At 62.2% G+C, this 56684-nt stretch carries 55 protein-coding genes and 1 pseudogene (2 of these 56 only partly in view); 19 read left to right on the top strand and 37 right to left on the bottom strand.

What is annotated here, in order from left to right; all coding sequences use genetic code 11:
• On the bottom strand, positions 1-467 hold the 5' portion of the coding sequence (locus JNB89_RS04640) for a DsbA family oxidoreductase (protein ID WP_220361441.1). Its footprint begins 175 nt before the window's first position; the window shows 467 of its 642 coding nt (coding positions 1-467); the start codon lies at positions 465-467; its stop codon lies beyond the left edge, outside the window.
• 96 nt (positions 468-563) lie between these two features.
• Positions 564-1562 (bottom strand): SDR family oxidoreductase, encoded by a 999-nt coding sequence (locus tag JNB89_RS04635; RefSeq protein ID WP_220361440.1) that lies wholly within the window; start codon positions 1560-1562, stop codon positions 564-566.
• 172 nt (positions 1563-1734) lie between these two features.
• Here JNB89_RS04635 and JNB89_RS04630 point away from each other — a divergent pair, with 172 nt between their 5' ends.
• The 3 genes from JNB89_RS04630 to JNB89_RS04620 all read left to right on the top strand — a co-directional run bounded on the left by JNB89_RS04630 (position 1735) and on the right by JNB89_RS04620 (position 4976).
• On the top strand, positions 1735-3570 hold the full coding sequence (locus JNB89_RS04630; RefSeq protein WP_220361439.1) for a thiamine pyrophosphate-requiring protein: 1836 nt from the start codon (positions 1735-1737) through the stop codon (positions 3568-3570).
• Between the two features lie 187 nt (positions 3571-3757).
• Positions 3758-4342, top strand: coding sequence for a glutathione binding-like protein (locus JNB89_RS04625; protein ID WP_220361438.1), 585 nt, complete (start codon positions 3758-3760; stop codon positions 4340-4342).
• 46 nt (positions 4343-4388) lie between these two features.
• Positions 4389-4976 (top strand): diguanylate cyclase, encoded by a 588-nt coding sequence (locus JNB89_RS04620; protein ID WP_220361437.1) that lies wholly within the window; start codon positions 4389-4391, stop codon positions 4974-4976.
• 151 nt (positions 4977-5127) lie between these two features.
• Here the strand turns inward: JNB89_RS04620 and JNB89_RS04615 are convergent, their stop codons facing one another.
• Together JNB89_RS04615 and JNB89_RS04610 are read right to left on the bottom strand one after the other, a co-directional pair.
• On the bottom strand, positions 5128-6678 hold the full coding sequence (locus JNB89_RS04615; protein ID WP_220361436.1) for a methyl-accepting chemotaxis protein: 1551 nt from the start codon (positions 6676-6678) through the stop codon (positions 5128-5130).
• Between the two features lie 23 nt (positions 6679-6701).
• Positions 6702-6932: a hypothetical protein gene (locus JNB89_RS04610; protein WP_220361435.1), complete on the bottom strand. Its 231-nt coding sequence runs from the start codon at positions 6930-6932 to the stop codon at positions 6702-6704.
• Here JNB89_RS04610 and JNB89_RS04605 point away from each other — a divergent pair.
• Positions 6931-8604 (top strand): FAD-dependent oxidoreductase, encoded by a 1674-nt coding sequence (locus JNB89_RS04605; protein WP_135891336.1) that lies wholly within the window; start codon positions 6931-6933, stop codon positions 8602-8604. The two genes, JNB89_RS04610 and JNB89_RS04605, sit on opposite strands and share 2 nt — an antisense overlap.
• A gap of 10 nt (positions 8605-8614) precedes the next feature.
• Here JNB89_RS04605 and JNB89_RS04600 read toward each other — a convergent pair whose 3' ends face one another.
• The 8 genes from JNB89_RS04600 to JNB89_RS04565 form a co-directional block, all read right to left on the bottom strand.
• Positions 8615-9319 (bottom strand): OmpA family protein, encoded by a 705-nt coding sequence (locus tag JNB89_RS04600; RefSeq protein WP_135891335.1) that lies wholly within the window; start codon positions 9317-9319, stop codon positions 8615-8617.
• 45 nt (positions 9320-9364) lie between these two features.
• Entirely contained in the window at positions 9365-10129 is a 765-nt protein-coding gene (locus JNB89_RS04595) for a flagellar motor protein (protein ID WP_220361434.1), read from the bottom strand.
• Positions 10130-10210: 81 nt separating this feature from the next.
• A complete protein-coding gene (locus tag JNB89_RS04590; protein WP_041729338.1) occupies positions 10211-11446 on the bottom strand; it encodes a Crp/Fnr family transcriptional regulator in 1236 nt (411 codons plus the stop codon).
• Between the two features lie 233 nt (positions 11447-11679).
• The gene (locus JNB89_RS04585; RefSeq protein ID WP_013342769.1) at positions 11680-12531 is read right to left on the bottom strand and encodes a carbohydrate ABC transporter permease; all 852 of its coding nucleotides are present in this window, start codon (positions 12529-12531) and stop codon (positions 11680-11682) included.
• 9 nt (positions 12532-12540) lie between these two features.
• Entirely contained in the window at positions 12541-13512 is a 972-nt protein-coding gene (locus JNB89_RS04580; protein ID WP_041729337.1) for a carbohydrate ABC transporter permease, read from the bottom strand.
• A gap of 239 nt (positions 13513-13751) precedes the next feature.
• The gene (locus JNB89_RS04575; RefSeq protein WP_135891333.1) at positions 13752-15005 is read right to left on the bottom strand and encodes an ABC transporter substrate-binding protein; all 1254 of its coding nucleotides are present in this window, start codon (positions 15003-15005) and stop codon (positions 13752-13754) included.
• A gap of 87 nt (positions 15006-15092) precedes the next feature.
• A complete protein-coding gene (locus JNB89_RS04570; protein WP_135891332.1) occupies positions 15093-17078 on the bottom strand; it encodes a beta-galactosidase in 1986 nt (661 codons plus the stop codon).
• Between the two features lie 11 nt (positions 17079-17089).
• Complete coding sequence (locus JNB89_RS04565; RefSeq protein WP_135891331.1) at positions 17090-18241, bottom strand: ABC transporter ATP-binding protein; 1152 nt, start codon at positions 18239-18241, stop codon at positions 17090-17092.
• A 192-nt stretch (positions 18242-18433) separates the two neighbouring features.
• Between JNB89_RS04565 and JNB89_RS04560 the strand changes: the two genes are divergently transcribed.
• The 5 genes from JNB89_RS04560 to JNB89_RS04540 all read left to right on the top strand — a co-directional run bounded on the left by JNB89_RS04560 (position 18434) and on the right by JNB89_RS04540 (position 24081).
• Positions 18434-19465 carry a LacI family DNA-binding transcriptional regulator gene (locus JNB89_RS04560; RefSeq protein ID WP_135891330.1) on the top strand — a complete coding sequence of 344 codons (1032 nt, stop codon included), beginning with the start codon at positions 18434-18436 and terminating at the stop codon, positions 19463-19465.
• Between the two features lie 397 nt (positions 19466-19862).
• Positions 19863-20867 (top strand): sugar ABC transporter substrate-binding protein, encoded by a 1005-nt coding sequence (locus JNB89_RS04555; RefSeq protein WP_013342763.1) that lies wholly within the window; start codon positions 19863-19865, stop codon positions 20865-20867.
• Between the two features lie 86 nt (positions 20868-20953).
• Complete coding sequence (locus JNB89_RS04550) at positions 20954-21940, top strand: ABC transporter permease (protein WP_013342762.1); 987 nt, start codon at positions 20954-20956, stop codon at positions 21938-21940.
• 87 nt (positions 21941-22027) lie between these two features.
• A complete protein-coding gene (locus JNB89_RS04545) occupies positions 22028-22825 on the top strand; it encodes an ATP-binding cassette domain-containing protein (RefSeq protein WP_013342761.1) in 798 nt (265 codons plus the stop codon).
• A gap of 29 nt (positions 22826-22854) precedes the next feature.
• Entirely contained in the window at positions 22855-24081 is a 1227-nt protein-coding gene (locus tag JNB89_RS04540) for an ROK family transcriptional regulator (RefSeq protein ID WP_135891329.1), read from the top strand.
• 16 nt (positions 24082-24097) lie between these two features.
• On the opposite strand, the gene JNB89_RS04535 is transcribed toward JNB89_RS04540, so the two are convergent.
• Together JNB89_RS04535 and JNB89_RS04530 are read right to left on the bottom strand one after the other, a co-directional pair.
• On the bottom strand, positions 24098-27184 hold the full coding sequence (locus JNB89_RS04535; protein WP_220361433.1) for a transglycosylase domain-containing protein: 3087 nt from the start codon (positions 27182-27184) through the stop codon (positions 24098-24100).
• Between the two features lie 191 nt (positions 27185-27375).
• Positions 27376-28389, bottom strand: coding sequence for a LysR family transcriptional regulator (locus JNB89_RS04530; protein ID WP_013342758.1), 1014 nt, complete (start codon positions 28387-28389; stop codon positions 27376-27378).
• Between the two features lie 141 nt (positions 28390-28530).
• Here JNB89_RS04530 and JNB89_RS04525 point away from each other — a divergent pair, with 141 nt between their 5' ends.
• The 3 genes from JNB89_RS04525 (at position 28531) to JNB89_RS04515 (ending at position 31698) form a co-directional block, all read left to right on the top strand.
• Positions 28531-29463, top strand: coding sequence for a dihydrodipicolinate synthase family protein (locus tag JNB89_RS04525; RefSeq protein WP_220361432.1), 933 nt, complete (start codon positions 28531-28533; stop codon positions 29461-29463).
• A gap of 58 nt (positions 29464-29521) precedes the next feature.
• On the top strand, positions 29522-30811 hold the full coding sequence (locus JNB89_RS04520; RefSeq protein WP_220361431.1) for an NAD(P)/FAD-dependent oxidoreductase: 1290 nt from the start codon (positions 29522-29524) through the stop codon (positions 30809-30811).
• 161 nt (positions 30812-30972) lie between these two features.
• Positions 30973-31698 carry a TetR family transcriptional regulator gene (locus JNB89_RS04515; protein ID WP_135891325.1) on the top strand — a complete coding sequence of 242 codons (726 nt, stop codon included), beginning with the start codon at positions 30973-30975 and terminating at the stop codon, positions 31696-31698.
• A 107-nt stretch (positions 31699-31805) separates the two neighbouring features.
• Here JNB89_RS04515 and JNB89_RS04510 read toward each other — a convergent pair whose 3' ends face one another.
• From JNB89_RS04510 to aroQ, 3 genes are read right to left on the bottom strand one after another with little or no spacing between them, the layout of a single operon-like run.
• On the bottom strand, positions 31806-33182 hold the full coding sequence (locus tag JNB89_RS04510) for an MFS transporter (protein WP_220361430.1): 1377 nt from the start codon (positions 33180-33182) through the stop codon (positions 31806-31808).
• Between the two features lie 58 nt (positions 33183-33240).
• Positions 33241-34131, bottom strand: a complete 891-nt coding sequence (locus JNB89_RS04505; RefSeq protein ID WP_013342753.1) for a shikimate dehydrogenase — start codon at positions 34129-34131, stop codon at positions 33241-33243.
• A complete protein-coding gene (gene aroQ / locus JNB89_RS04500; protein WP_220361429.1) occupies positions 34128-34583 on the bottom strand; it encodes a type II 3-dehydroquinate dehydratase in 456 nt (151 codons plus the stop codon). Before aroQ ends, JNB89_RS04505 begins: the two co-directional genes overlap by 4 nt.
• Before the next feature lie 417 nt (positions 34584-35000).
• Between aroQ and JNB89_RS04495 the strand changes: the two genes are divergently transcribed.
• From JNB89_RS04495 to JNB89_RS04485, 3 genes are all read left to right on the top strand, one after another.
• Positions 35001-36884, top strand: a complete 1884-nt coding sequence (locus JNB89_RS04495) for a bifunctional sugar phosphate isomerase/epimerase/4-hydroxyphenylpyruvate dioxygenase family protein (RefSeq protein WP_220361428.1) — start codon at positions 35001-35003, stop codon at positions 36882-36884.
• Positions 36885-37164: 280 nt separating this feature from the next.
• Positions 37165-37497 carry a hypothetical protein gene (locus tag JNB89_RS04490; RefSeq protein WP_013342750.1) on the top strand — a complete coding sequence of 111 codons (333 nt, stop codon included), beginning with the start codon at positions 37165-37167 and terminating at the stop codon, positions 37495-37497.
• Between the two features lie 153 nt (positions 37498-37650).
• On the top strand, positions 37651-37911 hold the full coding sequence (locus JNB89_RS04485; protein ID WP_027214417.1) for a hypothetical protein: 261 nt from the start codon (positions 37651-37653) through the stop codon (positions 37909-37911).
• A gap of 7 nt (positions 37912-37918) precedes the next feature.
• Here the strand turns inward: JNB89_RS04485 and JNB89_RS04480 are convergent, their stop codons facing one another.
• The 6 genes from JNB89_RS04480 to JNB89_RS04455 all read right to left on the bottom strand — a co-directional run bounded on the left by JNB89_RS04480 (position 37919) and on the right by JNB89_RS04455 (position 42988).
• The gene (locus JNB89_RS04480) at positions 37919-38248 is read right to left on the bottom strand and encodes a hypothetical protein (protein WP_013342748.1); all 330 of its coding nucleotides are present in this window, start codon (positions 38246-38248) and stop codon (positions 37919-37921) included.
• A gap of 10 nt (positions 38249-38258) precedes the next feature.
• On the bottom strand, positions 38259-39026 hold the full coding sequence (locus JNB89_RS04475; RefSeq protein ID WP_013342747.1) for an AraC family transcriptional regulator: 768 nt from the start codon (positions 39024-39026) through the stop codon (positions 38259-38261).
• 172 nt (positions 39027-39198) lie between these two features.
• Positions 39199-40479, bottom strand: a complete 1281-nt coding sequence (locus JNB89_RS04470; RefSeq protein WP_220361427.1) for an FAD-dependent oxidoreductase — start codon at positions 40477-40479, stop codon at positions 39199-39201.
• A gap of 160 nt (positions 40480-40639) precedes the next feature.
• Complete coding sequence (locus JNB89_RS04465) at positions 40640-40915, bottom strand: (2Fe-2S)-binding protein (RefSeq protein WP_220361426.1); 276 nt, start codon at positions 40913-40915, stop codon at positions 40640-40642.
• A complete protein-coding gene (locus JNB89_RS04460) occupies positions 40908-42035 on the bottom strand; it encodes an NAD(P)/FAD-dependent oxidoreductase (RefSeq protein ID WP_220361645.1) in 1128 nt (375 codons plus the stop codon). Before JNB89_RS04460 ends, JNB89_RS04465 begins: the two co-directional genes overlap by 8 nt.
• Positions 42032-42988, bottom strand: a complete 957-nt coding sequence (locus JNB89_RS04455; RefSeq protein WP_220361425.1) for a 4-hydroxyproline epimerase — start codon at positions 42986-42988, stop codon at positions 42032-42034. The genes JNB89_RS04460 and JNB89_RS04455 overlap by 4 nt, the downstream gene beginning before the upstream one ends.
• A 420-nt stretch (positions 42989-43408) precedes the next feature.
• Here JNB89_RS04455 and JNB89_RS04450 point away from each other — a divergent pair, with 420 nt between their 5' ends.
• Positions 43409-44314, top strand: coding sequence for a dihydrodipicolinate synthase family protein (locus JNB89_RS04450; RefSeq protein ID WP_220361424.1), 906 nt, complete (start codon positions 43409-43411; stop codon positions 44312-44314).
• Positions 44315-44338: 24 nt separating this feature from the next.
• Here the strand turns inward: JNB89_RS04450 and JNB89_RS04445 are convergent.
• Positions 44339-44665 (bottom strand): annotated as a pseudogene (locus tag JNB89_RS04445) (winged helix-turn-helix domain-containing protein); the annotation flags it as partial.
• Positions 44666-45160: 495 nt separating this feature from the next.
• On the opposite strand from JNB89_RS04445, the gene JNB89_RS04440 reads away from it, so the two are divergent.
• Positions 45161-45577 carry a hypothetical protein gene (locus JNB89_RS04440; RefSeq protein WP_220361423.1) on the top strand — a complete coding sequence of 139 codons (417 nt, stop codon included), beginning with the start codon at positions 45161-45163 and terminating at the stop codon, positions 45575-45577.
• 3 nt (positions 45578-45580) lie between these two features.
• On the opposite strand, the gene JNB89_RS04435 is transcribed toward JNB89_RS04440, so the two are convergent.
• From JNB89_RS04435 to JNB89_RS04400, 8 genes are all read right to left on the bottom strand, one after another.
• Positions 45581-45949 carry a response regulator gene (locus JNB89_RS04435; RefSeq protein WP_220361422.1) on the bottom strand — a complete coding sequence of 123 codons (369 nt, stop codon included), beginning with the start codon at positions 45947-45949 and terminating at the stop codon, positions 45581-45583.
• A 596-nt stretch (positions 45950-46545) separates the two neighbouring features.
• Positions 46546-47367, bottom strand: coding sequence for a patatin-like phospholipase family protein (locus tag JNB89_RS04430; protein WP_220361644.1), 822 nt, complete (start codon positions 47365-47367; stop codon positions 46546-46548).
• A complete protein-coding gene (locus JNB89_RS04425; RefSeq protein WP_220361421.1) occupies positions 47360-47875 on the bottom strand; it encodes a hypothetical protein in 516 nt (171 codons plus the stop codon). Before JNB89_RS04425 ends, JNB89_RS04430 begins: the two co-directional genes overlap by 8 nt.
• Positions 47876-47886: 11 nt before the next feature.
• Positions 47887-48219, bottom strand: coding sequence for a hypothetical protein (locus JNB89_RS04420; protein WP_220361420.1), 333 nt, complete (start codon positions 48217-48219; stop codon positions 47887-47889).
• Positions 48216-48500 (bottom strand): hypothetical protein, encoded by a 285-nt coding sequence (locus tag JNB89_RS04415; protein ID WP_220361419.1) that lies wholly within the window; start codon positions 48498-48500, stop codon positions 48216-48218. Before JNB89_RS04415 ends, JNB89_RS04420 begins: the two co-directional genes overlap by 4 nt.
• 51 nt (positions 48501-48551) lie before the next feature.
• The gene (locus JNB89_RS04410; RefSeq protein ID WP_220361418.1) at positions 48552-49121 is read right to left on the bottom strand and encodes a glycoside hydrolase family 19 protein; all 570 of its coding nucleotides are present in this window, start codon (positions 49119-49121) and stop codon (positions 48552-48554) included.
• Between the two features lie 44 nt (positions 49122-49165).
• Positions 49166-49744, bottom strand: coding sequence for a hypothetical protein (locus JNB89_RS04405; RefSeq protein ID WP_220361417.1), 579 nt, complete (start codon positions 49742-49744; stop codon positions 49166-49168).
• Complete coding sequence (locus tag JNB89_RS04400; protein ID WP_220361416.1) at positions 49728-50147, bottom strand: hypothetical protein; 420 nt, start codon at positions 50145-50147, stop codon at positions 49728-49730. The genes JNB89_RS04405 and JNB89_RS04400 overlap by 17 nt, the downstream gene beginning before the upstream one ends.
• Positions 50148-50383: 236 nt before the next feature.
• On the opposite strand from JNB89_RS04400, the gene JNB89_RS04395 reads away from it, so the two are divergent.
• Positions 50384-50623 (top strand): XRE family transcriptional regulator, encoded by a 240-nt coding sequence (locus tag JNB89_RS04395; RefSeq protein ID WP_346656190.1) that lies wholly within the window; start codon positions 50384-50386, stop codon positions 50621-50623.
• Positions 50623-51336, top strand: a complete 714-nt coding sequence (locus JNB89_RS04390; protein ID WP_220361414.1) for an SGNH/GDSL hydrolase family protein — start codon at positions 50623-50625, stop codon at positions 51334-51336. The genes JNB89_RS04395 and JNB89_RS04390 overlap by 1 nt, the downstream gene beginning before the upstream one ends.
• 9 nt (positions 51337-51345) lie before the next feature.
• Here the strand turns inward: JNB89_RS04390 and JNB89_RS04385 are convergent, their stop codons facing one another.
• From JNB89_RS04385 to JNB89_RS04365, 5 genes are all read right to left on the bottom strand, one after another.
• On the bottom strand, positions 51346-53415 hold the full coding sequence (locus tag JNB89_RS04385; protein ID WP_220361413.1) for a beta strand repeat-containing protein: 2070 nt from the start codon (positions 53413-53415) through the stop codon (positions 51346-51348).
• 59 nt (positions 53416-53474) lie between these two features.
• On the bottom strand, positions 53475-54449 hold the full coding sequence (locus JNB89_RS04380; protein ID WP_223216696.1) for a hypothetical protein: 975 nt from the start codon (positions 54447-54449) through the stop codon (positions 53475-53477).
• A 99-nt stretch (positions 54450-54548) separates the two neighbouring features.
• On the bottom strand, positions 54549-55196 hold the full coding sequence (locus JNB89_RS04375) for a YmfQ family protein (RefSeq protein ID WP_220361412.1): 648 nt from the start codon (positions 55194-55196) through the stop codon (positions 54549-54551).
• A 6-nt stretch (positions 55197-55202) separates the two neighbouring features.
• A complete protein-coding gene (locus JNB89_RS04370; RefSeq protein WP_220361411.1) occupies positions 55203-56369 on the bottom strand; it encodes a baseplate J/gp47 family protein in 1167 nt (388 codons plus the stop codon).
• Between the two features lies 1 nt (position 56370).
• On the bottom strand, positions 56371-56684 hold the 3' portion of the coding sequence (locus JNB89_RS04365) for a phage GP46 family protein (RefSeq protein WP_220361410.1). 136 nt of this gene lie beyond the right edge of the window; only the last 314 of its 450 coding nucleotides appear in the window; the start codon falls outside the window, past its right edge; the stop codon is at positions 56371-56373.

Below are 56684 nucleotides of genomic sequence, written 5' to 3'. Positions count from 1 at the left end.
TTGCGGGCAGCGTCGGCGTCGAGTCCCACCGACTGCGCCGTTTCGACCAGCACGTCATGATTGCTCGGGTCGCGGCCCTCGGAATGATACGCACGCATCAACGCTAGCTTGAGCGGCAACTGCTTGCCCTCCAAGCCGGCCCAATGCAACAGGCGGTGTGCGTCGAACGTGTTGTACACATGAGTGCGCGGGCCAAAGTTAAAGCCCACGCTCGCGCCGCGCTCGCGGATCATGGCCTGCGTTTGCTCGATCTGTTCGGGCGTGCGTCCATATTTTTTGCCGAGATAGTCGACAATCGCTTCGCCCTCGGGCCCCATCTGCGGATTCAGTTCGAACGGATGCACGACGATCTGCGCGTCCACTGTATCTGCCAGGCGCGACAATGCAAGCTGCAACGACGAGAGGCCGATTGCACACCAAGGGCATGCAATATCGGAAACGAAATCGATGGTGAGCGGTTGCGACATGATTTTCCTAAAGGCTGTCTGAATAGGCCTATTGTCACCGATCCTGATTACTCTCGTGCGACGCTTAGCAAAAACCATGCGCTTGCCGGCATCAACTTATGCGCGGCGGTTTTTTCTGACGAGCAGGCCAATACCACCGGCGATTCCAATGCCAGCCAGTGCGCATAAAATGCCCCGGTGCCGAACCACACACATCTCCAGGCTCGTGGATCGCGACTCGAGGTCAAAGCGGCCGTGTGCGGTGTAATCGCCCGGCACGGGTTCGAATAGATTGCCGGGAGCATCGGCCGCAAGCGGTTCGTCGGTAAGCTGCCCTTCGTAGCCGGCCCTGGCCAGATATTTGTCTAACAGGCCCGGCGCAATGAAGTTGGCGAGAATCGCCTTGACGGTCGGAAAGCCCACCCAGACCTCGCGACGCTTATGCGTTGCGGCGAAATAGATTGCCCGTGCGGCCACTTCCGGCTGGAAGATCGGCGCGACGGGTTTGGCCTTTCTCCCCATCTTGTTGAGCGCCCAGTCGAACTGCGGTGTATTGAGTGCAGGCAGATCGACCATCGTCAAATGCACTTTGAGGCCGTCGTGAATGATCTCGGAGCGCAGTGCGTCCGTAAAGCCGCGCACCGCGAATTTCGCCCCGCAATAAATGGATTGCAGCGGCACTGAGCGGTAGCCGAGCGCAGACCCTACGTTGACGATGGTGCCACAATTACGCACTCGCATGCGCGAGAGCGCGGCCATCGTGCCGTGAACCTGGCCGAGATATGTCACGCGGGTGCCGCGCTCGAACTCTTGCGCAGTGAGTCTGGATACGGGCGCAAAGACAGTGGCCATTGCAACATTGACCCATACGTCGATAGGCCCGAGCTCTGCTTCTGTGCGCGATGCGGCCTGTTCCACCTGCTTGGCGTCGGCGACATCGGTGGGAAGGGCCAGTGCGTGCACGCCGTATTGGCGCTCCAGTTCCGCAGCAAGGCGCTCGAGCCGCTCCCTGTCCCGCGAAAGCAATGCAACGTTATAGCCATGCCGCGCAAATTCTGCCGCAGTAGCGCGCCCTGCTCCCGCGCCAGCCCCAGTGATCACGACCACCTTGTTCATAGCGAATCCCTTGCAACGCGAGTGCAATCGGCCCTGCGCACAACGGCTCAGCAAAAAGCGCGCCCGCTGCGCCTATGGGAGCCGATTGGACTTGCTTCTTTCCAAATGAAAGAACGCGGAACACGGTTTGCAGCCACTCTGTCGTGACGGTTTTTACTGTGAGGAGTTGTCCATGTCCACTACTGTCGGTGACTTTATCGTCGAGCGGCTTCAGGCGTGGGGCGTGCGCCGCATTTTCGGCTACCCCGGCGACGGCATCAACGGCGTGTTCGGCGCGCTGAACCGCGCACAAACCGAAGCGAAAAAGCGTCACAAGACGACCGATCAACCAGGTCCGATTGAATTCATTCAGGTCCGTCATGAGGAAATGGCGGCCTTCATGGCATCCGCCCATGCAAAATTCACTGGAGAACTCGGGGTCTGCATCGCGACGTCCGGGCCAGGTGCATCGCACCTCGTGACCGGCCTGTACGACGCCCGCCTGGATCACATGCCTGTGCTCGCGATTACCGGCCAGCAGGCGCGCGCGGCGCTGGGCGGCCACTATCAGCAGGAGGTGGATCTCGTCTCGCTGTTCAAGGACGTGGCGGGCGCGTTTGCCGGACAGGCCTCGGTGCCCGCGCAAGTGCGCCATCTCGTGGATCGCGCGGTACGTACCGCACTTGCCGAGCGCAAGGTAACGGCTCTCGTGCTGCCGAACGATCTGCAGGATCTACCGTATGAGCCGCCGGCGCGCAAGCACGGCACTGTGCACTCGGGAGTGGGCTATCGCGCCCCCCGGCTCGTTCCTCAGTCTCAAGATCTTCAGCAGGCCGCCGACGTGCTCAACGCCGGCAAGAAAGTCGCGATTCTCGTTGGCGCTGGCGCACTGCACGCCACCGACGAAGTGATCGCCGTCGCCGAAAAGCTTGGTGCCGGCGTGGCGAAGGCGCTGCTAGGCAAGGCCGCGCTGCCCGACGATCTGCCGTGGGTTACAGGCTCTATCGGCCTGTTGGGCACCAAGCCGAGTTACGACCTGATGACCGAATGCGACACGTTGCTGATGATAGGCTCCGGTTTTCCCTATGCAGAGTTCCTCCCTAAAGAAGGCGCGGCGCGCGGCGTGCAGATCGACCTGAAAGCCGACATGCTGAGTCTGCGTTATCCGATGGAAGTCAATCTCGTCGGTGATAGCGCAGAAACACTGCGAGAGCTGCTGCCCTTGCTCGAACACAAGCAGGACCGCGCATGGCGCAAGACGATTGAAGGCTGGACAGCCGACTGGTGGAAGACGCTCGAGAAGCGCGCACACGAGCCTGGCAAGGACGCGGTCAATCCGCAACGCACCGTGTGGGAACTGTCGCCGCGCATTCCTTCGAACGCTATCGTCACAAGTGATTCGGGATCCTGCGCAAACTGGTATGCCCGCGATCTGAAGGTCAAGCGCGGCATGATGTGCTCGTTGTCCGGCGGACTCGCTTCGATGGGCGCGGCGGTACCGTATGCGATCGCCGCCAAGTTCGCTTATCCGGAGCGCCCCGTCATCGCCCTCGTAGGCGATGGAGCCATGCAGATGAACAACATGGCGGAGCTCATCACCGTATCGAAGTACTGGCAAGGCTGGGCCGACCCGCGCTGGATCTGCATGGTGCTCAACAACCAGGACCTGAACCAGGTCACGTGGGAACAGCGCGTAATGGAAGGCGATCCGAAGTTCGAGGCGTCACAGGACATTCCTTCTGTGCCGTATCACAAGTTCGCGGAATTGATCGGGCTGAAAGGCATTTACGTCGACGACGCCGACCAGATGGGCGCGGCCTGGGACGCAGCGCTTGGCGCGGACCGTCCGGTCGTGATCGAAGTGAAGGCGGACCCGAACATTGCGCCGCTGCCGCCGCATATCACGCTAGCTCAGGCGAAGGCATTTGCATCGACGTTGCTCAAGGGCGATCCGGATGAGGGCAACGTGATCGTGCAGACAGCGAAGCAGGTTCTCGGCGCGGTGCTGCCCGGCCGCCACGATAGCTAATGTGCGCCGCGATAATGCGCTCCCGCTGCTGCCGGTGGCCGGCGATGGCTGGCGATGGCTTCCGGCAGCAGACGTACCTCTAAAGCCACCTTCCCGATGGCTGCGCACGTTATGGCCGAAGCGAAGCAAGGCATGCGGGATGCTGCGCAATATGACTCGCCAACTGTTTTCCAAGGAGGGCCGCATCATGAAGCTGTACTACTCGCCCGGCGCATGCAGTCTCGCTGACCACATCGCAATGCACGAAGCGGATCTGCAGTTCGACCGCGTGCGCGTCGACCTCAAGACCAAAACCACCGAAAGCGGTCAGAAGTTCGACGAGATCAACCCGAAGAGCTACGTGCCGACACTCGAATTCGACGACGGCCAGCGGCTCACCGAAAACGTCGCCATCCTTTCCTGGGTTGCGCAGCGCAAGCCCTCGCTCGCACCCTCAGGCGAAATGGGCGCGACACGCTTGATCGAAATGCTGGCATTCATTTCCACGGAGATTCACAAACAGTTCGGCCGTGTATTCAAGCCGACATCTGACGCGGAAGCGAGCGCCGCACGCGAAAAGATCGGCCAGCGTTTTGCACTTGTCTCGAACATGCTCAAGGGCGACTATCTGTTTGGCACAGAGGCAAGTGTCGCGGACGCGTATCTGTTCACCATGCTTTTGTGGGCGCACAAAGTGAACATCGATGTGCCGCAGAAACTGGCGGATTTCCAGCAACGCATGCGCGCCCGGCCTGCGGTGCAACTGGCGCTAAAACACGAAGGAATCGAATGAAGCGACGGGCGCGCTTGAGCCACGCCCGCGTTTCATTGGGGAAGCCATGTCGACCGACCCTACCCTCACGATCCTGATGTACTTTGTGCTGCCGGTGTGGCTTGCAGCCGGTTTCGCGGACTGGCTGTGCCATCGGGCCACTCATATCGAATCCACGACCGGCGCGAAAGAATCCGTGATCCATCTGTTGATGTTCGCCGAGGTGGGAGTACCACTTCTTGCCGCGATCTTCTTCGAGATCAACGCGGGCATCATTCTGTTGATGATCGTCGCGTTCCTCGCGCACGAAGCGACTGCGCTATGGGACGTCAGCTACGCGGTCGGCGGGCGCAAGGTGACGCCGTTCGAACAGCATGTTCACAGCTTTCTCGAACTGGTGCCGCTCATGGCCATCGTGCTGGTCGTGTCGCGTCATTGGCCGCAATTTCAGGCGTTGCTCGGCCTTGGCGGCGAACCCGCGCGGTTCGAGCTGGTTGCAAAGAACCAGCCGCTACCCGTCGCTTATATCGTCACGTTGTTCGCACTGATTCTGGTTTTCGAACTGCTGCCTTACCTCGAAGAACTATGGCGAGGACTGCGCATGCGCCGACGCGACTATGCGTCGGCTAGTGCGAGTGGCCGCAGTTCGCCATGATCCTCAATCGGCGTTGGGCGCGTCGATCAGATACGCCGGCCGGCCGCTGGTCTGGAGAAAACGCGAGATCGCGTAGGCCCGCTTTGGCAGGCCGCGAATAGACGGGCGCTGCTGAGAATCTTCACTCAGACCGCCGTTTGACTCACGCACGCTAGTGCAGGCGGAATGCAGAAACTGCGTCGGTCATGGACTGTGCCTGATGCTCGAGCGCGCTTGCAGCAGCGGCCGCCTGCTCGACGAGCGCGGCGTTCTGTTGTGTCACCTGGTCCATCTGGCTCACTGCTTTGCCCACCTGCTCGATGCCCGCGGTTTGCTCGACCGTTGCGGAAGTGATTTCCGCCATGATCGTCGCCACGCCCTGTACAGCCCCGACTATTTCGTTCATTGTCTGGCCGGCCTGGGTCACGAGTTCATTGCCGTTGCGCACGTCGTCGACGGAAGCGGAAATGAGTGCCTTGATTTCCTGCGCGGCGCTCGCACTGCGTTGAGCAAGCGTGCGTACCTCGCCGGCCACGACGGCAAAGCCGCGGCCCTGCTCGCCCGCACGCGCAGATTCCACTGCGGCATTGAGCGCCAGGATGTTGGTCTGAAAGGCAATGCTGTCGATCATGCCAGTGATTTCCGCGATCTTGTGCGAACTCGCGGTGATGGCGCTCATGGTCTGCACTGCGCGCTGCACGACGTCGCCGCCACGCTGCGCGACATCGGCTGCGCTTGCGGCGAGCGTGCTCGCCTGGCGGGCGTTATCCGCGTTCTGCCTGACTGTCGACGTCAACTCCTCCATGCTCGCCGCAGTTTCCTCGAGCGAAGCCGATTGTTGCTCGGTGCGGCTCGACAAGTCGAGGTTGCCCGCCGCGATTTCGCGCGCACCACCGTGAATCGCCTCGCAATTGACACGCACGTTCGACACCGTATGCGCGAGTCCGGCCTGCATTCTCGACATCGACCTGAACAACTGGCCGATTTCGCTTCGGCTGCCGTCTGGAATGGACGCGGTCAGATCGTTGCCCGCAATGCGGTCGAGTAGTTTCGACGCCTGCTGTAACGGCCCGATCACAATGGTGCGCAATGCAAAGTGCGTTGCAACGATCAATGCGAGCGCAAGCGCGACGCCCGTTATGACCATCGCGACGATCAAGCCATATTCACGTTCGTTCCTCGCGGCCGACTCCTTCGCGAGCGCGCCCGCCAGATTCTGGAATTTCTCCACGTTCGCCGAATAGGCCTGCCCGGCAAGCGTAATGTCGCGATCGTTAATGGCGACGTAGGCTTCCGTATCACCGCGTTGGAGCGCGTCGAAGGCCCTTTTGAGCGTGGCTGCCAGCGCATTGGACGAGTCGACTAGCTGCTGCTTGAGTGCATCGTCCTGTCCCACGAAGCGAGGCGCGGACGCGAAAGCACGCGTTTCGGCGTCGGCGCGATCCAGAGTCCGCTGCGCGCTGCCAAGTGCCGAGTCGCGAGTAGCCACGTCGTTGCGCTCCTTGAGCGCCGCATAAGCGCGGGTCAATGCAGCGCGAGTGCGCGTGCTGTCCTTGTAGCCGTCGTTGGCGAGTATCTCCTGGGTGGCGATCTCCTGAAGCCGCTGCGCGTTCTCATTGGAGCGGCCGAGCGCGAATACGCCGACGACGCCGCCAAACATGATCATCGCGGCAAAAATGACGAGCACTGCAAGTAAGCTCTTTTTCACTGTCAAATCGCGCATGCTTCCCAGACCCTCTTGATTGTCTATCTCTCGAATCGTTTACGGCAAAAAGTGCCGCGAACTTGAGCAGCGCCGCCCGCGCAGGCCAGCCCCTGGCTTACGTGCTCTTTACTGGCGAACCAACTCTGGCGCACAATCGCAGCCAAAGCGGCTATCAACGGCCTTCCCTGTGCTGCCGATTGTTCAAATCCAAATGCCAATCCGGCAAAGAAGCGACGTGCAGCAGCATGCGTCTTTCCAATCGGACCTTTCATGAGCGACAAAACTTCTGGCAAGCTTGAAGATCTGCTGGCAGGCGGCAGTCGTCACCACCAGATCTTTCCAAAGCTGAACGACGCGCAGTTCGCGGTTCTCGAACGATATGGCGAGCGCCGCAAGCTGAGCGCCGGCGACGTATTGTTTAGCGAAGGCGATCGCCATATTCCGATGTACGCGATCGTCTCGGGCACCATCGAGGCAACGCGCGGCAACGGCGACAATCTGCACGCTCTCGGCACTCATGGTCCCGGTAGCTTTACCGGCGAAGTGGGCACTCTGGCAGGGCGCGGTGCCGTGGCGTCCGCGCGTGCAACGACTGATTGCGAGGTGATCGTCATAGACGAAGAGTCGCTGCGCGCGCTCGTGATTGCCGAAGCCGAATTGAGCGAGACGATCATGCGCGCGTACATTCTGCGCCGTGTCGCCTACATTCAGGACCAAAGCGGCGGCGTGGTCGTGATTGGCAGCTCCGCCTCTTTTCCGACACTGGTAGTGCGGCACTTTCTGAGCCGCAACGCGCAACCATCGGCGTATTTCGACATTGCCGAGCATGAAGAAGCGAAAGCACTGCTCGAGCGATACGGCGCCACGGAAGAAGATCTTCCGGTAGTCGTCACGTTGCAAGGAGTCGTGCTCAAGCGCCCGACGAATCGTGCCGTTGCGGACGCAATCGGCTTGAGTCCCGACCGTCTGAACGGCGAAATGTTCGACGTGGTCGTGGTCGGGGCAGGCCCAGCGGGGCTTGCCGCGGCCGTCTATGCCGCATCCGAAGGGTTGAGAGTCGCGGTTCTCGACACCAAAGCGCCTGGCGGCCAGGCCGGCACCAGCTCGAAAATCGAAAACTACTTTGGATTTCCCACCGGCATCTCCGGTCAGGCTCTTGCCGGGCGCGGGCTTTCGCAATGCCGGAAATTCGGCGCAGAAGTGGGTGTGCCGATCGAGGCGCTCGGCATTGAATGTGACAAAGGCCAGCCGTTTCATATCCGCCTCAGTCACGATGAGCACGTTTATGGCCGCGCGGTGGTAATCGCCACAGGCGCGCGTTATCGAAAGCCGGAGCTCGCGCGTCTCGAACATTTCCAGGGCCGCGGCGTCTATTACAGCGCCACTTATATGGAAGCCGCGTTCTGCGGCAATGAAGAGCTCGTGATCGTGGGCGGAGGCAATTCGGCGGGACAGGCAGCGGTGTTTCTGTCGGGATTCGCGCGCCACGTGCATATTGCGATTCGCGGCGAAGGATTGGCCGCGAGCATGTCGAATTACCTGATTCGACGTATCGAGGCAGCGCCCAACATCACGGTTCATGTGCGAACGCAAATCGTCGCGTTAAATGGCGAAGCGCATCTCGAGTCGATTCAGTGGAATCAGCACGGAAGAATCGAGGAGAAGCCGATTCGCCACGTGTTCCTGTTTCTCGGCGCGCAGCCTAATACCGGCTGGCTTGGCGACTGCGTGGAACTGGACAGGAACGGCTTCGTGCTGACCGGACCGGATGTCGCGCACAAGTGGACTTCCGAGCGCCCCGCGCATTTCCTCGAAACGAGCCGCCCGGGCATTTTCGCGGTGGGCGACGTGCGCAGCGGCTCAGTGAAGAGAGTGGCGGCAGCTGTTGGTGAAGGCGCGGCCGCTATCCAGTCTCTGCACCAGTACCTTGCACTGGACGTTTGACGCACGGCACTTAGTATTCGACCAGTATTGTTACCCGGCGGTTGGCGGCGTTGGCCACCGCGTCGTTGCCGATAATCAGCGGGAAATTGTCGGCACGGCCGATTGCGGCCATGCGGTGCGCCTGAATGCCCTTGTCCGCAAAAAAGCGCACGACGGCCCCCGCGCGCGCGGACGACAGCTCCCAGTTGGATTCGTACTTCGCGGTGGCTATCGGCAGGCTGTCGGTGTGTCCTTCCACCAGAATGTTATTTTTCGCGCGATCGCGCAGTACGGTCGCAATCTGATTGAGCACGCCGTACGACTCCGGCAAAAGGCGCGCATCGCCGGAATTGAACAGTACTTTTGCATTGATCGCGATTTCCACGCCTTGCGGCGAGTGCGCAATCGTGATCTGGCGATTGTCCTGCAACGGCGCGAGCAATGAGAGAAGCTGCTCTTTCGCGGCTTCTTTCGCGGCTTCTTTCGCGTTCGCTGCATCGGCAGCAGGCTGCACGTCCACAGATTCCTTCACAGCACGATGTTGAAGCGTCTTGATCTGCAACTCGCTGTTTTTCGCGAGCTGCAATACATAGAGCGCGAGGAACAGCACCATTAGCGTGGTAATCAGATCGGCGTACGAGATCAGCCAGCGGTCCGACTGCTCGCCGTTATCGTGCCCGTCATGGTGCCTGCTATCGTCCGTCGTGAGACGCTTGCTGCCAGTGGTTGTGCTCATACACACGAGTCCGCGATCAGTTGTGCCTGTCTTTTTTCGATGCCACTAGCCGAGCAGTTCAGCAGAGCGCTCGCGCACGTCGCCCGCCAGACGCGTTTCGATGGTGTGCGGCGATTCCTTGCGCGAGATGGCGAGCAAACCGTCCAGATAGAGACGCCTGAAACGCAATTCGCTGTCCACCTGTGCGCGGATTTTGCCGAATAGCGGCAGAAACACCAGGTTCGCAAGTGCGAGACCGTACAGCGTCGCAACGAACGCGACCGCTATGCCCTGCCCCAGTTGCGACGGCTCGAGCATATGCCCGGTCACCTGAATCAGGCCGAGCACGGCCCCGAGAATACCGAAGGTCGGCGCACAACCGCCGGCCTGTTGCCAGATACGGGCCGCCGCCATGCAATTGCGCTCGTAAGCGTCGACTTCCCGTTGCAATGCATCTTCGAGCACCGCCGTGGTCACGCCGTTCGCGAGCAGTTCGAGACCTCGCTTGGCAAACGGACTGATGCCCTTCGCCTCGATCGATTCGAATACCAGCATGCCGTTCACCTTCGCCTGGTCGCCCCATTCGAGCAGAATGGAAAGACTCTTGCGATCCACTTGGCGCGCCTTCACGAAAGCGAAGCGCAGCAGCTTCACGCCGTCGTAGAAACGCGCCCACGTGTTCTGGATCATCACCGCGGCCAACGTGCCGCCAAGCACGATCACAAACGCCTCGAGCTGAATCAGCGACGTGAAGTTGCCGCCCTCCAGCGAGAAGCCCGCGACGATTGCCGCCACCCCGAACACTACGCCAAATACCGTCAAAAGATCCATACGTCCCCGCGAGCGGCTGCACGAGCCTGCAAATTACAGTTGGACGTTACGTCCGCTCATGCCGAGCGAACGGAACGGGCATCAGGACTCGGCCGGTGCCGCGTGCGCCGCGGGTGACTTGAGCGCCCGAACCGTTTCAATGAAGCGCTGCTCGATCTCCACGATTTCGACCGGATCGATTCTGATCTCGCGCCGCATCACCCACGACACTTCTTTCTTGCGCGCTTCAGTCATGACGGATTGCAGGCGCTCGTCAATAGGCTGGCCGGCAGACGCCGAAAGCAGCTTCGCGAGGTCATAGGTATCGAACGCGCTCACTGCTTCGAACAGGGTTCGCTGATCGATGAACTCCAGGTCGTCGAGCGATTTCAACTCGGCGGCACCGCGCGCGGTGCGGCGCGAGAAGTAGCTCAAGCCCTTCTCCTCGACATAATTGAGCACTTTCGACTTGCGGAAAGCAAAGATGTCTTCGGCGATTTCCGCGTGGGAGAGCTTGTTCAGAATCACCTTCCTGTCCACGCCGATCAGCGCTTCGAGGTCGTCGAGTTCGATCAGCTCAAGTTCGCTGCTGATCGAAACGTCGAGGTCATGGTCGGCCACCTGCTGCGCGCGGTCGGTGATTTTCACCGGATCGAACGTAACGAGTTGGCGGCCCGTTGCACCGTCGTTCGCCGAGTAGCGTCCGGCCGTGTTGTTCAGCCGCTCGGAGCGCCCCGCTTCAATCGACACGAGGTTGAGCTTTTCCATGCGCTTGAGCATGGCCATCACATGCGGGCGCGAATGGCCCGCAATCGCGTTGCATTTCTTGATGACTTCGGAAAGCGGAATGGAGACTTCTTCGTTTTGAGGGCGGCGTGCGCGCGCATCGAAGCGGTCGTTCATCTCGGCGCCTGCCATCAACGACAGAACATGCGCGTAGGAAAGCACACCAGGCAGAAAGTCGGCATGCGTATTGGTCGCGAGTATGTCGTCTTTCTTTTTCACGCGCCGGATCATCGTGCGCACGATGTGGCGCAGGAGCGGCGACACGCGCTCCAGTTCCTCTTCGACGATACCGCCGGCGATAGCCGTCAACTGGCAGAAGCTCAGCGCCTTGGCGGTGTGGGCTCGCGGCTCAGGCGGCAACAATGCCGCTTCGCCGAAGAATTCGCCCTTGCCGAGCGTGGCCAGAATGACCTTTTTTTCATCGCACTGCGTGGAGATTTCGACTTTGCCATCTGCAATCACGTAGATGACGGCGTCGCCCACGAAGCCTTCGGAATAGATGACTTCCCCCGGAGCCGCAGTGCGCGTCCATGGCGAGCGTTGTTGGTTCAAGATTGGTACCCCCGATGAGCTTTGGTCCAGCGCATGCCTTTCTTCAAGCACGAGTCAGTTCGACGGTCTGACTTATTTCACGGGATAACGACAAACTCGTCCCAATCTTTAATTAGGGCAAACGTGGTGAAAATCGAGCAAACGTTTGCTAGTACCGATTAGAAGGCGCGGCATCCGTCAGCGAAACGCTCATTCTTTACCGACGGCTCTCGTAGAACGCGCCGTCGGCTGCGTCAACCCTTGGTCGCGCCAAACGTCAGGCCGGCAACAAAGTGCTTTTGCATTGCGAAGAACATCGCCACCGAAGGCAGCGCAGCCAGAATGGAGCCCGCCGAGACCAGGTTCCATGCGGTCGTCCATTGGCCCTTTAGTGCGGCCACGCCCACCGTGATCGGCGCGGCGTCATCGCCCTGCGTTAGACACAGCGCCCAGAAGTAGTCGTTCCAGACAAAAGTGAAAACGAGGATCGCCAAGGCCGCGAGCGCGGGCCGGATCAACGGCAGCACGATCCTGAAGAACACTGTCCATTCGTTCGCGCCTTCAATTCGCGCTGCCTCGACCAGTTCGAACGGTAGCTGCTTGATGAAGTTGCGCAGGAACAGCGCACAAAATCCGGTTTGAAACGAAATATGAAAGAGGATCAGCGCGCTGACGGAATTGAACAGGCCGAGTTGCAGCGACAGGTCACGCACGGGAATCATCAACACTTGTACCGGCACGAAATTGCCTGCGACAAACGTCGCGAACAACGCGGAATTACCGCGAAAACGATAGATTGCGAGCGCAAAACCCGCCATTGCCGCGAGTGCTATCGAGCCGGCCACCGCAGGCACAGTAATGAGCACGCTATTCCAGAAGTAATGCAGCATCGGCGAGGTGGTGAGCGCCTCGCGGTAGTTTTCGATTAGCGCGAAGTGCCTGGGCCAGCCCCAGTAGTTGCCTTCGCTAAGTTCTTCCGTGGAGCGCACCGATGTGACAAGCACCGCGATCATCGGCAGAAGCCAGATCAGCAATGCGATGGGCAAAGTCAGTTTGTAGGCGCGGCGCGCAGCCGGTTTCCATTTGTCGATTGGAACGGGAAACATGGTGGCTCCTTATTGCTCCGCGCGCAGCATTCGCCGCAAGTGATAAACGATATACACCAGCATGATGCCGAACAGCACGACCGCAATGGCCGCCGAATAACCGATGCGAAAGTACTTTATTGCCTGGTCGTACATGTAGTAGGCCAGCACCGTCGAGCTCTCGAACGGACCGCCGCCGGTCATCACCGATATGAGGTCGAAGCTGCGTAATGCGCCAATGATCGTGACGACAATGGCCATGAACGTGGTGGGCCGCAATTGCGGAAGGATTACGTGCCACAGCATCGACCAGCCGCGTGCGCCCTCCATGCGTGCCGCCTCGATCTGCTCGGCATTGAGCGATGTCAGGCCGGTCAGATAAAGAATCATGCAGTAGGCTGTTTGCGGCCACAGTGCGGCGAATACGATGCCGAGCGTCGCATAGCGTGGGTCGCCGAGTACCGGCACGCCGTGACCCAGAATCATCGCGAGCAGACCGAAAGTCGGGTCGTAGAACCACGAAAAGATCAGCCCGACTACCACGCCTGACAACACGAACGGTGCAAAGAATAGCGATTTGACGATACGAATGCCCGCCACCGCCTGGTTCAGATACAGCGCGACCGCGAGCCCCATTGGCGGAGCGAGCAGAAAGAGCAGCAGCCAGATGAGGTTGTTCTTGAGCGCCGTGTAGAAAGTCGGGGCGTTGAACAGTTCGACGTAATTGGCGAGGCCGACGAAGGTCGGCTCGGTCATGCCGTCCCAGTTGAAAAAGCTCAGGCGGATAGTCGAAAGGATCGGCCAGATCACGTAAACGGCGACCATCACGCAAGCCGGCGCGAGAAACAGAAAGGCGGCACGCCGCTGGCGCCGCGCGGTGGGCGAGGGACGGCGCCCCGGCGCGCGCGCGTGAGCACTCGAGGCGCTACCCGGCGCCGGCAAGCCGGAACCGCCCGGTGCAACGGAACCGCCTACAGTATGGCGGGTGACGGAATGCGACAAGATGACCCTCCGATCCCATGCAAAGCTGTCGGCCGGAGTTAGCGCTTCAGCGCTTACTCAGGCCCCATGCAAGGCTGTCGGCCTGAGTTAGCGCTTCAGCGCTTACTCAGGCCCCATGCAAAGCTGTCGGCCTGAGTTGGCGCTTTAGCGCTTACTCAGGCCCCATGCAAAGCTGTCGGCCGGAGCGCCCCGCTCCCGCCAGATACAACAGTCAGCGGCCCGACGGCCGTCACCGTTGCCTACTTCTTATAGATACGCTTGCGCGTCTGTTCGAGTTGCGCAAGCACGCTGTCCAGTTTCGACGGATCGGAAACGAACTGCTGCATTCCCTTCATGCCTTCATCGGCCATTTCCTTCGTCATGTCGCGATCGTAAAACTGCGCAATTCCGCCCTTTGTATTGGCAAGGATCTGAAAACCGATCTTCGAAATGGGGTCTTCCGGCTCGGGAGATTTGCTGTTCGCCGATAGCGAGCCGAGGCCCTTGGCCAGCTTCGCGCCGATTTCCGGTGTCTCGACAAAAGCGAGGAACGTGTGTGCGTCTGCCTTGTTCTTCGCCTTCGACGGAATATGCAGCGATTCCACCGGACCGTCTTCCGCAGTCGGCACGTTGGCATCGATAATAGGGAACTGGAAGTAGCCCATTTCAGGCTTTACGCTCGCCGGAAAGCCCGCGGTAATGAACGTGCCCATCAACATCATCGCGGCCTTGCCCTGGAACAGGAACGGCTGCACGGCGTCCAGATCGTACGAGAGCGAGTTGTCGATGAAATAGCCGGCGTCGATCAGTTGCTTCCACGTCGTATAAACCTTCTTCACGCGCGCGTCCGTGTAAGGCACTTCACCCGCCATCAGCTTCTGATGAAACGCGTTGCCGTTCAGCCGCAGGTCGAGATAATCGAACCAGCCGGCGAGCGTCCATGCATCGCGGCCCGCCACGGCAATGGGCGTAATGCCGGCTGCCTTCAGCTTCTTGCAGTCGTCCAGAAACTGGTCCCACGTTTTCGGTTCGCCCGAGATGCCCGCCTTCTGGAACAGGTCCTTGCGATAGAACATGCCCCACGAGTAGTACACGGTGGGCGCCGCATATTGCTTGCCCTTGTACGAAGACGCTTCTTTCGTCGAAGCGTACATCTCGTTCCAGCCGTTCTTCGTCCAATCGCCGCTCAGATCCTCAAAAAGACCGCGCTGCGCGTAATAGGCCATGCGCTCGCCGTCATGCCAGTTGACGATGTCCGGCGCGACCGTCGAAAGCCAGCCGGGCAGTTGCACCTTGTACGCTTCTTCATCGATAAACGACACCTTTACGTCGATACCGGGATGAGCTTTCCTGAAGTCGTCCACTACCGATTGCCAGACGGCGCGCTGGCTCGCGCCCTTAAACGCAATGTTGGCCGTGAGCGTACCAGCCTGCGCCGGGCTGAGAACCGACGTGCCGATTGCGGCTGCAGCGAGCGCGAGTGTGAGCAGAACCTTGCGTGGTTTCATTTTCATGCTACCTGTCTCCTTTATTTCTTGATCTTGCGTCGTTGTCGTGAGTGTTTGCAATGCCGGCTTGAAAACGTCCCGTTACCTAACTGCTCAGTTGGATCGGTAAACCGCTACGCCCTGCGGTGGTACTGTGCTCGAACCGATTACGAACCTGTCTTCGGCTACATCGGTAAGCGTGTGCGCTGTATCGCCGTAGTTGAACACGTAGGTCAGCGCGCCGCGCCGGCTAATGCGGACGCTTTCGCCGAGCGGATGCGTCTGGATACCTGCGCGCTGTGCGATCTGCGCGAACAGCCGAACAGTGAGCGAGTCGTCGAACAGGCTCGCGAAGTAATGGAACGCGCCGCTTCGCACGCACGCAGGGTGGCCGTCAGCAAAACGCGCGAGTACGTCGAATGCATGCGCGTCACGGCTTTCAATTAAATCGCGCCAATGACGCGCATGGCCAATCGCCGCGTCGGGCTCTTGCGTGCCTGCGCCCAACACGGGTTCAGTCACGTTGGGCCGCATTGATTCGACACGCCACACTCGCAGCGGCAACACGTCTGCGAGCGGACCAGGCGGAAGATTCGCCGGAATCTGCAAGTCCTGCGTCTTCGAACCGGTGCGCGGCCCGAACACCACTTGCGCGCCGGAGCTTGCCAGACGAGCCGCAAAATCCGCAGGCACCATCGGCAGCGGCGGCACCACGATCATGCTGTAGCCGTCGAACGATGCGTCGACGGGCACGACATCCACATCAAGACCTAGCGCGCGCAACGCGGAGTAGTACTCGAATGCGAAGCGCGGGTAGTGAAAGTCCGCACCCTGTGGATGAATCTCGAACAGCCACTTCGCTTCATAGTCGTACACGAGCGCGACTTTCGACCGAACCGCGGCATTGGCGTCGGCGTTCGCTGCAAGTACTGTGCGAATGTTTTTGGCAACTTGCTCCGCCTCGCTACCTCCCACGTCGAGCCGGTTATCCGGCGTATTCAGGCCAGCGTGCATCTGCTCCTGTGCAAACGGCGCCTGACGCCAGCGGAAATACGACACGCAGCCTGCGCCATGCGCGAACGCTTCCCAACTCCACAAACGCACCATGCCAGGAAGCGGCGCGGGATTCCACATCGCCCAGTTCACCGGACCGGGTTGCTGTTCCATGACCCAGAACGGCAGCTTCGACATGCCGCGGTACACGTCATGATTGAACGACGCGAAGTCAGGATGACCGCTGCGCAACCAGCGCGCTTTTACTTCGGGCGCGAACCATTGCTCTTCGAGTGCGCCTAGCGGATAACTGTCCCACGTGGCGACATCCAGATCGGCGGCAACCTTGTAGTGATCGAACTCGGTGAACAGCTGCATGAAGTTGTGCGCGACCGGACGCCCCGGCGAATGAGCGCGAATGATCTCGACCTGCATGCGGTTATAACGCGCGACCTCGTCGGACGCGAAGCGCCGATAATCGAGCCGGTGCGACGGATGCGCTTCAGTGACGGTTGCGACCGGTGCGTCGATTTCGTCGAAACTGCGGTACTCCATGCTCCAGAAGACCGTGCCCCACGCGCGATTCAACGCGTCGACCGTTTTATAGCGCGCTCTCAGCCACTCCCGAAACCGCGCAACTGCGGCCGGCGAATAACTCACCACGGTGTGATGGCAACCGAACTCGTTGTCGGTCTGCCAGTACGCAACGGCCGGATGCTTGCCGTAACGCTCGGCAATCGCCGTGCAGATCTTTTGCGAGGCCGCAAAATACGAAGGCGACGAGAAGTCATAGTGACGCCGCGAGCCGAACGCGCGCGGACGGCCATCGGCGCCAATCGGCAAGATGTCCGGATGACGGTCGATCAACCACTTCGGCGGCGTCGCCGTCGGTGTGCACATGACCACCTGCAAACCAGCCGCGCCCAGTACTTCTACCGCGCGATCGAGCCACGCCCAATCGTATTCGCCAGGCGTCGGTTCAATACGGCTCCATGCAAACTCGGCAATTCGCACCTGCTCGATGCCGAGCGCTTTCATGCGGCGCGCGTCGTCTTCCCACATCGACTCTGGCCAGTGTTCCGGGTAATAGCAGACTCCAAGGCGCATCCGAATGTCCTTTATGCGTAGTGTTCGACGGATTCGAGCGAAACGGCCGCAAAGCCGTCTTCGGTGAACAAATGCGTGGCATGGTGCGGCACGCGCAAATTTGCGCGATCTCCGGGCGCGAGCCGCGTATTGCCCGGCGCTTTTGCAATCAGCGCGGCGCCGCCGGGTTGATCGAGGTGCACATAGCTGTGTTCGCCGAGTTGCTCGACGAGCGAGACGGTGCGCGTCAGAACGGCGCCGTCATGAGTGGCCGACGTGTCGATAAATTCCAGGTGCTCGGGGCGCACGCCAAGCGTGACCGCCTGGGCGAGCTGCAGCGCCGCGCCATCCACAGGCACACGCACGGTTTCCTGAGTAGCGTCGAGTGTGACGACCACCCCTTGCGCGTCGACGCGAGCCACCTTTGCCGGCAAAAAGTTCATTCGCGGGGAACCGATAAAGCCGGCGACAAAGCGGCTCTTCGGACGGTGATACAACTCGAGCGGCGCGCCGATCTGCGCGATGCTGCCGTGGCGCTCGGTATCCTTGCCGGCATGCAGCAACACGATCTTGTCCGCGAGCGTCATTGCCTCGATCTGGTCGTGCGTGACGTACACCACGCTCGCCTTCGCAAACTGCTTATGCAGCCGCGCAATTTCAATGCGAGTCTGGCCGCGCAGGGTTGCGTCGAGATTGGAAAGCGGCTCGTCGAACAGAAAGACGCCCGGCTCGCGCACAATTGCGCGGCCAATTGCAACGCGTTGCCGCTGGCCGCCCGACAAAGCTCTCGGCTTGCGGTCGAGCAGCGCTTCCAGTTGCAGAATGCGCGCGGCTTCACGCACCTTGCGGTCTATTTCTTCCTTGGGAGTTTTGGCGAGCTTCAATCCGAAGGCCATGTTCTCGAACACGGTCATGTGCGGAAAGAGCGCATAGCTCTGAAACACCATGGCCACGCCGCGCTGCGCAGCGGGCACGTCGTTCATGATGTTGCCGCCGATGAACAGGTCGCCATCGGTCACGTCTTCGAGCCCGGCGATCATGCGCAACAACGTGGATTTACCGCAGCCGGAAGGTCCGAGGAAAACGCAGAATTCGTTCTCGCCAATTTCCAGATCCACGTCGCGGATCACCGGCGCACCCTCGCCATACGCTTTCTGCACGCCTCTTAACGAAATGCTCGCCATCGCATCGACTCCGTGATTTAATCGGCTCGACGACGGAGATTAAGCGCTTAATCAGCAAGCCCGAAAAAATCGATCGCAGTGCGATCGCCGGTTCTTGCCCTGTCTCCATGTCGTTTTGTCAGTGCGACAAATGGTGCCGTGCCTTGTACTTTGATGCAAATGCCGGGCAGCCATCCCAAATAATGAATAGATATGCCCACACTTAGCGAAGTCGCGCGTCATGCTGGCGTCACGCCCGCCACCGTATCCAACGTGCTGCGCAACCGCGGCCGCGTCGGTGAGGCGACGCGCCAACGCGTGCTTGCGTCTGTCGATGCCCTCGGCTACCGGCCGCATCTCGCCGCTCGCGCGCTGGCCGAGGGCCGCGCGCCCACGCTCGCACTCATGGTGTCGAGCATCGCCAATCCGTTCTATCCGGAGTTCGCGCTCGCTGTCGAACGTGCGGCGCGCACGAGCGGCCACTTCGTCATCATCTGCAATACTAATGATGATCCCGTGACAGGCCGCGCGTACCTGGACCAGATTGCCGGCACGCTCTCCGAGGGCGTGTTGGTGACGAACGCCAACTTGCAGTTCGCCGACCTTCATGTGATCGAATCGCGCGGCACGCCCGTGGTTTTATGCATGTGGGAGCGGCCCAACGAGCCGCCGGGCCTGCCCTGCGTCGCCGTCGATTTTCGTCTGGCCGGCGAACTGGCAGGCCAGCATCTGCTCGAGCTGGGTCATCGGCGAGTCGGGGCGATTGTCGGCAGCAAGGTCTCGGGCATTCATGCCGCGCGCTACGAAGGTTTCCTCGACGCGCTGCGCGCACGAGGCGTGCGCAAGAGCCGCGTCAAGCATGCAGCGGACACGGTCCACGGCGGCTATACGGCCGCGCGTGCGTTGCTCGAAGCCGATCCGCGAATCACCGCGATTTTCGCGACCAACGACCTGCCGGCGCTGGGCGCAATGCACGCGGCCGCGGACCTGGGCCTCGCCGTGCCGGGAGATCTGTCGGTGATCGGCATCACCGACATTCAACTCGCTCGCGAATCTCGGCCCGCGTTGACCACCGTCGCCGTGCCGACCGTCGAAGTGGCCGGCCTCGCGGTGTCGTTACTGCGCGAGCTGATCGAATCGTCGTACGGACAGCGGGCACGCGGCAAGACCAAAGTGCCCATGCGCGTTTCGTCGGCACCGAAACTGGTGGTGCGGGCGTCCACGGGCACACCGCGCTCGAGTTGAGGCTTCGCTAACACTCGTGGCGAAGCGATCGGCACCCACGTCGTCACATGGTCCGATGTATGCCGATTTGCTTTCGTCTTGCTTTCATCGCAGCCAGGATTTTCCCCAATCCGGCTCGCTCCCCGCTGCATCGCAACAATCTCCGAAAGGCCTGCTGGACAAGGCTTTTCGCGCTTGCCCAAGGCGAACCACCCTCCCACGCCCACTCACGGCATCGCTTGACGCGCACACTCGCGCCTGCTGTACTAAATCAACCAAAGTGATTTAGGCGGCGTCTTTCGACTAGCGTCACCCGTTCGAACAAGCCGCCGTCCAGGTTGCGACCGCGCAGCGTTCGCGTGTGCAACCGCTTGCAGTCGCACGCGACATTCATTGCCAATAACCGGAGGAGCGTCCCATGAATCTGAAGTCCCGCAGGCTTCCTGTCGCCAGGAAAGTGATCCCGCTGTGCGTAGCGGCCTCGGCCGTCTGGTGTGCGAGCGTGAGCCAGGCGGCCGACCAGCCGGTCGTCGGCCTCATCACCAAGACGGACACCAACCCGTTCTTCGTGAAGATGAAGCAGGGCGCCGAAGCGGCCGCGTCGAAAGACGGCGCAAAGCTGATCACCGCTGCCGGCAGATTCGACGGCGATAACGCGAGTCAGGTCACCGCGATCGAGAACATGATGACGGCCGGTGCGAAAGCAATTCTGATCACGCCAAGCGACACGAAAGCGATCGTGCCGAGCATCAAGAAAGCGCGTGCAGCGGGCGTCATGGTCGTCGCGCTAGACACGCCGACCGATCCGCAGGACGCCACCGACGCCCTCTTTGCCACCGACAATTTCAAGGCCGGCGTGTTGATCGGCAAATACGCGAAAGCCGCGTTGAACGGCAAACCCGCCAAGATCGCGACGCTCGACCTCGCGCCCGGCGTTTCCGTGGGCGTGCTGCGCCATAACGGCTTTCTCGAAGGCTTCGGCGTGAAGCCAGGCGATCCGTCCATTGTGTGCAGCCAGGACACGCGCGGCGATCAGGCAAAAGGCCAGACGGCAATGGAAAACTGCTTGCAGAAAGCACCGGACATCAACGTCGTGTACACGATCAACGAACCGGCGGCTGCGGGTGCGTACCGTGCGCTGAAAGCAGCGGGCAAAGAAAAGGGCGTGATGATCGTGTCCATCGACGGCGGCTGCGAAGGCGTGCGCAACGTCAAGGCCGGCGCCATCGCCGCAACCTCGCAGCAGTATCCGCTGAAGATGGCCTCGCTCGGCGTGACGGCCGGCGTCGATTACGCAAAGACCGGCAAGAAAGTGTCGGGCTACCAGGACACGGGCGTGACGCTCATTACCGACAAGCCGATGTCCGGCATCGACAGCAAAGATACGAAGTTCGGCCTCGACAACTGCTGGGGCAACAAGTAACGCGCACTGAATGGCGGCCCGCGTATCGGGCCGCCGAATGATTCGCCGCGCGGCGCATGCCGCGCTCATGTCTCGAGGACATCATCATGTCGACTCCATCCGCGCCCGCGGGCCATCCGCGCCATTTCTTCGACCGCCTGCCGTCGCTCGCCGAAGTCGGGCCGCTCATTGCGCTCGTGCTGGCATGCGCGTTCTTCATTTCGCAGAGCAGCCGCTTTCTGTCGTTCCAGAACCTCTCGCTGATCCTGCAACAGACCATGGTCGTCGCGGTCATCGCCATCGGTCAGACCTTGATCGTGCTGACGGGCGGCATCGATCTTTCCTGCGGCATGGTAATGGCGTTCGGCTCCATCATCATGACCAAGTTCGCGGTGACGCTGGGCCTGCCGCCGGTCGTCGCGATTCTCTGCGGCATTGGCGCGAGTACATTGTTCGGCGTGCTCAACGGTGTACTGATCACGCGCATCAAGCTGCCCGCGTTCATCGTCACGCTCGGTACGCTGAACATTGCGTTTGCACTCACGCAGATCTACTCGAACGCGGAAAGCGTGTCCAATCTGCCGGACGCCATCATGTTCTTCGGCAATACCTTCAAGCTCGGCCCCGCGGATGTAACCTACGGCACCGTGCTCACCTTGCTGATGTATCTGGCCACCTGGTTCGTGCTGCGCGACACGGTTCCCGGCCGGCACCTGTATGCGCTCGGCAATAACGCCGAGGCCGCACGGCTGATGGGTTTGTCCTCGCAGAAGATCCTGTTGACCGTTTATACGCTGGCCGGCGCGATCTACGGCATTGCCGCCTTGCTGGCGGTATCGCGTACCGGCGTGGGCGACCCGCAAGCGGGTCAGACAGAGAACCTCGACAGCATCACCGCGGTCGTGCTGGGCGGCACGAGTCTTTTCGGCGGACGCGGTTCGATTGCGGGCACGCTGCTCGGCGCGCTGATTGTCGGCGTGTTCCGCAACGGCCTGACCCTGATCGGCGTTTCTTCGGTCTACCAGGTTTTGATCACCGGCATGCTGGTGATTCTCGCGGTAGCCGCGGACAAACTCTCACATCGCCGCGGTTGAGCACTGCACCGCGATCATCTTGCATGCCGCCTGGACTAGCGCGTAAGCACCCGATTGCGCGCCCACCCAGGCTGCGAGGAGCACGTCATGTCGACAACTACTTCCACTTCCGCCCCGCTGCCCGTCTTGCAGGCACGGGGGCTCGTCAAACGCTATGGCAACGTGACCGCGCTCGACGGTTGCGATTTCGAGGTGCTGCCCGGCGAGATTCTCGCCGTGATCGGTGACAACGGTGCGGGCAAATCTTCGCTGATCAAGGCGCTGTCTGGCGCAACGGTGCCGGACGAAGGCGAAATTCTGCTCGACGGAAAGCCAGTAAAGTTTCGCAGCCCCCTGGATGCACGCGCCCAGGGCATTGAAACGGTATATCAGGAGCTTGCCGTCGCGCCGGCCATGAGCATTGCGGAGAATCTCTTTCTCGCGCGTGAATTGCTGAAGCCTGGCTGGCGCGGCTCGATCTTCAAGATGATCGACAAACGCCGCATGCTCGAAGAAGCGACCGCGCATATGAAAGACCTGCAAATCGGCATTCGCTCGATGCGCCAGGCAGTCGAAACGCTTTCCGGCGGACAGCGCCAGGGCGTTGCAGTGGCGCGCAGTGCTGCATTCGCCCGGCATGTGGTGATCCTCGACGAGCCCACCGCCGCGCTCGGCGTGAAGGAAGGCAACATGGTGCTCGAACTGATTCGCCGCGTGCGCGACCGCGGCTTGCCGGTGATTCTCATCAGCCACAACATGCCGCATGTATTCGAGGTGGCGGACCGCATTCACATTCAGCGGCTCGGACGGCGTGCCGCGCTCGTCAGGACGAAAGACGTGCATATGTCGGAGGCCGTGGCCATCATGACCGGCGCCAAAGAAGCCGACGTCAAGGCGATTGCATGATGCAATCATTGCGCTGAGGGCCCGCCGTCATGGATACCACCGGCATGCGCCCGTCCCTCAAACGCACGGTCGGCTCGAACCAGGTCGGCATGCGGCAGTTCAACGAACGCATCGTGCTGCAGGCGATCCGCTTGCACGGGCCGCTGCCGAAGGCCGACGTGGGCCGCCTCACGCGCCTTTCCATGCAGACCGTGTCGATGATCGTCGATCGCCTGATCGACGACGGGCTGCTGGAAAAGCAGGCGCGCGTCCGCGGAAAAATCGGCCAGCCGTCGGTGCCCATTGCGTTGCGCGCGGGCGGTGCGTACACCATCGGCATCAAGGTAGGACGCCGCAGTCTCGACGTGCTGGCAATGGACTTCGCCGGCCGCGTGGTCAGCCGCGACGTGTTCGAGTACCCGTATCCCGATCCGCGCACGCTCTTTCCCGCATTGGAAACCAGGCTCGCGCGCGTGAATCAGGCACTGGGCGCGAATGCGGAGAAGGTGGTCGGCGTCGGCGTTGCCGCGCCGCTGTGGCTCGGTGGATGGCGCGACTTTCTCGGCGCGCCGCCCGACGCGCTCGATGCGTGGCACGAGATCGACCTGCGCTCACGCATCGCGACGATGACGGGTCTGCCGGTGGAATTCGCAAAGGACACCACCGCGGCGTGTGCCGCCGAACTGGTGATGGGCCAGGGACGTGGCATTCACAATTTTCTGTATCTGTTCGTAGGCACTTTTATCGGCGGCGGACTCGTGATCGACGGACGCCTGCATGGCGGGCCGCACGAAAACGCGGGCGCAGTAGGCTCGATTCCGCTACGCGAGACCAACGCGCGCAAGCCCGCGCGCCAACTGCTGCATGCGGCATCCGGCTTCGTGCTTGAACGCCTGCTCAGCGAAGCAGGCAAACCGCCCGCCGCTGCGCACGATCATCGCGCGCTGTCGCCGGACATGTGGCGGCACACCGAGCAATGGCTCGACAGCGCGTGCCCGGCGATTGCCAGCGCGCTCACCAACGCAGCCGCATTGCTCGATCTCGAAGCGGTCGTGATAGACGGTGAACTGGACCGGCAAATGGTGCGCGAAATCATTCGCCGTACCGAGCGCGTGCTCGACCGGTTCGAATGGGAAGGAATGGTGCGCCCGCAACTATTGGAAGGCGCGATCGGCGCAGACGCTCGCGCGATGGGCGGCGCAATCCTGCCGATGTACGCGCACTTCGCACCCGTGCACGAACTCTTTCTCAAGCCTGCGACCGAGCCCCCCTATTGATGGGCGGCAGCCGGCTTCAGTGCGCTGCAACATTGGTGGCAACGACAGACGCGGTCTTCGCAGGCGCTGCGTCGAGGAGCGGCTGCAACGCGGGCGCCATCGACTTGAGCAGTTGCACGGACAGCGCGCTCGTGAACTCGTAATGCGCGGCATACGGTTCGTGTACCCATGCGGTCAGCGTGCCGTAAAAACGCTCGCCGAAAGAGAACACGAATGTCGCGCTGCGGTTCACCTTGCGCGACTCGATAAGACGCGCACCTTTCGCGAAGACATTGAAGCGCTGATCGCCGGTGCCGGTCTTGCCGTACACCTGCAGCGTGCGGCCGTCCGGGAACGTGATGCCCTGCGCCAGACGCCGCGCGGTGCCGCCAGTCACCACGTCGCGCAACATGCCTTTTACCGTTGCCGCGATTTCCGGCGCAAGCTGCTGTTGCGGCGCGACTGCGGCACGCCGGAAATGGGTTTCGTAGGGTGTGTCTTTCGCAAAGTCCAGTTGCGTGAGGCTCTCGGTCGGCACCTTGTTGCCGTCGTTTGCGATCAGGCCGATCAGTTGCGCGAGCGCGGCGGGCCTGTCGCCCGACGCGCCGATTGCCGCCGCATACGAAGGCGTGAGCGTTGCGAACGGATAGCCGAGTGCCTGCCACGATCTGCCGATTGCCTCGTAGGCGCGCAATTCGACCATGCGTTTGATGCGGCGGTCTTGCGTAGCGTGATAGCGCGTCTTGAAGAGCCATGAATAGCTTTGCAGCCGTACGTCCTTGCTCGCGTTTTGGATCTCGTTGGGGGTGGCATCCGGATGCTCGCGCAGATAATTGAGCGTCCATAGTTCAAGTGGATGCACGCTCGCGATATAGCCGCGATCGTTCAGATTGAAGCGGTCAATGCCGTATTTCGAGTAAAGCCTGGCGAGATCCTCGTCGTCGAGCATCGAGGCCGCCGGGGTATTTTTCAACGCGGCTCGCATTTTCTGATTGAACCACGCGTTGGATTCGTCCGGCGCGACGCTGCGCAATACGGTGGCCACTTTGGGCGGAGACTTGCGCACGCCGAGCAGCAATAACGCGAGCGCCTGTTCGCGCGTCTTGCCGTGATACTTCGTGTAGAAGCGATTCATATACACGCGGCTTTCCTGATCGGCGAACTGCGTCAGGTACATCTTGCGGATCGCCGGATCGCTCAGCCACTGCGACGAGGGTCCGGTGGTTTGCACCATCTCATAGTGAACGATGTCGCGCATCAATCGCACGAACACGAGATTCACCGAATGCTGGAACGCGCGGCGCACGGTGAGAATGCGGCTATTGTCGTCCGCCTCGAAATTGTTGAAGGTCTGCGCGCCGCCTCCCGTGTAGAAGGTTTCACCGGGATTCGCCGAGTACTTGCGCTCCACGGCCGCATCGAGCATGGGCTGCAACGAGCGGTCCTGTGTGTGGGACAGATAGTCGAGTGCCCAACGGGTCAACTGGTCGCCAGGATCAGGCTTGATGGCTTTGAGCTCAGCCGCGCTGCGAGCCGCGTAACGGTCATGCAGTTGCGCCACGATCTGCAAATACGTCACCATGGTGCGCAGTTTTGCGGTGGAACCCAGATTGAGCCGCGCGCCGGAATTGATGTCGAACGGCTGGTTCACGCTGTCCGTCTGCACGCGCACGAGATTGGCGCCGTCGCGCCGCTCGAACAGCGTAAAGCTGTAAGCGATCTTCGAAGGGTCGTCAGACGCGCGCAGCATTTCATAACCGACCAGACCCGCAACCTTTGCGCCCTCGCGCGTGGCGGCAGCGGCAAGCCGTTCGCTCACCGCCTGTTGCACAGCATTATTGAGCGTACCCGTGGCTTGCAGATCGAGCCGGTCCAGTTCGTAGAAGCTCGGAATGCCGAGGGCTGCAAGCAGATTGGAGCGCATCGACGTGACGGCCTTGCGCGACACAAACGAGCCGGTGTTTTCCGGCGGTTTCGCCGCGCGGTGCAATTGCACGTTCGCGGCAAGCGCTGCATCGCGCAGCGCGGCCGGAATTACGCCGCCATTCGCAAGCAGGCGCAAATAGCTGTCGGTGAGCCGCTCCAGTTCACGATAGCCGCGATGCAGCAGATAGGACGGCGCGCGCTGCGCAATCATCAGCGAAAGCACCTGGCGGAAAGCCTCGCCCTGTTCCGGGAGATTCTGCGCGGTGGAAGGCGCGCTCAGTATGCGGTTCACCTCGGCGAAGTCGCGCCCGTACCATGCGGCGAGACCGTCGCCCAGGCCGTTTATTTCGCCTATGCCAGGTTGCGCGGCAAGCGGCACCGAGTTCAGGTAATGCACGACGATCTGCCGGCGCGCGGGCATGGTTTGCGGTCCGTCCAGATAGGCACGCACCGAGGCCGACGCAATCTGCCGGAGCTTTTCCGGCGGCGTGGCAGTGCGTCCTCCCGCAGAGTGACGGAATTTCTCGATCTGCGTGGCAAGCGTGCTGCCGCCGGGCGTCGCCTGATGGTGATTGAACACGCGCGCGCCCTGGTCGACCAGCGCGCGACTGAAACGCCCCCAGTCTATAGCCGGGTTGCGGTTCGGCTGATTCGGATCGAGTAGATAGCGGTCTTCGATAAACAGCAACGAGTTGACGATAACAGGCGGAATTGCCTCGAAACCGCTGTAGGCGTGGCCTGGAAAGCTCGCGCTGAAAAGCGGCGCTCCGGTACCGTCGAAGAGTTGCAGGCCAGCCTGGTCTTTCTCCGCGTAAGGCAGAAAGAGGCTTCTATCAGCAAGGGAAAGCATGCGTTCCGAATCACGCGCCTGGGCAGTGATTTCGAAGCCGCGTTGCAGAAGGCGCTGCTGGATGGACGGCAGCAGCGCATAACCGAGGCGCGTGTCGTAGGGGCCTTTATCCGCTTCAGGAAAGCGGATGGAGTGACTCGGCCCCTCGTCCACGGTGAAGCCGACGTCGCGCGTAAGCTCGGACAGATAATGCGCCTGCAGCCGGGAGGTTTCGATTTCGAGCTGACATAAGCGCACGAGCCACGCGAGGCCCAACAACAACGCCGCCGCCAGCGCCCATTTGAACCACTTGCGCACCGACGCGGTGCTGGTGGCGCGTAGCGGAAACCGAACCGATGGCCGATTCATGACTGCTCTCCCCGGACGGGAGTCGGCCTCGTAAATCCGACACCCTTTAATGAGTGTAGCGCGGACGCACACACACAATTGGTTCGGTTAAACCCCAGTGTCGCCGCTACAACACCCGCCGCGAGAACATAGCAAAGCGCGAATTGCCGTGCGATATTCGACGTCTGCGAGGCGCTTTCAAAACCGCGGGTTCAGGCGGCTTTTCGCCTCGCCGGCGCAACGGGCTGCTTGCGTTTTGGCGCGGGCTTGGGCTTGTCTGGCCGCGCTTCTTCCTGCATGGCGGCGTGCTGCCGCAGCAATTCCACAAAGCGCTCGGCGGGCGGCGACAGCACGCCGCCCTTGCGCGTCACGACGCCAAAGGTCTGTGAAGGCGACTTGAGCTTGACCGGTACCGCGCGCAGCATTTTTTGCCGAATGAACATTTCAGCTATAGCGGTCGGCAACAACGACACGAAGTCCGCACTGCTTTGCAGAAGCGCGACGGTCACAAAGGTAGACGCCGTGGAAATCCGGTTATCGGGCATTGCCAGCCCCGCCAGATCCATCTCGCGTTCGAGCAGCGCGTGCAACGGCATATGCGACGGATACATCACCCAACGATGATCCGCCAGATCCGCGAGCGTCAACTCCTTCTTGGGCCACGGCGGATGTGCATAGCCCACCACGACGGATAGCGGCTCATCCGCGAGCGGACGATACTGGTATTTCGACGGATCGGCCGCCACGGCCGCACGGCCGATCACCAGATCGAGACGGCCGTCGTCCAGTTGCGCGAGCATGCGCGCGCTCGTGTCCTCGACCACTTCGATAGAGAGCTTCGGATACCCCGCATGTAGCCGATTGACGGCAGGAATCACGCACTGCGCAATAGCACCCATGATCGCGCCAATTGCAAGCCGCCCGCCGCGCCCCGAGCGTATTTCAGCGACGTCCTGGCAGAGCGCGGTGAGATCCGTCGCCACGAGGCGCGCGTGGCGGATCACGCAATGTCCCAACTGGTTGGGGATCATGCCGCTTTTCGAGCGCTCGAAAAGCGGCGCTTCGAACATCGATTCGAGTTCCTGCAATGCTTTGCTCGCAGCCGATTGCGTCATCGACATGAGGCCCGCCGCCTTGTGCAGCGACTTCTGGTCATCCAGCGCGATCAGCAATTGCAGTTGCTTCATGCGCAGTTTGCCCAGCAGAACGTTCAGCGTGTTTTTCATGAGTGCGGCGGTGAGTCGTAAAAGCGATCACAGGATGGAAACAATTCAATATACCCGTGCGCTCTAGCGCCGTATAGTCGGTCGTGGAGACGCTGGTAGTTCCTCTATATCCCCTCATAACATTCTGAAAGCGCCCGAACCATGAGCCAGACCACCCCTGCCGCCGCCCTGCGCGGCGTATTCCCCGTCGCACCCACCATATTCGACGAAGCCGGCCAACTGGACCTGGAAGGCCAGAAGCGCTGCATCGACTTCATGATCGATGCCGGCTCGAACGGCCTGTGCATTCTGGCGAACTTCTCGGAGCAGTTCGCGCTTTCCGACGAAGAACGCAACACGCTGATGCACGTGGTGCTAGACCATGTGGCGGGCCGTGTGCCGGTGATCGTCACGACCACTCATTTCAGTTCCTATCAATGCGCTGAGCGCAGCCGCCGCGCGCAGGAGGCAGGCGCCGCGATGGTCATGATCATGCCGCCGTATCACGGCGCCACGATCCGCATCGGCGAGCGTGGCATCGAGGAGTTCTATCGCACCGTGTCCGATGCGATCGACATTCCGATCATGATCCAGGACGCACCGGTTAGCGGCACGCCGTTGTCGGCGCCGTTTCTCGCACGCATGGCCCGCGAAATCGAACACGTGTCGTATTTCAAGATCGAAGTGCCGCAAGCAGCGAACAAGCTGCGCGAGCTCATCCAGTTGGGCGGCGATGCGATTATCGGCCCCTGGGACGGCGAAGAAGCGATCACGCTGATGGCCGATCTCGATGCGGGCGCAACGGGTTCCATGACCGGCGGCGGTTATGCGGACGGCATCCGCCTGATTGTCGACGCCTATGCGGCCGGCGACACGGAAGCGGCCGCCGCGCATTACCAGCAGTGGCTGCCGCTCATCAACTACGAAAACCGCCAGGGCGGTCTCGCATCGTGCAAGGCGCTGATGAAGGAAGGCGGCGTGATTCGCTCGGACGCGGTGCGCCATCCGCTGCCCGCGATGCATCCTGCCACCCGCGAAGGATTGCTGAAGATCGCGCGGCGCCTCGATCCGCTGGTGCTGCGCTGGGGCAAGTAAGGCCGGGTAGCGGCAAGCGGCTGGACGCGGGCATGCGTTTGCCGCTACGCTAGCCGCCATGGAAAACTTCTATGAAGCCACTGTCGCCCGTTCGTCCGTATACGCGCCGCTCGCCGGGCGGCAAAGCGTTGACGTTTGCATCGTGGGCGGCGGGCTGGCAGGACTTTCCACCGCACTAGGGCTTGCCGAGCGCGGCCTCACGAATGTGGCCGTGCTCGAAGCGCGGCAGGTCGGTTTCGGCGCGTCCGGGCGCAACGGCGGCTTCGTGTTCGGCGGCTACAGCCTCGATTGCGCCGATCTGCTCCGCACGCTGGGTCCGGCTCGCGCGCGCGAACTCTATGCGCTCACCGTCGAGGCCGTCGATCTGATGCGCGCCCGCATCGCGCGTTATCGCATGGAGTGCGATGCGACCGACGCCGGCGTGATTCTCGCCAACTGGTTCGACGAACCCGCGCGGCTCGACGCGCAACGGCGCCTGATGCGCGATTCGTTCGGCGTGGACTGGGAACCGCTGAGCGCCGACCAGCTTGCCTCGCAACTGAAGACACGCCGCTATCACGGCGGCCTTTTCGAGCGCAACGCCTTTCACTTTCATCCGCTGAAATACGTGCTCGGCGTCGCGCATGCAGCAGCCCGTGCCGGCGTGCAGATTCACGAGCAGTCGGCCGTAGTGCGTTTGCAGCGCGACGGCGCCGGCTTTATCGTGCATACGCCACACGGTGCCGTCGACGCGCGGCATGTCGTGATGGCGGGCGGCGGTTACGCGCGCAACGTATACGCGAAAGTGGAGCGTGCGGTGCTGCCCATTGCCACTTACGTGATGGCCACCGAGCCGCTCGGCCCGCGTCTGCAGGATGCGATCGGCACGCGTGCGGCCGTCTACGACACCCGCTTCGCGTTCGATTACTACCGGCCGTTGCCCGACACGCGCATTCTGTGGGGCGGCCGCATCTCGGTGCGCGACCGCGCGCCGGAAATCATTGCGCGCTTACTGCGGCGCGATCTGCTGAAGGTATATCCGCAACTGCATGACGTGCGTGTGGATTACGCGTGGGGCGGCCTGATGAGCTACGCGCGCCACAAGATGCCGCAAATAGGCCGCAGCGTGGACGGCGTGTGGCATGCCGTCGGCTTCGGCGGGCATGGCATGGCGCCGACCACCGTCGCGGGCGAATTGCTGGCCGCGGCCATTGCGGGCGAGCGCCCGGTGCCCGAGGGGTTCGCCGCATTCGGGCTCACACCTGCATACGGCGCGCTCGGACTCGCCGCCGCGCAGTTGACCTACACCGCGATGCAAACGCGCGATGCGTTGGCCGCACGTCGTCGGCGGGCTCGCCATACCGTTTGAAATCGGCGTGCGAACATGCCGCGGTTGTCCGCATCGTGACAGAGATCAGCGCAGTGCCTAATGCGCGGAAACGCGCCGAAACGCGCCAGAGCGCGCGCGGAAGCCTGTTTCGCGCATGCTAGAATGCGCCGTCATCGCCGCTCGAACAGCTCGAATACACAATGAAAAAGGGAAGCAAGGCAGCCGAATCCGATACCAACGGCATTGCGTCCGACGCGCCGCCCAAGGACGCGCGACGCAGCGAGGCCAAACGTACCGACGCCCGCCGCAAGTACGACCCCGAGCAGACCAAGCGCAACATTCTGGATGTCGCCACGCAGGAATTCTCCGCGATGGGACTCACCGGTGCGCGCGTCGACGCCATCGCGGAGCGCACCAACACCACCAAGCGCATGCTGTACTACTACTTCGGCAGCAAGGAGGGCCTGTATCAGGCGGTGCTCGAGAAGGTGTATGGCGACATTCGCGCGCTCGAGCAGGATCTGCATGTGAGCGAACTCGACCCGGTGGAAGGCATGCGCGCGCTCGTCGAATTCACGTTCGACTATCACGACCGCCAGCGCGACTTCGTGCGCCTCGTGACGATCGAGAACATCAACGGCGCAAAGTATGTCGAGCAGGTGAAGAGTTTCAAAGGCCGCAACGTCACCGTCATTCACACAATCGAAGATCTGCTTGCGCGCGGCGTGGCAGCGGGCCAGTTTCGCAGCGACGTCGACGCGATCGACCTGCATCTGCTAATCAGCTCACTGTGCTTTCATCGCGTGGGCAATCGTCATACGTTCGGCACGGCGTTTGGGCGCGACCCGTCGCATCCGCGATTGCGCGCGCGTCATCGCGCGATGATCGTGGATGCTGTCTTGCGTTTCGTGCGCAAGGAAGACTGAGCCAAGTCACTGCCGTTGGATCGCAATGCAAAACGGGACGTGGCCTGCGCCCCGTCCCGTTTGTTATTGCACTTCTGCTCCGGCTTGCGCGTAGCTCTTAACAGCGCTTAGTCCACCAGCACGATCCGCTTGATGTCGCCGACAACGAAGATGTACGACAGCGCGCCAATCAGCGCCACGACGCCGATAAACACCAGCGCACCGACAAACGATCCCGTGGCGGCGACAATGAAACCGACTACGAGCGGCGTGACAATACCTGCCAGGTTTGCCGCGAAGTTGAAGATGCCGCCGGTCACGCCGAGCAGACCTTCAGGCGCAATGTCCGACACCAGCGTCCAGCCGAGCGCAGCCATGCCCTGCGCAAAAAACGCCACGGAGAGAATCGCGATCACCGCGACATTGCTCTCTACGTAATTGGCGAGAATGATTGTCGAGGCGAGCAGCAAACCAGCGATGATCGGCAGCTTGCGCGCGACGTTTGCCGACTTGCCGCGACGCAGCAGCCAGTCGGAAAAGAGGCCGCCGAACATCACACCTACCGACGCCGCGATGAACGGCATGATCGCGAAGAAGCCGATCTTCAGCCAGCCCATGTGACGCTCGGTGGCGAGGTAGGTCGGGAACCACGTGAGAAAGAACACGAGCGTCGAGTTGCCGGCGAACTGGCCGAGGCAGATGCCCGTCAGTTGACGATGCTTGAGCAGGCGGCCAATGGTGCGCCACTCGAAACCGCTCTTCGCGGGCGCCGCCTCGGTGCTTGCGGCGGCGCGGTGCCGCTGCGTGAGACCGCCGCCTGCTTCGATATAGTCGAGTTCAGCCTGATTCGCCGACGGATGATCGCGCGGTTCGCGATACATCAGCCACCAGATGCCGCCGAACACGATGCCCACGCCGCCCACCACGTAGAACAGCGAGCGCCAGCCGAAGGCGCCCATCAGCATGAAGAGAAACGGGCTGAAAAACGCGAGCCCAATGTATTCGCCGACAGTGTAGGTGCCTGTCGCCATCGCGCGTTCGCTTTGCGGGAACCACGTGGCCACGACGCGGCTATTGGTCGGAAAGCACGGAGCCTCTGAAACACCCAGACCAAGACGGAACACGAAAAGTCCCGCAATGCCGTGCACCAGCCCTTGCGCGAGCGTGCAAAGCGACCAGAACGTCATCGACAGGAAATACGTCAGCTTGCTGCCGAAACGGTCGAGAAAAAGGCCGCCGGGAATTTGCGAAGCAACGTAGCTCCACGAGAATACCGAGAACAGCAGGCCCATCATCGCGGCGTTAATGCCGAGTTCTTTGGTCAATTGCGGTGCGGCAATGCCGAGCACCGTACGGTCCAGATAGTTGATCATGGTGCCGACGGCGAGCAGACCAAGTATCTGATAACGCGCGTTCGAACGGCGCGCCGTACTGGTGTTCGCGGTGGCAGGCGCGCCGACCTGACGCGTCGGGTCGGCCGGGCTGGAGTGGCTGGGTTGCGGCATGGGTTCTTGTCTCCTCTAACTGATTAGGTATCCGTCATTTACCGGCGTGCGCAACCGGTTAGCGTTCCAGCAACGACTGAAAATGGGCGTAGACGCGCTCGGCATCGGGTTCCCGTCCCGTGAAAATGCGCATCGCGTCGACTGCCTGATACACCGCCATCCCGCCGCCCGTCAGCGTGCGGCAGCCGAGTGCTTCGGCCGCCTGCAACAACGCGGTGCGAATCGGGAAATAGACGATGTCCGCGACCCACAGGTCGCGATGCAGCAGTTCGGCGGGCAGCGGCAGTCCAGGCAGTTTGGCCATGCCCGTGGGCGTCGCGTGAATCAGCCCGTTGGCGGCGGCCAGGGTTTCGCCAAGCGCTGCGTCGGACGATTCGCCGGCTGTCACGGTGCGGTCCGCAAAGCGCTTTTGCAACTCCGCTGCAAGCGATGCGGCACGGCTTGCGTCGACGTCGAACAGGGTCAGCGTTTGCGCACCCATAGTGAGGGCCGCATGCGCGACCGCCGCGCCTGCGCCGCCCGCGCCCAGTTGCACCACGCGTTCGAGCGACACGTCGGGCAAGCCGCGTTGAAAAGCGCGGGCGAAGCCGGACCAGTCCGTGTTGTGGCCGATGCGCTTGCCGTCCTTGAAAAGCACGGTGTTGACGGCACCGAGAGCGCGCGCGTCGTCGGACAATTCGTCGAGTAGAGGAATGACCGCCTGCTTGCACGGATACGTGATGTTCAGACCGTTGAAGCCCATGCGCTCCGCGGCAAGCAGCAGGTCGGGCAGCGCTGCGACGTCGAGTTTCAGCGCCTCCAGATCGATGCGGCGGTACACGTAATGCAGGCCGAGCCGGCTGCCTTCTTCTTCGTGCATTGCGGGGCTCAGCGAGCCGCCGATGCCTGCGCCGATCAAACCGACCAGATACGAGTCCGCGGTGGCTTGCGGGTTCGCGTTTGTGTTCATTTTGCCGCCCTATTCCTGAGTATGGTGGCCATTCGCTCGAGCGCGAGCACATAGCCTTGAGTACCGCAACCAACAATGATCGCGTCCGCCACCGCGGACACATACGAGTGATGCCGGAAGGCCTCGCGCCGATGCACGTTTGAAATATGCACTTCGATGACGGGCTTCTCGATTGCTGTGAGCGCGTCGGCAATCGCGACCGACGTATGAGTGTAAGCGGCGGGATTGATCACGATGCCGTCGACCTTCGTGCGCGCCGCATGCAGCCAGTCGATCAACTGGTGCTCGGCATTCGACTGACAGAAATCGACCGACAGATCGAGGCGCTCGCCTGCGTCGCGGCACAGCCGGGCGACGTCGTCCAGCGTCTCGGAGCCGTAGATGGCCGGCTCGCGTGTGCCGAGCAGGTTGAGGTTCGGTCCGTTGAGGACCAGTACTGACGCGAAGCTCATGATGGTTTCCTGAGACCGAAGGCAGCGCGAGCGGTGGATGTGGAGTTCGCGCCTGAGCGCACCACTGCGTTCTCAAGCACAGCATTTACTCCTCTCCCCTGCACCGTAGCTGCAAAAGTGGAACATGTGAAACACGAAGCGCACGGCCACCGACCCGCAACGCCTCTCAACATAGGCGCAGTGTGCGCTCATGAGCCGCGTGCGTCATTCGGGGTTTATCCGAATTTGTACCATCTAGTTAGTTTGTATATGCTGTCGGAAAAATGCGCTTATTGTGTGTGATGGTGGCCCACGCTTTGCTGCTGAGGTAACGAACTAGGCCATTTTGCGCATTGCAACATGGCTGCGGGAGGGCCGGCGCATCGCGGCCGTGCGCACTGCCCCGCGGCCGTCCGACTGTTTTTGCAGGAGCTGTTCATGCAACGTTCCATTGCCACCGTGTCGATCAGCGGCACCCTCGTCGAGAAGCTGACCGCGATCCAGGCGGCCGGTTTCGAGGGCGTCGAGATCTTCGAGAACGATCTGCTGTATTTCGACGGTTCGCCCGCCGACGTGCGGCGCATTGCCGAAGACCTCGGCCTGAAAATCATGCTGTTCCAGCCGTTTCGCGACTTTGACGGCGTGAGCGCCGAGCGCCTCGCACGCAATCTCGACCGGGCGAAACGCAAATTCGACGTGATGCACGAACTGGGTACAGATCGCATTCTGGTGTGCAGCAACGTGTCGCCGGACACCATTTGCGACGACGCGCTGATGACCGACCAGCTCGGCGCGCTCGCGCAGGCGGCCGAGGCGGCCGGCGTGATCGCCGGGTACGAGGCGCTTGCATGGGGCAGGCATGTCAAGACTTACCGGCATGCGTGGAAGCTGGTGAACGCGGTGAATCACCCTCACCTCGGACTCGTGCTCGACAGTTTTCACACGCTGTCGCTTAACGACGGCGTCGAAGGTATCGCCGACATTCCGGGCGAGCGCATTGCGTTCGTTCAGATCGCCGACGCGCCCAGGCTTGCAATGGATGTGCTGGAATGGAGCCGCCATTACCGCTGCTTTCCGGGCCAGGGCGATTTCGACGTGGCGAACTTCACGGCTCAGGTCGTCAAAGCGGGCTACAAGGGCCCGCTTTCGCTGGAAATTTTCAACGACGGTTTTCGCGCGGCGCCAACCACGATCACCGCCGCCGACGGGCATCGCTCCCTGCTGTTTCTCGAAGAGCAGACGCGCGCGTTGCTGGAAAGCAGGCGCGAAACGGTAGGCGAGCTTTACGAGTCGCCGGCAGCCCCCGCGCACGTCGGCTATCAGTTCCTCGAATTTGCGGTGGATCACACCACGCGCGCGCATCTGGCCGACTGGCTCGGCAAGCTGCGCTTTCGCCAGGCAGGCCAGCATCGCTCGAAAGATGTGACGCTGTATCAGCACGGCGCCGCTTCGATCGTGCTGAACGCCGAGCCCGACTCGTTCGCCAATGCGTTCTTCCAGCAACACGGTTTGTCGCTGTGCGCGTCGGCGTTTCGCGTGGACGACGCGCGGCAGGCATTCCAGCGCGCCGCCGGCTTCGGCTATGCGCCGTTCTCCGGTCAGGTCGGCCCTAACGAACGCGTGGTGCCCGCCGTGCAGGCGCCGGACGGCAGCCTCAACTATTTCGTCGACGAAACGCCCGACCAGCCCACGCTGTTCGAGGCGGATTTCGTGCTGACGGACGTCAACGGTCCCGCGGAAGTCGGGCCGCTCAGCCGCATCGATCACGTATGCCTTGCGGTGCCGGCCAATTCGCTGGATACGTGGGTGCTGTTTTTGCGCACCGCGTTCGGTTTTCAGGCGGAGCCCGGCGTGCTCGTGCCCGATCCGTATGGCCTCGTGCGCAGCCGCGCGTTGCGCAGTCGCGACGGTTCGGTGCGCGTGGTGCTGAATGCATCCGTGGACCACCACACGGCGGTCGCCGAGGCGCTGCACACCTATCACGGCTCCGGTCTGAACCATGTGGCGTTCAGCACTGGCGACATTTTCGGCGCAGTTGCTCAATTTGCTGCCGACGGCCTGCCGGTGCTGCGCATCCCGCGCAATTACTACGATGATCTTGCTGCGCGTTACGCGTTGCCGGACGACATGCTCGAAGCGCTCAGGGAGCACAACATCCTGTATGACCGCGATGAGCGCGGCGGCGAATTTTTCCACGCGTATACAGAGCAGCTGGATCAGCGCTTTTTCATGGAGATCGTCGAGCGGCGCGGCGGCTATGACGGCTATGGCGCGGGCAACGCGGCGGTGCGGCTCGCGGCGCAGGCGCAGCGGCGGAGGTAAGGGGCGGAGGTAAGGGGGAGATAAGGGCCCGAGACAAGCGACAGCAATCAACAGCGCGAATCGGCGGCCCGCCCGGGCCGATCAGGCACGCGCCATGCGCCACCGGCTGGAGGCGCGCCCTCGCCCGATATAATGACGCGTGATCCGCGGTGCGCGCCGCGCGGCGATGTCGCCCGCTCTATCGCCACCGCAGCGGCGAGGGCAGTCGCGCCATGACGCGCTCGCGGTCCCTCGGGCTCAACCGCATCCACCGCCCGCCGAATCAAACGCCAGGAGAGATATGAAGAAGTTTGCCGTAGTCCTGTCAGTTCCCCTCTTTCTCAGCGCTTGCGCATACTTTCAGAAGAACCCGGACGCCGGCGAGCCGGTCACGGACACCACGACGCAGCGCTCAGTCAACGACGTCGTCGCCTGCCTCACGCAACTGGCCTCCAACCACAACGCCGCGTTCAAATCCACGTCGATCCCGCAGGGCCAGATGCTCGACTTCGGCGATTCGAACGTCATCAAGGTGCGCAGCGACAATGGTGCGACCACTTACCGCTTCTACGCGGGCAAGCGCCATGTCAACAATCTGTGGATCGAAACGGCCGCGAAAACCTGCGCGCCGTAAGCCGGCCAGACGCCGCCGGAAGCTGTCCGTCAAGGGTTGGTAAGCCGCGCCGCTGCCATCTTCATGTCACGGTGTTACAGGACAATGCCGCTTAAGAATCGTTTAAGACTTCGTCCCCATCATGCCTCGGACAATACCGCACGAGGTACGCACATGAACCAGCCCGAACAGAACACCAACGAGACCGCTGCGCCGGCGCGTCGCCCAACCATCCTGCGCCGCCTGCTGAGCCATCACGAACTGGCGACGCTGCTGCTGCTTCTGCACGCGCCGATCGACGCATCCGCCAAACCCGAGATTCCGCAACTGCACGAAGCCGGTTTGATCGAGACCATTTCGAACGAAGCTGGCGGCTCGCGCATCCGCCTCACGCCGGAAGGCAACGCAGTGTTGCGCGGACTGGGCGTCAAATAACGCACGCTCAAGCCTGCCAGACGCCGTAACCCGCTTCGCGTAGTCCAATCGCCAACTCCACTTCCATGTCCTGCGCGCCGCGATACGGCATGGGATTGAACACCTCATACAACTCCGGCACGAGACGCAAGCCGTAGTCGCGCACGTAGCGATTCGCCTGAATGCCGGCCTTATGCCGGTCGAAGCGCAGATCGGGATCGAGCCCGGTCATGCCCACATACACACAAGGTTTGTCGAACCGGTAATCCGGATTCGCGCGGCGAAAGCGCGCCTCGTTCCACACCTGGTCGTCGAGCGCGACGACGTACACGTAATAGTGATGCTTGCGGCGAGCCATTAGCCGGATATCAATTGGTCGACGTGCCGTGCAGCAGCATCCGGTATTCGGTCGGCGTGACGCCGACCGTCGCCTTGAATTGCCGCGTGAAGGCGCTGTGATCGGTGTAGCCGCACAGCGCGGCGACGTCGGTGACTTTGTCGTGCGAAAGCAGCAGCGCGGTGGCGGCATCGAGCCGCGTTTTCAGCAGCACCTGGCGCGGCGTCAGATGAAACACCTTGTGAAAATAGCGCTCCAGTTGCGCAACGGACATGTCCGCCATCACGGCCAGTTGCTTCAGGTTCAACGGCTGCACGTAGTTTTCCTGGATGAACTGCACCACCGCGGCGAGCCTGCTGTAAGCGGGATGGCTGCTTTCGTCCGCTCTCAGATCGCGGGAGATGCCGGCAAGACCTATTACCTTGCCCGCCGCGTCGCGCAGCGGCTGCTTGCTCGTCAGGCACCAGCCCGGCTGCCGTCCCGGATACAGGTGCAGCTCCAGCTGGTCGATCATCTGATTGCCGACGTGAATCACGCCTTCGTCCTGCGCCGTATAAATGCGCCCAAAGCGGCGCGGGAACACGTCCTCGGCCGTCTTGCCGAGAAGCGCCGCCTTCTCCTTGAAGCCGCAGCGCGAAGCTAGCGTGCGGTTCACCAGCGCGTAGCGCGCGTCGGCATCCTTCACGAAGAACACGACGTCGGGCAGCGCGTCGAATACCGGCTCGAGCTGCCTGAAATGCGACAGCATGCCGGACAACGTTGTTTCCTCAGGTGAAAACTGCCGAGCCAGCGTGTTCATCGTGCGGGTCCGTGGTTCCGAGCCGTCCATGTGAGCCTGCGCCAGGCGCTGCGTGCGGCGGCGCCTCGCTGTGTTGCGAAGTGATTCGCGCTGCGTGCGCCGTCGATTATAAAGCTGCGCATTCGCCGCCAATATGCGAACGCGAGCGCACGCGAGCGTTGGTCAACACGCGTCAACCCTCCCCCGGCGCCGACTCGCCTGCCGCCATCAGCGTGCCGATTCGCGCGGGACTGAACGGCGGACGCGGCGCCGCGCCCGCCCAGCCGAAGTACACGTTCGCAGCGATTGCGCACACCTTCCCCTGGCAGGCGCCCATGCCGCAGCGCGTATGCAGCTTGGCATCGCGCCAGTTGTCGAAGCCACGTACTTCACCGACGCTCACGTCCTCGCAGCGGCATAACAGCGTGTCGTCGGCGGGCGGCGTGCGGGCGGCGGGCTGCAAAGCGAAGGCCGTCTCGACGCGTGCCGCGAAGCGGCGCCAGCGCGCTCGTCGGGCGTGCAGCGCGCTGCAATTCAGCGTTGCGCCGCGTGCCGCCAGGCCCGCCAATTCGCCTTCGACCGCTGCCAGTTCCGCGCCGCCCACGCCGGTGCACTCTCCGGCCGCGAAGATGCCGTCGACGGAGGTGCGCTGCGCGTCATCGACGACAATGCCGCCCGCTTCGTCAATCGCACAGCCGAGCGCTTGCGCAAGCGCGATGTTCGGCACAAGCCCGAAGCCGCACGCGACGCGCTCGCAATCGAGCGTCACGCGGCGCTCGCCGCGCCGTATCGTGACCTGCTGAACCCGGCCGTCGCCGCGCGCCGCCTCGACCATACTGCCGCTCCAGTAGGGCACGCCAACAAAGCCGCGCGTCATGCCGAGGGCCTGCCGCAACCTGGACGGTTCGCTCAGCAACGACACTCCGAAACGCGCGACTCGCGCAGCCGAGGCTTGCTCGACTACCGCCAGCACCCGCGCGCCGGCCGCGCGCGCGGTTGCCAATGCGGCGATCAGCAACGGACCGCTGCCGGCAATCACGACGCGCTCGCCGCGCACTGGCATGCCGCCCTTGATCAACGCCTGAAGCCCGCCCGCGCCGGTCACGCCCGGCAAGGTCCAGCCGGCGAACGGCAGCAGGCGCTCGCGCGCGCCGGTCGCGAGAATCAGGCGCCCGTAGCTCATGCATACGCCGCCCAGTTCCGCGGATTCGATCAGAAGCTCATGCGCGGCAAGCGGCGCGACGACGCGGGCCGCGGCAAAGTGAATGACGTTGCGGCAACGGTGTAGCTCGGCCAGCAACGTGTGCAGCGGCGCCGGCTGCGAGCCGCCGGGGCCTTGACGCCAGATCTGGCCGCCGGCGTGCGGGTTGTCGTCGAGCAAGGCCACCGTCGCGCCTTCGCGCGCCGCCGCGAGCGCGGCGTGGAGGCCCGCCGGGCCCGCGCCCACTACGATGACGTCGAAATGCTGGCTCACGTTGGGTCCGCCTTGACTTCGTGCATGAGGTGTAGTCGCGCGCAATCGCCGAGGGCGCGTTGGTAGCGGCAGCAATCAAGCATCAGACTCGCGTGCGTTGCAGGTAGCGAGGCGAAGCACCGTTGGCCAGCCCGCGTCGAAGCACTGCCCGATCCGCGTCTCATCGCGCGTCCGCCTTCTGCGTGCGTACCGTCTGGCCATTGCGGCACAGCGTCTGGCACGCCAGCACATGCGCGCGGCCGTCTATCGTGACGCGGCATTCCTGACAAATGCCCATGCCGCAGAACGCGGCACGCGGCTCGCCGCGCACGGACACGCGTGTGCCGCTGCAGGCGCCGGCCAGATTCAGAGCCGCAGCCACCGTCGTTCCTGCGTCCACCTCGATCGCCACGCCGTCCACGCTCAGACGGACGCGCGCCGCGCCGCTCTCACTCATGCGTCACCTCGTGCATGAACCGGCCCGGCAGATAAGGCTCGACAGCAATGGCCGCTGCACTGCCGACGATTTGCGCGGCAAGCAGCTTTGCCGTCGCGAGCGAAGTCGTCACGCCCAAACCTTCATGACCGACGGCGAGCCACACGCCGGGCGCACATTCGCCGGCCGCGCCGATCAGCGGCAAGCCATCCGGCGAAGCCGCGCGAAAGCCGGTCCACGCGCGTATGCCGTGCAGTTGCGGCAACATCGGCAGATAGTGCGCCGCGCGCTGCAGCATGCGCGCGAGCACGGGCATCTCGACGGCCGGGTCGGTGGTATCGAATTGACGCGACGAGCCCACCAGCACTTGCCCCGTGGGGCGCGGCTGCGCATTGAACGCGACGGAAGTGCCGCTCGCATGGTGCGCGCTCTTGATGTACCCAAGCTCGAGCAGTTGATGATGTATCAGTTCGGGATAGCGGTCGGTGATAAGCAAGTGGCCCTTCTTCGGTTGCAGCGGCAACGCCGCAATCAGTTCCCGAGCGCCCATGCCGTTCGCGACGATCACATGCGCCGCGCTGCGCCGTTCGCCGTTGGCGAGCGTCGCGCTGCTCGCATCGACACGAACGACTGCCGCGCCGGATCGCACGCTGATATTGGCGGCGGCCGGCGAGCGCGTCAGCAGCCACTCGGCCGCGGTGGGCGCGTAGACGATACTGTCATGCTCGATGCGCAAGCCGCCGACGAGCGAAGCGGCCACCGCCGGCTCCGCTTCGCGTAGCGCGGGCGCATCGAGTAGTTGCACCGCGACGCCGTGCGCCTGGTAGGCGGCATGCATGGCGCAGGCGGCTTGCCATTCTTCTTCGTCCGCGGCGAGCCACAGCGTGCCGCAGCGCGCGAACGCATCGCGCGCGCGTAACTGCGGCGCGAGTTGCAACCAGAGTTCGCGCGAATAATGCGAGAGCGCCAGTTCTGCCGGCGAGTCGTTCATCACGACAATATGGCCCATGCCGGCCGCCGTCGCGCCGCCGCCGATACCTTGCGCATCGAGCACCTCGACACGCATGCCGAGCCCGGCGAGTTCGGCCGCGCATGCCGCACCCACAATGCCCGCGCCGACAATCAACGCATCGGCGGTCATGCGGTGCGGATGCCCCATGCGAACGGATCGCGCTCGTCGAAGCACAGGCGCCCTTCCGCCGTGATATGCGCATGCCCGGTAATGGTCGGAATCACGCGGACGCCGTCGCCCGCCTGCCGGTAGCTTGCCTCGAAAACGCTGCCGATAATGCTCTCCTGCCGCCACAGCGCGCCTTCGGCGAGCTTGCCGTCCGCGGCGAGGCATGCCACCTTCGCGCTGGTGCCCGTGCCGCACGGCGAGCGGTCGTACGCGTTGCCCGGACAGAGGACGAAACTGCGGCTGTCCACGCCCTCGCGCGAGCCAGGCGCGAAGAGTTCGATATGGTCGATCAGCGCGCCATCCGCGCCGGTAATGCGCTGCTCGATGAGCGCGTCGCGGATCGCGGCGCTAAAGGTCGTCAGCTCGGGAATGCGCGCGGCCTCGAGCGCATGGCCATGTTCCGCGACGAGAAAGAACCAGTTGCCGCCCCAGCCGATATCGCCCGTCAGCACGCCATGACCGGGCACGTCCACTTCGACATCCTTGCGGTAACGGTACGCGGGCACGTTGCGCACGGCCACGCTGCCATCTTCGTTCAGCGTCGCTTCCACCACACCGACGGGCGTCTCGATCCGATGACGCCCCGGGGCGATCCGCCCCATGTGCGCGAGCGACACCACGAGGCCGATCGTGCCGTGCCCGCACATGGCGAGATAGCCGACGTTGTTGAAAAAGATCACGCCGGCCGCGCAGGACGGATCGTCGGGCTCGCAGAGCAGCGCGCCGACCACCACGTCCGAGCCGCGCGGTTCGGTGACGATGCCGGCGCGCCACTCGTCGAACTGGGTGCGGAAAACCTCCAGCCGTTGCGCGAGCGTGCCGCCGCCGAGGTCCGGGCCGCCCGACACGACGAGGCGGGTCGGCTCACCGCCGGTGTGGGAGTCGATGATATTGAGCGTTTTCATGACGCTCATGGTAGGAACTGCACGCGGGCGAGTCTTGTTGCGCCTGCGCGTGGTTTGTGACGATTTCGGCATAGACGGCCGGTTGCCGCGCGGCGTGTTGCCTAAGTAAAAGCAATGCTCTTTTCGGCGCTGAAGGCAACTCGCGTCAGAGCGTTGAAGATGTTGCTCGTGCGAGCCGGGCAGCGAAGCTGCAATCCAGCGTGTGACAGCAGAAAGACAGTGCCCTACGTCGCGGGCTTGCAGCAGGTTCGCAGCGGGTTCCGAGCGGGTTTCCCGAAGCTCGGCACCAACAGCCGCGGCCGACGGTAGCACCATCCACGCAACAGCGATTGTGCCGAAATCGTCACCCGCCGCGCGCGATTCGCGCAAGACGGCGGCGTTTTCGCTGCATACACTGCGCTTGGACTCATCACATTCAGGAGAGCAGTCGTGGCGCATATCTGGGAAGGCGTATTGCCGGCGGTCACCACCAAGTTCAACGCGGATTTCAGCATAGACCGTGCATGGACCGGCAAGAATATCGAAGCGCAGATCGACGCGGGCGTGGACGGCATCATCGTATGCGGATCGCTCGGCGAAGCCTCGACACTCTCGCTCGACGAAAAGCTGCAAGTGCTCGACGTCGCCGTGGAGGCGTCGCGCGGCCGGGTGCCGGTGCTGCTGACGATCGCGGAAAACAGTACGCTCGACGCGTGCCGCCAGGCCGAAGCCGGCAGTCGCCACGGCGCTGCCGGCTATATGGTGCTGCCGGGCTTGCGCTACCTGTCGGACCGGCGCGAAACGCTCCAGCATTTTCGCAGCGTCGCCGACGCGAGCGCGTTGCCGCTGATGATCTACAACAATCCGTTGGCGTACGGCGTCGACATGACGCCCGAGATGTTCGCCGAGATCGCGGACGAGCCGAAGATCGTGGCGATCAAGGAATCGTGCGGCGACGTGCGGCGCGTGACCGATCTGATCAACGCGGTCGGCGATCGCTTCGCGATTCTGTGCGGCGTCGACAATCTCGCGATGGAAGCCATCCTGATGGGCGCGCATGGCTGGGTGGCCGGCCTCGTCTGCGCATTTCCGCATGAAACCGTGGCGATCTACAAATTGCTGAAAGCGGGACGGCTGGAAGAAGCGCGGGCGATTTATCGCTGGTTTGCGCCGTTGCTCGCGCTCGACGTCTCGCCCAAGCTGGTTCAGAACATCAAGCTCGCCGAAGCGATGGTGGGACTCGGCACGGAGCCGGTGCGCCCGCCGCGCCTGCCGCTCGTGGGCGAGGAGCGCGCGGCGGTGGAGGCGTTGATCCGCAGGTCGCTCGAAACGCGGCCGCAATTGCCCCGGGCTTGAAGCTGCGCCGGGTTGGCCGGCGCTTCAGGCCGCCTGCTGCTGCGCGTGCAGGGAATCGTGACGCAAATGCAGCAGCCGGTAGCCGCTCTTGTACACCGGCTGCAGACGAAACTCGTTTTGCGGCTCGATTTCGAGCAAGAGCCGCAGCCGCGACACATGGCTGTCGATGGTGCGGGTGAACTCGCGGAATTCGCGGCCCCACACCATCGCGAAGATGTGATCGCGCGACATCACGCGGCCGATGTTGGAGAAGAACAGCGAAGCCAGCCGGTACTGAGTGCCCGACAATGCGACCGGCTGCCCGCGCAGCATGACGATCTGGCGATGCGTGTCGAAGCGGTACATCCCAAGGAGCGATGATTTTTCTTTTCCTTTCATCGACTTAGCCGCGATTTCATGGGTGTTTTTAACTTGCCAAAACGTCCATACGCGTCGTAAACAAATCAAGCACTTACGCAGGGTTTTGAACAGGTCGGAGGGGCTCGATGCGCCGCCACGCGCGCCTACGTTGCTTCGAAGTGCGGTGAAGATGTGCCCGAATAGGCTACAGAGCGACTACTAACGTCGTCATCCCACTTTTCCACGCGGTATACTGTATATCCATACAGGTAACGCGCTATGCCTCACTTCAACCCATACGGAAATCCGCGCCCCTGCGTTGGGTGCGAGCACTTTGCGGAGTTCCGCGCGGGCGGATCTATCGTTTCATGCATGTATGGCGATCGTGAGCAGATCAATGCGCAACCGAAACAAGGCTGCGTTCACTGGGTGCGTGCTACCGGAGCGGATGACGAGCCGAAGGCGACGCAATGGGCATAGAGCATGCTAGGCATACTCAGGCCCGCTGTGACTCAGCGCTCCAGCGGTCGGCCGTTTGTTCGAACATTGAAACGCCGCGTTTTGCCATTCAACGACGATACTCGGATGGTCTTCAAGTCACACCATCAATGCGAACTGCTCTGCTACCTCGTCGTAGCGCAACTGATTGCGCGCGCGCGTACGGGCGAATGGTTACGTACCGACCACTTCATTGAATCGCTAAATATGTGGCTGAACGCCACCGGATCACGTGCTGACTGGCTCGAGCGCATACAGCTCAAAATGCAGTCTGAAATGGTGGCAATGGACTTCGGCGCGCCGCCGCATCTCGCGGACGAAGCCAAGCTCGCAGAACTGTTTGCGGACGGTTGGCGGCTCGACTACGATTCCCCGATTGTTCGCAGCATCTATGCCGCCTGCGAGCGGGAACTGGCCGCCAAGTAAGTGCTAATGACTGGCGCGAGGTACGTTTTCGCCGCTCAGGACGTTTTCCAACACTTCGAGCCTGATCGGTTTCTTCAGGACTCCGTCGAACACGCGGTCCCACTCGCCAGACTCGTCGTCTTCCCAACCGGACATTGCGACGATACGGCAGCTTGATAGTGCCGGCTTCGATCGCATCGTTTTACATACCTTGCAGCCATCCTCCCCTCCCAATCGAACGTCCATCAATATCAGGTCAGGCACCCAGCTCTCCCCCTCAGCGACAGCAGCGCATCCTGAATAAGCGGTCTCTACTTCGTGACCGTACGCCCGAAGAAGTTCGGCAAGCGAATCTGCCACCTCTGCATAGTCGTCCACAACCAGCACTTTCACAGCGTCCCCCTCGAGCCGCTGACATGCCGCGGCGGTGAGATGTGGGCCAACACGCATTATGTCCGCTACTGTTCAACAAGGCAAAGTGAAAGGGTCCCCGTCGTCGCCCCCCGCTTCATCACGGGAAACACGCTATTAGCAGGCTGCATACGTTCCCTTCCCGGGTAGCATCACCTAAAGTGTATCGGTCACTCGTCGGAAATAGCCATGGACAGAAGCCGCCGCATGGGGCCTACTGACCCTTTATTCAGTGAAGTAGTGGCAGTCACGTCGACAGTACGTGCGTTGCGTCGCGCACAGGGAAAACGGAATCCGGAGGACGTCGCCTTTGGCTCGCCAGAGTGGGATGCGATCGGAGCGGAATTTGTGCGCGATGTGTATCGAGCGATGGGGGGCGATCCTGACGAACTTAGCCGTCTGGATCTTTGACCAGGATCGCTGAGTGTGCGAACACCCGGTCTTCGATCGGAAAGGATGCGGAAATTGGCGCGGAGATTGAACCGGGGTCGTTCTTCGCTTGCAGCGCCGGCGGCCGCCGGAATGGCAGAGCACCGCCGGCTGTTCGCGCCGCGCGGACAGCTTACTTCAAGTGCGGGTTATGCCGCTTGGGAAATTTGGAGCCGCGCAATCGCTGCCTCGGCGGCCGCGTATCCGTCGTCGTACAGTCGACGACGCACCGCCGGCGCCATGTTCCGGTCGAACGAGCTGGCATAGCCGGTCGGCACCCTGACGATGGTTGCCCCGTTCTTCGTGTCCAGCTCGACGTGGGCGGCCTCGTTCGCCGCCAGCATCAGGTCGATGATCCTCGGCGCGAGCGTGCGCAAGCCATACTTGCCCGGGCGCAGCGCCGTGTCGTCCGACACCAGGCAAATTCCCACCCGAGGCACGTCGTCGACCGTCAGATCGCTCGCCGGCACGTTATCGCACGTGCCGCCGTCGACCAGCAGCGCCCCCGAACAAGCAACCGGCGGGAACACGATCGGTATGGACGCGCTCGCCCGCGCCGCGACCGCGATCGGCACCGTCGGCGTCGTCGCGCGGCTGAACAGAAACTCGCGCTCGGTCAGGAGGTCGGCCGCGATGATCTTCAGGTCGATCAGCGAATCGGCGAAAGTGCGGCCGCCGGTCCCCTGCTCGAGAAACGCCTCGAGCGCCCTGCCAGTGCACAGCGCCTGATGGCGCACGACTGCCCATGGCGAAAAACGCATCATGGGTGACCAATCGAGACTCATGCACAGCTCGTGCATGTCGGCAAGCTTCATGCCGCCGGCGAACATGGCCGCGACGATCGAGCCGCCAGACGTGCCGGCGAGCTCCACGACCTCATACCCGGCATCGACGATCGCCTGCAGCGCACCGAGGTGCGCTCCCAGGCGAAAGCCCGATCCGCTCAACGCGACGCGGATTTGCCTACTCATCGCTCGCAATCTCCTGCAAGCGACGGCGCGGCTCTGAGAACGATGGCGTCGGCGGCGCCGGCGTGATGAGTACCGCGCTCATTGAATCCGGCCCCAGCGCTGTGTTCGCCGTCACCGGCCGCAGGGAAAGCGCGGTATTGATGCCGGTGACGATCGCACCGACAGCGACCGTCGCCTGCAGCTTCTGCTGGTCAGTCAGATTCGAGTTCGAAATCACCGTCAGAACGACAGGAAACGTCGCCTGAACGAGCTTCTGAATGCTGACCGTCGTCACCGTCGCGCCGGCCGCGCAGACCGCGTCGACGTCAGGCTGCACCTGATTGGTCAGCGTTGCTTGCGCGCCGCCGGTGAAGACGCCTGACTTCGTTAGCACGTCGATCTCCGACTGCACGCCCGGGCAGATATTGGCCGCAATCTGAGCCGGTGTTTGGGTTGGAATCGATTGGCAACCGACGAGCGCGACGGCCGACAGAAGGCCTGCCGCAAGCAGCATGTATTTGCGTTTCATGGAATGATCTCTTACTTGAAGGTTTTGATTGCCGTAACGGCCGCACTGGCGGCGGCCGCTGCGACGTCTGATGCCGCAGCTGCGGCGGTTGCTTGCCCCTGAAAGGCCTGAACGTCGGTCTCCCGGAGCGAGATGCTGTAATCGCCGGCTGCCGTGCGCGCGAACGTCGCGTCGACGGTCGCCATCTGCTTGCCGTTCCACACCTTCAGCACGCAGCAGCTCGTCGCCGCGCCGGCGGCGTCGGTGATCGGCTCGATTTCGTACCGCGCCATGCCGGCATACCAGAGCGATGCGCATCCGGACATGGCGCCGCAGGCGAGCAGCGCGACCGCGCGGCGGATCACTGTATGGTCGGCTGTGCGGCCGCCGCGACCTGTGCGTTTGCCGCCACTGGCGTCGGCGCCGGAGTCGGAGCCGCCGCTGGCGCGAGCGCGACGCCCTCCACCAACCCGGCCATAGGAACGCTGGGCGTCGAGATCGTGGCGCCATGGATCCCGAGGCCGGCGATAGTGAGCGCGATCGCATCGACGAGATGATCAGCCGGCGCCTTGCCCATGATCACGAGCGCGAGCCATGCGCCGAACAGCAGGACGCCTGCGGCGAATTTCAGTTGGTTCGAATTCAAGTTGCTCTCCAGGGGGTGATGCCGCGGAATCGCGGCGAAGTGAAAGACGTGTCAACCTGTGATGCCCAGCGCGCTCCTGCAGCTCGTCCAAAGCAGCACGCGGTCGTCCATGCCATTGGGCATCGCGCTGCTGCTGGCATTGCCCAGGTTGATGACGCGGCTCAACGTGAGAAACGATCCGGCGTCGGCATACGCGTTCAGGTTGTGATCCACCCAGAACTGCGCCGCCGCGAGCGCGGCCACGGTCGGCTGCGTGATGCGGTCCGGGTCGGCCTCGAGATCGACGCCTATTTTTTGGCCGATCACACGGAAGTTGTAACGCCCCGTGTTCTGTATCAGTCCGCCTCCCCGATAACGAAAGCCGTCGCCGGGCTGCGTGTTGCCGAGCTCGCGGGCCTTGCTCGAGGGCGGCTCGTAAAGCTTCTGCTCGGCCGTCGGGCCCCACAACTCTCGCAACCAGATAAAGCGGCCGCTCTCATGGCCGCACTGAGCCAGAAAGGCGGCTTGCCGCACGGGAGAGTCGATCGCGTAGAGGGCCATGGCGGCCAACAAAGGATCGGCCCACAGGGAAGCACGGGCGAGCGGAATCTGCAGCGCCGCAGCGAGCGTTTCAGGTGACATTGAATCTCCCGGCGCGCAGAACGCGCGCTGGTGAAGTGGATGCCTTAGCGGTAGCTACCGGCCCAAGGCTTTGCAGGAAGTGGCGGGTGCGTCGCAGTATCAAGCTTCTTGTCGACGGCCTTCGCGGTGCTGGCCGCCTCGTCAGCCTTCACGGCCGCAACGTTCACCTTCTGCTCGACCTGCACTGTGGTCTTCTGCGCAGCCGTAGCGGCGGCGGCCGCCTCGCGCGCCTGCTTGAGCATTGCAGCGCTCTGTGCATCGTTCACGCGTGCCCGATCGCCAAGGAAGCGCAACGTGTAGGCCGCAAGATCGTTCGTCGTCTTCATCAGCGACTTCATATCGGCGACGTCGGCGGCAGTCTGCCTGTCGAGCGCATCACGCGCCGCCGCAGTTGCCTTCAGGCCGTCGATCTGGGCGGTGTACTCGCGCATGCATGCGGCCCGCTCTTCCGCTCGAGCGACTGGCACGCTACGGAGGTATGAGGCGCGCTCTGCTGCCCAATCAGCGCGCTCGACTGACATTCCCCACTGGCCGAGGAAATAGCCGGCGGCCAGCATGCCGCTGAAGCCACCCATCAGGCAGGCGACAAAGACCCACCACCGCCAGTCACGAATCTGCGCCATCAGCTGCTCTCCGGTTGCCAAGCGCCAGCTCGAGGTTTTCGATTCGGCGCTTAAGTTCCTGAACCTCAGCTTCCGCGTGGCGGGCTCGGCGTTCTGACTCCTCCGCGCGCCGCTCGGCGTTACGCATGAGTTCTTCGGCGCGGTCCGCGCGCTGCACCGCAAGCAGCTCGCGCGTCTCGGCCCGCGCCGCCCGCTCTTCGGCCAATGTAGCCAGGCGTTCGAAGCGGGCAATTGATTCGACCTGACCGGCCGCATCGGCCTTGACAATCTCCGCTCCGCCCTCGCTTTCCGCCTGGCGACGTCGATCTATCTGCCGCCACATTCGGCCACCGACCCAGAAGGTGCCCATGCCGCCGAGGGCGGTCACGATCGACTTCACACCCTCGTTCCAGAAATCCGACATCGGCTCGATCTCCTGTGCGCCGGTGCTGCGGGTGTAAAAAAAACCGCCCGTAGGCGGCCTGCAACTATCTGCTTGACAATCAGCCCTTTCAGGGCTAGTTTCACGCCCATAGGGAAACGCATGCGCGAGTCCCGCTTATCCCGAAAGGACGATCATGAATCTCACATTTCGCGCCCCTCGCGCGCCAGGTTATGCCCATTCATTACAAGCACCCTCCCGCGCAAAAGCTTGCGGACTTGAAGAAGGAGCTCGGCTGCACCGGAAAGCAGATGGCGGACCTTTGCTGGCTCGCCGGCGATCAGCAGTGGCGCAAGTACACGAACCCGCGCGACGCGCGTCCAATGAGCGCGCAGATGCTGTTCACCCTCATGGCGCATCTCGAATTGGACGAGGAAGTGCTCGAGCGTATCTACGCAAGGATGCGCCGGGCCGGAGCGGAGTTCACTCCTCCCACGCAAACTGGCGAGGCGCAGTGATGAAAGGAGCCGTCTGCTCGTTGCTCGGCGTGTTCGTCATTGCATGTACTGGATGCGGAGGTGGTGGATCCGACGGACCCACGCCAGCTGCCCAGGTAAAGAAAGTGGCTCCAGTCGCAATTGACATGGAGGGCGACTCGCTGATCTGGGGTTATACCGGGATGAATAATGGTGTCCCGGTGCAAAGTACGAATAGCCCGCCGAAAGTGGTCCAAACGATTCTTCAGGAGAAGTTCGGACCGACCGTCACGACGCTTAACAACGCAGTCAATGGCACGACCGTCGCGAACTCCCTATATGGCCAAGGATATCCGGCTCCATTTCCCAATCGTGTCGGTTCGATACCGGCGCAAATCATTTTGAGTGATTACGCGACGAACGACTCTGTCCAGTTGAGCTTGGCAGACTACACGGCGGCCCTGATTCAATGGGTACAAAACGTCAAATCCGCGGGAAAACTGCCGGTACTCGAAGAGCCGAATCCATCGTGTGCCGCGAAGCATGCTTCGCTCGGTCAATATCGAGACGCAATGGTCTCGGTGGCACACCAGCAAGGCGTCCCGCTTATTACGCAATACGACTACATTCTCTCGCTGCCCGATTGGCAATCGATGCTTCAGCCCGATTGCACTCATCCTACCGATGCGCTTTATCTGATAAAAGCCAAACGGGAAGCTGAGCAGTTAGCTCCGATCGTGCAATCGTTGCAATAAGGCTGTCTCTCATGGCACCCGGTGGATAGAGACATAGTTGCCGCCCGTCGTCGAACTCAGAGCTACGGAACTGCCAGAATTTTGGAAAGCCTGCACGACGATGGTTTGACCCGCCGCAAGGGAAACAAGGCAACTCGTCGTGGCAGCGTAGCCAATGCTGGCGGTAGTCTGCTGTGACCGACTCTGTCCAGTGCACAGCGTCGAGCCGTTGCCAACGACCAGGACCTCGAATGCCTCGTTGACCGCAGAGGCTGTACCGGAGGCAAACAGGAGACCGGCGTCGACGTGGTAGAAGCCTGTTACTGGGGCTGTGAATATGCCGGTCGACGCGTTGAAGTTTGCATTGAGCCGATCAAAGACTTTCGTCCATCCGGTGACGGTGGTCGCAGAGTTGCTGGTGATGGACTGCGCGCTCGTATTTCCATACGTCAGCGCGTCGTTGCCGCTCGCTGACAGCGTCGTAAAAGACCCGGCAGCTGCCGCCGTGCCGCCAATTGCCGGAGGCGACGCCAAATACGTGCTGAACCCGGTCCCGCTGACCGTGCTCGACGCCGAGAGTGTGGTGAATGCGCCGGCATTAGCCGCGGTGCCACCGATTGCCGGCGGGGAAGCGAAGTAGCTGCTGAAGCCGCTCCCCGAAACGGTGCTCGAAGCGGAAAGCGTGGTGAACGAGCCGCCCGTGCCAGTGACGCTACCAGTGAATGTCACATTGCCCGCATCATCCATCGACATCGGTGTCGCGCTGTTAGCGCTATTGGCAATCTGGAATACACCGTTAAATGCGCGGATGAACTTGTTCGGCGTCGTAGAGCCGTTTCCAGCCAAGTAGATCGCGGCACCCATTGCCGTGTTATTTGGGGCTGACACTCTGAGTGCCGCCGAACCCGTGGCAGCGGACGTAACCTGAACACCGCCTGTTCCTTGCCCCGACAGATTCAGCATCACATTCGCGTCCGCTCCTATGGCCTGCAGGATCGGACCGTTGCCAGACGTCGCATTCGTGGTCTGGATGTAATTGGTCGCGTTCGAAACCCCTTCGACGTTGAGAAGCGGTATGCCTGAGGCATTTAGCCACTGGACTTGGCTGTCGCCGAATACTTGACCCACACCGCCGGCCGACGTGCTGCCTTGCCCCGTGATAGACGACGTGGGCGTCGCCGCCGCGCCGTACCATTGAAGTTGATGCCCTCGGCCGAGCGCGATTGCGATTCCAGTTCCCGACGTGCCGCTCGCACCGGTGATCGAATTCGATCCGAAAACGATGCCTTTGTCGTATGTGGAATTGTTGTTCTGGAAATTCAGGCCGACAGTCGTCGGATATAGCGTCCCCGGAAAACCGCCACCAGAAGCCATCTGAAGGCCGACGACCTGATCGCTAGATTGCGAATACGGATCGGTGACGGGCTGAGTACCTCCAACGAAATTCATCGTGTCGATTTCAGCGCCGTAAGCCCCACCGTTGCCTGCGGTGCCAGTGTCCCGAAACGCCTCGAAATAGGCCGCCCAAGCCTGATTGTTGGAGCCGCCGGAAGTGGCGTTATTCACCCCCATACCGGTAACTGCTATGGCCTGACCATTACCATCGGTGCGCCCAAAATTCCGCGCGGCAAAGACAGCAGTGGTCATCGAGTCTTGTGACGCCGCGCCGTTCAATACGGCAAACTGCGACGTCTGAATGTATCCGTACGTCCGGCCTTTCGCCAGTTGGTACTGCGTTAGCCAGTCTGGCTGCGATGCTACGGCCGTGCCGTTGTTGAGCGCAGCGGGCCCCACGAATAGCCGATCCTGAATGCGGCTGATGCTGGCGCCCGAGCCAGCGTAGAACTGGCCGGTTGCCGGCGCCGTGACGCCATGGAGCGTAGCGCTGCCACTCGTCACGAGAGTCGTAAATGATCCTGTTGCCGGGACACTTGCGCCAATCGGGGCTCCATCGATGGAGCCGCCGGTGATTGTGGGAGCTGCCAATGCGGCATTAAGCTGAGACGCGGTTAGGACCTGCCCGGAGGTGAATTGCGCAAATGCCGGCGAGAAGGCGAGCGTCATCACCACGGCCAGCGCGGCAAAGATTATTTTCTTCATGGCTTTGGGGTCTATCTGGTCGCTTGAATGAAGCGTTGGAAGCTGAATGGCTCAGCCAATCAGAAGCTAAATGCCTCTGCGCTAATGGTCAGGGTGGACGACCCAGAAGTCGTGATAAACGCGTAGTAGCCCGTTTGAGACGCAATGATCGGCATGTCCTCAAAAGACTGGCTCTCTTGCCCCGCCGACGCCGCGGCGACAGTAGAAAAACCTTTCTTTCCAATCCCCGACGCTGTGGCGGCCAATGAGGCATTCACGCCCGCGCCGGCGGTAGTAAACGTCGCGTTGATGATTCCGTCGCAGGCCTTTGCGTTCTTTGGGACTGCCGCCGCCATGCTGAATGAGGTAAGCGACGCTTGCTGGGTCGACGTGTTGAGCACTTGCGCCGAACTGAAATACACCTTCCGATCACGCTGATAACCCGGCGCCAGTTGTCCGCTTCCGTCAGTGGGCCATATGGAAATCAGCGCGCTCGCCGTATAGCCGCTTGGCATGTGCGCGCCGCCATAGACGTTCGGTTGAACTGCGCTCGATGCGTCCGTAGCGAGCAACGCCGCGGCCTGGGTAGACGGGTTATAAATCGCATATAGCGCCACGAACCCCGAGACCGGCGCAGCACCGGTATCCATGCCGCCCGCGCCGGTCGATGCGAGGTTGATCGTCTCGCTGAAGCTGGGCAGCACGAATTTCTGTGCTCCAAGGGCTGTTGCCAGCACGATCTCATCGGCGGTAAAGGTGCCGGTTGCCGACGCGCCATTTACAAGCATCGATGCATTTCGCCCGGCGCCGACGATCGGAGCGAATGTCTTCTGCAGCGCAAGCAAAACCTGCGTGTAGGCGGTCTTGCTGGGCGTCTCTCCGGCCGCCACGACGATCGCTCGCAGCTCCTCCTGGATCATGTTCAGCCACGACGCTCGCACATCCGTGGCCGGTGACCCTGTCGCCGGATTACCTTCCGTAAAGTAGCCTTCGGCCCCGGCCGCCTCTGGCACCGGTAGAGCCGATACAGCGGTAGAGTCATCGATTCGAAACATGTGGCCTCTCATGCGCCTGGACAGACGCGCAAATGCGAAAGCCCGCGCTAGGCGGGCCTGATAGATGACTGCCGCGGATCTCGCGGCATGTTGAACTCGTTAGAGGAGCGACGACTCGTCGAGGATGAACGTCGTGTCCAGTTCCCCCGTGTCCCCGTAGGCGAACAGGACAACCGTGTGCGCGGGCATTAGCGCGCGGATCTCGCACTCGAGCACTGCGTTTCCGAAGGCGGCCAAGGGATCACCGGCGGCCATTGAGCCGGCCTTTGCGCGCACGATCGTGGTCGGTGGTGCACTCACCTTCCAGGCGAAGCTCCAGTCACGGCCGTAGCAGGGATCACCGGCTTTCAGAAGTCCCGCGCGGGCCTGCATGAACTGCTCGATCTTGATCGTGTAGCCGAGCTGCGCCGCAAACTCGATGAAGTACTGGACAGACTGACCACCACTGTTTGCCAGGCGGGCCACGACCTGCGCCTGACGTTGAGGGATGGTCGGCGCCGGGCCCGCGCAAGGGTCAGGTAATCCGAGCGACGACTCCCATTCCGGCAGCAGTTCATACGCTGTGGCGGGGAAGCCATCGACCAGTAGTTCGTTGGCGCGTGCTGTCAGCCTCGCATAGGTTGGAGCGCATCCGGCGAGCGTCCGTGTCTGCACTGCGTCTCTGTCACGCGGCCACACGCGACCGCGCGGCATCAATGCCTGAAGCGCCACCAGAAAATCGGCGGCCGTTAGGTTCGGTGCGGGCATGGGTTGTCAAACGAAGTCGAAGTCGACCGTGCCGAGGACCGGCAGCGATCCGAAGCTACCGGTGATATTCCCCGGATACACGGTCGTCGCGCCATCGATAACACCGGTGATCGACTCGATGACAAAACCGGTCGTGCCGGGCACGGCCGCGATCGACGATTCGATGTCGGAGCGATTGATGGTCCCGGCGCGAGGGTCGCCGTTGCGGAAAAATACGTCGGAGATCTGTGCTTTCACTGCGTTTCGCGTGGCCGTGGTCCAGCTGGACGCGCCCGACAGCGCAAACGACAGCACGTTTTGTATCGGCGCACAGACCCATACAAGCGCTGTCACCGGCTCGAGTGACACGATGTAGTCCGCGACAACCAACTGATCTCCCTCCGCGAGGGTCGCGCGTGGCAGACCACCGGGCCCCTGATCGTTCTGTGAGACACCGTTTGTGCCTTGCGGAAAGCCGCCATGCGAGGCCTGCGCATCATCCAGCATGATGTAGACAACGACGGTACCAGCGCCGAACCCATTCGGTGCGCACCACGCACGTGTGACGCCGGCGACGTCGAGGGCCCATTCAACATAGTCGGGTCTCGCGCCGCCTTGCGGCGCTTGCTGATATTTAGCAAGAACGCGCGCGCGGAATTCCTCTTCGTCCTCGATGTCGGCGCCGGACGACACCGTGCCAGTAATTGCCCCGCTCGACTGGATACCGTCGACGGCGACGCCGAGCGAAACTGCAGTGCCCGGATCAGCATTCCCAGCTGCCCCGGCGACGTCAGCCACGATCGTTACCGAGACCGTCGTCCCGACCACTGGCTCTGTCGCCGAGGCGGTATAAGTCACGCCGTCGCCGCGAACCACCGGAGTGCCAGCATCGATCTGCTTTCCGGCTACGCCGGTGAAGGTTGCCGACAGGCTCGCCGCGCTGGCGTCCTTCAAATAAACCTTCTTCAGTGCGCCCCACGCCTGAAGGTATTCGCCCTCAGCGGTGAAAGGGTTCGTTTGCTTCGCGATCCAGTCGAGGTAACCGTATTCCTCGTTGGTCATCCCCGCGAGCACGACGCCGATGATCTTCAACGCTGCGTTGCGCAGCAGCGGATCGGATCCCTCGAGCGCGGCCGCGATATCCGCCATCGCGTCAGAGCGGATCTGCGCGAGTGTTTTTCGTGCGTATGGCATGTCAGGCGATCTGGTTCCAGGCCCATGCATAGCTGAGCGCAGCTATGGTGGTGCCGTCACGGTTATAGAAGATGACCTGCAGGCCTAAAAACGAAGTGCGCACCCATTGCGCAAACACGTCGATTCGCGCCGCCACGCCGTCGTCGATGAACCACTGGAGTGCCTCTTTCGCATAGTCCACCGCGTTGTTCAACGTCTCCTGAGTCTGCTTGGCGCGCGACAGTAGCCACAGTCGGGATCCGATCGGGCGGTCCTCGCCGAGATCTCCCCACCACCCGCGAGGATCATCGGTGCCATCCGGAATGACGTCGTCAG

Source organism: Paraburkholderia phenoliruptrix, from assembly GCF_019511605.1.
Lineage (GTDB): Bacteria > Pseudomonadota > Gammaproteobacteria > Burkholderiales > Burkholderiaceae > Paraburkholderia > Paraburkholderia phenoliruptrix_A.
This window is presented reverse-complemented; position numbering and strand designations above follow the sequence as displayed.

Bases quoted from the DNA above. Each gene is read 5' to 3' on its own strand.
- JNB89_RS04560 (WP_135891330.1), top strand. From the start codon at position 18,434: ATGCCCACACTTAGCGAAGTCGCGCGTCATGCTGGCGTCACGCCCGCC.
- JNB89_RS04530 (WP_013342758.1), bottom strand. From the start codon at position 28,389: ATGAAAAACACGCTGAACGTTCTGCTGGGCAAACTGCGCATGAAGCAA.
- JNB89_RS04625 (WP_220361438.1), top strand. From the start codon at position 3,758: ATGAAGCTGTACTACTCGCCCGGCGCATGCAGTCTCGCTGACCACATC.
- JNB89_RS04520 (WP_220361431.1), top strand. From the start codon at position 29,522: ATGGAAAACTTCTATGAAGCCACTGTCGCCCGTTCGTCCGTATACGCG.
- JNB89_RS04545 (WP_013342761.1), top strand. From the start codon at position 22,028: ATGTCGACAACTACTTCCACTTCCGCCCCGCTGCCCGTCTTGCAGGCA.
- JNB89_RS04410 (WP_220361418.1), bottom strand. From the start codon at position 49,121: ATGTCACCTGAAACGCTCGCTGCGGCGCTGCAGATTCCGCTCGCCCGT.
- JNB89_RS04515 (WP_135891325.1), top strand. From the start codon at position 30,973: ATGAAAAAGGGAAGCAAGGCAGCCGAATCCGATACCAACGGCATTGCG.
- JNB89_RS04575 (WP_135891333.1), bottom strand. From the start codon at position 15,005: ATGAAAATGAAACCACGCAAGGTTCTGCTCACACTCGCGCTCGCTGCA.
- JNB89_RS04525 (WP_220361432.1), top strand. From the start codon at position 28,531: ATGAGCCAGACCACCCCTGCCGCCGCCCTGCGCGGCGTATTCCCCGTC.
- JNB89_RS04630 (WP_220361439.1), top strand. From the start codon at position 1,735: ATGTCCACTACTGTCGGTGACTTTATCGTCGAGCGGCTTCAGGCGTGG.
- JNB89_RS04380 (WP_223216696.1), bottom strand. From the start codon at position 54,449: ATGTTTCGAATCGATGACTCTACCGCTGTATCGGCTCTACCGGTGCCA.
- JNB89_RS04505 (WP_013342753.1), bottom strand. From the start codon at position 34,131: ATGAACACAAACGCGAACCCGCAAGCCACCGCGGACTCGTATCTGGTC.
- JNB89_RS04465 (WP_220361426.1), bottom strand. From the start codon at position 40,915: ATGAGTGAGAGCGGCGCGGCGCGCGTCCGTCTGAGCGTGGACGGCGTG.
- JNB89_RS04555 (WP_013342763.1), top strand. From the start codon at position 19,863: ATGAATCTGAAGTCCCGCAGGCTTCCTGTCGCCAGGAAAGTGATCCCG.
- JNB89_RS04600 (WP_135891335.1), bottom strand. From the start codon at position 9,319: ATGAGCACAACCACTGGCAGCAAGCGTCTCACGACGGACGATAGCAGG.
- JNB89_RS04385 (WP_220361413.1), bottom strand. From the start codon at position 53,415: ATGAAGAAAATAATCTTTGCCGCGCTGGCCGTGGTGATGACGCTCGCC.
- JNB89_RS04595 (WP_220361434.1), bottom strand. From the start codon at position 10,129: ATGGATCTTTTGACGGTATTTGGCGTAGTGTTCGGGGTGGCGGCAATC.
- JNB89_RS04540 (WP_135891329.1), top strand. From the start codon at position 22,855: ATGGATACCACCGGCATGCGCCCGTCCCTCAAACGCACGGTCGGCTCG.
- JNB89_RS04610 (WP_220361435.1), bottom strand. From the start codon at position 6,932: ATGAAAGGTCCGATTGGAAAGACGCATGCTGCTGCACGTCGCTTCTTT.
- JNB89_RS04620 (WP_220361437.1), top strand. From the start codon at position 4,389: ATGTCGACCGACCCTACCCTCACGATCCTGATGTACTTTGTGCTGCCG.
- JNB89_RS04390 (WP_220361414.1), top strand. From the start codon at position 50,623: ATGAAAGGAGCCGTCTGCTCGTTGCTCGGCGTGTTCGTCATTGCATGT.
- JNB89_RS04480 (WP_013342748.1), bottom strand. From the start codon at position 38,248: ATGGCTCGCCGCAAGCATCACTATTACGTGTACGTCGTCGCGCTCGAC.
- JNB89_RS04615 (WP_220361436.1), bottom strand. From the start codon at position 6,678: ATGCGCGATTTGACAGTGAAAAAGAGCTTACTTGCAGTGCTCGTCATT.
- JNB89_RS04605 (WP_135891336.1), top strand. From the start codon at position 6,931: ATGAGCGACAAAACTTCTGGCAAGCTTGAAGATCTGCTGGCAGGCGGC.
- JNB89_RS04495 (WP_220361428.1), top strand. From the start codon at position 35,001: ATGCAACGTTCCATTGCCACCGTGTCGATCAGCGGCACCCTCGTCGAG.
- JNB89_RS04370 (WP_220361411.1), bottom strand. From the start codon at position 56,369: ATGCCATACGCACGAAAAACACTCGCGCAGATCCGCTCTGACGCGATG.
- JNB89_RS04460 (WP_220361645.1), bottom strand. From the start codon at position 42,035: ATGACCGCCGATGCGTTGATTGTCGGCGCGGGCATTGTGGGTGCGGCA.
- JNB89_RS04585 (WP_013342769.1), bottom strand. From the start codon at position 12,531: ATGTTTCCCGTTCCAATCGACAAATGGAAACCGGCTGCGCGCCGCGCC.
- JNB89_RS04375 (WP_220361412.1), bottom strand. From the start codon at position 55,196: ATGCCCGCACCGAACCTAACGGCCGCCGATTTTCTGGTGGCGCTTCAG.
- JNB89_RS04425 (WP_220361421.1), bottom strand. From the start codon at position 47,875: ATGAAACGCAAATACATGCTGCTTGCGGCAGGCCTTCTGTCGGCCGTC.
- JNB89_RS04535 (WP_220361433.1), bottom strand. From the start codon at position 27,184: ATGAATCGGCCATCGGTTCGGTTTCCGCTACGCGCCACCAGCACCGCG.
- JNB89_RS04485 (WP_027214417.1), top strand. From the start codon at position 37,651: ATGAACCAGCCCGAACAGAACACCAACGAGACCGCTGCGCCGGCGCGT.
- JNB89_RS04490 (WP_013342750.1), top strand. From the start codon at position 37,165: ATGAAGAAGTTTGCCGTAGTCCTGTCAGTTCCCCTCTTTCTCAGCGCT.
- JNB89_RS04565 (WP_135891331.1), bottom strand. From the start codon at position 18,241: ATGGCGAGCATTTCGTTAAGAGGCGTGCAGAAAGCGTATGGCGAGGGT.
- JNB89_RS04570 (WP_135891332.1), bottom strand. From the start codon at position 17,078: ATGCGCCTTGGAGTCTGCTATTACCCGGAACACTGGCCAGAGTCGATG.
- JNB89_RS04405 (WP_220361417.1), bottom strand. From the start codon at position 49,744: ATGGCGCAGATTCGTGACTGGCGGTGGTGGGTCTTTGTCGCCTGCCTG.
- JNB89_RS04430 (WP_220361644.1), bottom strand. From the start codon at position 47,367: ATGAGTAGGCAAATCCGCGTCGCGTTGAGCGGATCGGGCTTTCGCCTG.
- JNB89_RS04635 (WP_220361440.1), bottom strand. From the start codon at position 1,562: ATGAACAAGGTGGTCGTGATCACTGGGGCTGGCGCGGGAGCAGGGCGC.
- JNB89_RS04455 (WP_220361425.1), bottom strand. From the start codon at position 42,988: ATGAGCGTCATGAAAACGCTCAATATCATCGACTCCCACACCGGCGGT.
- JNB89_RS04400 (WP_220361416.1), bottom strand. From the start codon at position 50,147: ATGTCGGATTTCTGGAACGAGGGTGTGAAGTCGATCGTGACCGCCCTC.
- JNB89_RS04550 (WP_013342762.1), top strand. From the start codon at position 20,954: ATGTCGACTCCATCCGCGCCCGCGGGCCATCCGCGCCATTTCTTCGAC.
- JNB89_RS04510 (WP_220361430.1), bottom strand. From the start codon at position 33,182: ATGCCGCAACCCAGCCACTCCAGCCCGGCCGACCCGACGCGTCAGGTC.
- aroQ (WP_220361429.1), bottom strand. From the start codon at position 34,583: ATGAGCTTCGCGTCAGTACTGGTCCTCAACGGACCGAACCTCAACCTG.
- JNB89_RS04475 (WP_013342747.1), bottom strand. From the start codon at position 39,026: ATGAACACGCTGGCTCGGCAGTTTTCACCTGAGGAAACAACGTTGTCC.